The organism is Caulobacter sp. DWR3-1-2 (genome assembly GCF_049896225.1).
Classification (GTDB): domain Bacteria; phylum Pseudomonadota; class Alphaproteobacteria; order Caulobacterales; family Caulobacteraceae; genus Caulobacter.
Genome location: NZ_JAFCTW010000006.1, coordinates 1 through 57,671 on the forward strand (window position 1 = coordinate 1; position 57,671 = coordinate 57,671).

The 57,671-nt window shown below is 63.9% G+C and carries 44 protein-coding genes and 12 pseudogenes (1 of these 56 running past the window's edge); 35 read left to right on the forward strand and 21 right to left on the reverse strand.

The annotated features are described in order from the left end of the window. On the forward strand, positions 1-1,501 hold a 1,501-nt coding region (locus tag ACP696_RS10375), incomplete at its 5' end, for an NRAMP family divalent metal transporter (RefSeq protein WP_426043765.1). A gap of 684 nt (positions 1,502-2,185) precedes the next feature. Continuing rightward, on the forward strand, positions 2,186-2,599 hold the full coding sequence (locus tag ACP696_RS10380) for a BLUF domain-containing protein (protein ID WP_426010024.1): 414 nt from the start codon (positions 2,186-2,188) through the stop codon (positions 2,597-2,599). A 283-nt stretch (positions 2,600-2,882) separates the two neighbouring features. Here the strand turns inward: ACP696_RS10380 and ACP696_RS10385 are convergent. Next, positions 2,883-4,179, reverse strand: a pseudogene (locus ACP696_RS10385) (ISNCY family transposase). A 470-nt stretch (positions 4,180-4,649) separates the two neighbouring features. On the opposite strand from ACP696_RS10385, the gene ACP696_RS10390 reads away from it, so the two are divergent. The 10 genes and pseudogenes from ACP696_RS10390 to sufT all read left to right on the forward strand — a co-directional run bounded on the left by ACP696_RS10390 (position 4,650) and on the right by sufT (position 11,344). After that, positions 4,650-5,555, forward strand: a complete 906-nt coding sequence (locus ACP696_RS10390; protein WP_426010022.1) for a Mu transposase domain-containing protein — start codon at positions 4,650-4,652, stop codon at positions 5,553-5,555. A gap of 172 nt (positions 5,556-5,727) precedes the next feature. After that, positions 5,728-6,033 (forward strand): annotated as a pseudogene (locus ACP696_RS10395) (ATP-binding protein); the annotation flags it as partial. Between the two features lie 205 nt (positions 6,034-6,238). After that, positions 6,239-6,958 (forward strand): MarR family winged helix-turn-helix transcriptional regulator, encoded by a 720-nt coding sequence (locus ACP696_RS10400; RefSeq protein ID WP_426010021.1) that lies wholly within the window; start codon positions 6,239-6,241, stop codon positions 6,956-6,958. Beyond that, positions 6,955-7,296, forward strand: a complete 342-nt coding sequence (gene fdxA / locus ACP696_RS10405) for a ferredoxin FdxA (RefSeq protein ID WP_426010020.1) — start codon at positions 6,955-6,957, stop codon at positions 7,294-7,296. Before ACP696_RS10400 ends, fdxA begins: the two co-directional genes overlap by 4 nt. 33 nt (positions 7,297-7,329) lie before the next feature. After that, complete coding sequence (locus ACP696_RS10410; protein ID WP_426010018.1) at positions 7,330-8,571, forward strand: P-loop NTPase; 1,242 nt, start codon at positions 7,330-7,332, stop codon at positions 8,569-8,571. After that, complete coding sequence (locus tag ACP696_RS10415) at positions 8,564-9,190, forward strand: NifU family protein (protein ID WP_426010016.1); 627 nt, start codon at positions 8,564-8,566, stop codon at positions 9,188-9,190. Before ACP696_RS10410 ends, ACP696_RS10415 begins: the two co-directional genes overlap by 8 nt. A gap of 75 nt (positions 9,191-9,265) precedes the next feature. After that, positions 9,266-9,589, forward strand: a complete 324-nt coding sequence (gene grxD, locus ACP696_RS10420) for a Grx4 family monothiol glutaredoxin (RefSeq protein ID WP_426010014.1) — start codon at positions 9,266-9,268, stop codon at positions 9,587-9,589. A gap of 383 nt (positions 9,590-9,972) precedes the next feature. Then, positions 9,973-10,230, forward strand: a complete 258-nt coding sequence (locus ACP696_RS10425; protein ID WP_426010012.1) for a BolA/IbaG family iron-sulfur metabolism protein — start codon at positions 9,973-9,975, stop codon at positions 10,228-10,230. A 5-nt stretch (positions 10,231-10,235) separates the two neighbouring features. After that, entirely contained in the window at positions 10,236-10,568 is a 333-nt protein-coding gene (gene erpA, locus ACP696_RS10430) for an iron-sulfur cluster insertion protein ErpA (RefSeq protein ID WP_426011271.1), read from the forward strand. Positions 10,569-10,786: 218 nt separating this feature from the next. Next, positions 10,787-11,344 carry a putative Fe-S cluster assembly protein SufT gene (gene sufT / locus ACP696_RS10435; protein ID WP_426010010.1) on the forward strand — a complete coding sequence of 186 codons (558 nt, stop codon included), beginning with the start codon at positions 10,787-10,789 and terminating at the stop codon, positions 11,342-11,344. Positions 11,345-11,383: 39 nt separating this feature from the next. Here the strand turns inward: sufT and ACP696_RS10440 are convergent, their stop codons facing one another. The 6 genes from ACP696_RS10440 to ACP696_RS10465 all read right to left on the reverse strand — a co-directional run bounded on the left by ACP696_RS10440 (position 11,384) and on the right by ACP696_RS10465 (position 15,905). Further along, complete coding sequence (locus tag ACP696_RS10440) at positions 11,384-11,788, reverse strand: HesB/IscA family protein (protein ID WP_426000546.1); 405 nt, start codon at positions 11,786-11,788, stop codon at positions 11,384-11,386. A 2-nt stretch (positions 11,789-11,790) separates the two neighbouring features. After that, complete coding sequence (locus tag ACP696_RS10445) at positions 11,791-12,051, reverse strand: hypothetical protein (RefSeq protein WP_426010008.1); 261 nt, start codon at positions 12,049-12,051, stop codon at positions 11,791-11,793. A 2-nt stretch (positions 12,052-12,053) separates the two neighbouring features. Further along, positions 12,054-13,094 carry a Fe-S cluster assembly protein SufD gene (gene sufD / locus ACP696_RS10450; protein WP_426043766.1) on the reverse strand — a complete coding sequence of 347 codons (1,041 nt, stop codon included), beginning with the start codon at positions 13,092-13,094 and terminating at the stop codon, positions 12,054-12,056. After that, complete coding sequence (sufC, locus tag ACP696_RS10455; RefSeq protein WP_426043767.1) at positions 13,091-13,837, reverse strand: Fe-S cluster assembly ATPase SufC; 747 nt, start codon at positions 13,835-13,837, stop codon at positions 13,091-13,093. The genes sufD and sufC overlap by 4 nt, the downstream gene beginning before the upstream one ends. A 226-nt stretch (positions 13,838-14,063) precedes the next feature. Next, positions 14,064-15,533 (reverse strand): Fe-S cluster assembly protein SufB, encoded by a 1,470-nt coding sequence (gene sufB / locus ACP696_RS10460; RefSeq protein ID WP_426032694.1) that lies wholly within the window; start codon positions 15,531-15,533, stop codon positions 14,064-14,066. A gap of 111 nt (positions 15,534-15,644) precedes the next feature. Beyond that, positions 15,645-15,905: a hypothetical protein gene (locus ACP696_RS10465; protein ID WP_426043819.1), complete on the reverse strand. Its 261-nt coding sequence runs from the start codon at positions 15,903-15,905 to the stop codon at positions 15,645-15,647. Here ACP696_RS10465 and ACP696_RS10470 point away from each other — a divergent pair. The 3 genes from ACP696_RS10470 (at position 15,849) to ACP696_RS10480 (ending at position 16,884) form a co-directional block, all read left to right on the forward strand. Further along, positions 15,849-16,115, forward strand: a complete 267-nt coding sequence (locus ACP696_RS10470; RefSeq protein ID WP_426043813.1) for an Rrf2 family transcriptional regulator — start codon at positions 15,849-15,851, stop codon at positions 16,113-16,115. The two genes, ACP696_RS10465 and ACP696_RS10470, sit on opposite strands and share 57 nt — an antisense overlap. Positions 16,116-16,404: 289 nt before the next feature. Then, on the forward strand, positions 16,405-16,578 hold the full coding sequence (locus ACP696_RS10475; protein ID WP_426043768.1) for a hypothetical protein: 174 nt from the start codon (positions 16,405-16,407) through the stop codon (positions 16,576-16,578). Positions 16,579-16,623: 45 nt separating this feature from the next. Further along, a complete protein-coding gene (locus ACP696_RS10480; protein ID WP_426010000.1) occupies positions 16,624-16,884 on the forward strand; it encodes a zinc-finger domain-containing protein in 261 nt (86 codons plus the stop codon). Between the two features lie 259 nt (positions 16,885-17,143). Here ACP696_RS10480 and ACP696_RS10485 read toward each other — a convergent pair. After that, a pseudogene (locus tag ACP696_RS10485) lies at positions 17,144-17,404 on the reverse strand (Tn3 family transposase); the annotation flags it as partial. A gap of 287 nt (positions 17,405-17,691) precedes the next feature. On the opposite strand from ACP696_RS10485, the gene ACP696_RS10490 reads away from it, so the two are divergent. From ACP696_RS10490 to ACP696_RS10520, 7 genes are all read left to right on the forward strand, one after another. Then, the gene (locus ACP696_RS10490; protein WP_426043769.1) at positions 17,692-18,828 is read left to right on the forward strand and encodes an Acg family FMN-binding oxidoreductase; all 1,137 of its coding nucleotides are present in this window, start codon (positions 17,692-17,694) and stop codon (positions 18,826-18,828) included. Beyond that, a complete protein-coding gene (locus ACP696_RS10495) occupies positions 18,825-19,355 on the forward strand; it encodes a MarR family winged helix-turn-helix transcriptional regulator (protein WP_426043770.1) in 531 nt (176 codons plus the stop codon). Before ACP696_RS10490 ends, ACP696_RS10495 begins: the two co-directional genes overlap by 4 nt. A gap of 97 nt (positions 19,356-19,452) precedes the next feature. Then, a complete protein-coding gene (locus ACP696_RS10500; RefSeq protein ID WP_426043771.1) occupies positions 19,453-19,791 on the forward strand; it encodes a hypothetical protein in 339 nt (112 codons plus the stop codon). 225 nt (positions 19,792-20,016) lie between these two features. Further along, positions 20,017-23,451 carry a response regulator gene (locus ACP696_RS10505; protein ID WP_426009993.1) on the forward strand — a complete coding sequence of 1,145 codons (3,435 nt, stop codon included), beginning with the start codon at positions 20,017-20,019 and terminating at the stop codon, positions 23,449-23,451. Between the two features lie 9 nt (positions 23,452-23,460). Next, positions 23,461-24,285, forward strand: a complete 825-nt coding sequence (locus ACP696_RS10510; protein WP_426009991.1) for a CheR family methyltransferase — start codon at positions 23,461-23,463, stop codon at positions 24,283-24,285. After that, entirely contained in the window at positions 24,282-24,857 is a 576-nt protein-coding gene (locus ACP696_RS10515; RefSeq protein WP_426009989.1) for a chemotaxis protein CheB, read from the forward strand. Before ACP696_RS10510 ends, ACP696_RS10515 begins: the two co-directional genes overlap by 4 nt. Further along, complete coding sequence (locus ACP696_RS10520; RefSeq protein ID WP_426009987.1) at positions 24,854-25,990, forward strand: hybrid sensor histidine kinase/response regulator; 1,137 nt, start codon at positions 24,854-24,856, stop codon at positions 25,988-25,990. Before ACP696_RS10515 ends, ACP696_RS10520 begins: the two co-directional genes overlap by 4 nt. A gap of 6 nt (positions 25,991-25,996) precedes the next feature. Here ACP696_RS10520 and ACP696_RS10525 read toward each other — a convergent pair whose 3' ends face one another. Both ACP696_RS10525 and ACP696_RS10530 read right to left on the reverse strand, forming a co-directional pair. Further along, a complete protein-coding gene (locus tag ACP696_RS10525) occupies positions 25,997-27,658 on the reverse strand; it encodes a DUF4158 domain-containing protein (RefSeq protein WP_426043814.1) in 1,662 nt (553 codons plus the stop codon). A gap of 33 nt (positions 27,659-27,691) precedes the next feature. Then, on the reverse strand, positions 27,692-29,125 hold the full coding sequence (locus ACP696_RS10530) for a LytTR family DNA-binding domain-containing protein (RefSeq protein ID WP_426009983.1): 1,434 nt from the start codon (positions 29,123-29,125) through the stop codon (positions 27,692-27,694). A gap of 112 nt (positions 29,126-29,237) precedes the next feature. Here ACP696_RS10530 and ACP696_RS10535 point away from each other — a divergent pair, with 112 nt between their 5' ends. From ACP696_RS10535 to ACP696_RS10560, 6 genes and pseudogenes are all read left to right on the forward strand, one after another. Next, positions 29,238-30,713 (forward strand): alpha/beta hydrolase, encoded by a 1,476-nt coding sequence (locus ACP696_RS10535; protein ID WP_426043815.1) that lies wholly within the window; start codon positions 29,238-29,240, stop codon positions 30,711-30,713. A 799-nt stretch (positions 30,714-31,512) separates the two neighbouring features. Further along, positions 31,513-32,673: pseudogene (locus ACP696_RS10540) on the forward strand (serine hydrolase domain-containing protein); the annotation flags it as partial. Between the two features lie 404 nt (positions 32,674-33,077). Further along, a complete protein-coding gene (locus tag ACP696_RS10545; RefSeq protein ID WP_426043772.1) occupies positions 33,078-34,565 on the forward strand; it encodes an EAL domain-containing protein in 1,488 nt (495 codons plus the stop codon). A gap of 114 nt (positions 34,566-34,679) precedes the next feature. Beyond that, entirely contained in the window at positions 34,680-37,634 is a 2,955-nt protein-coding gene (locus ACP696_RS10550; RefSeq protein ID WP_426043773.1) for a S8 family peptidase, read from the forward strand. 89 nt (positions 37,635-37,723) lie between these two features. Beyond that, a complete protein-coding gene (locus ACP696_RS10555; protein WP_426043774.1) occupies positions 37,724-40,189 on the forward strand; it encodes an ATP-binding protein in 2,466 nt (821 codons plus the stop codon). 34 nt (positions 40,190-40,223) lie between these two features. After that, positions 40,224-40,613 carry a response regulator gene (locus ACP696_RS10560; RefSeq protein WP_426009979.1) on the forward strand — a complete coding sequence of 130 codons (390 nt, stop codon included), beginning with the start codon at positions 40,224-40,226 and terminating at the stop codon, positions 40,611-40,613. 224 nt (positions 40,614-40,837) lie between these two features. On the opposite strand, the pseudogene ACP696_RS10565 reads toward ACP696_RS10560, so the two are convergent. The 4 genes and pseudogenes from ACP696_RS10565 to ACP696_RS10580 all read right to left on the reverse strand — a co-directional run. Then, positions 40,838-41,626: pseudogene (locus ACP696_RS10565) on the reverse strand (IS3 family transposase); the annotation flags it as partial. 24 nt (positions 41,627-41,650) lie between these two features. Then, positions 41,651-42,642, reverse strand: a pseudogene (locus ACP696_RS10570) (IS3 family transposase); the annotation flags it as partial. Positions 42,643-42,766: 124 nt separating this feature from the next. Then, positions 42,767-44,635 carry a response regulator gene (locus ACP696_RS10575; RefSeq protein ID WP_426009978.1) on the reverse strand — a complete coding sequence of 623 codons (1,869 nt, stop codon included), beginning with the start codon at positions 44,633-44,635 and terminating at the stop codon, positions 42,767-42,769. 9 nt (positions 44,636-44,644) lie between these two features. After that, positions 44,645-45,196, reverse strand: coding sequence for a heme NO-binding domain-containing protein (locus ACP696_RS10580; protein WP_426009977.1), 552 nt, complete (start codon positions 45,194-45,196; stop codon positions 44,645-44,647). Between the two features lie 81 nt (positions 45,197-45,277). Here ACP696_RS10580 and ACP696_RS10585 point away from each other — a divergent pair. From ACP696_RS10585 to ACP696_RS10610, 6 genes and pseudogenes are all read left to right on the forward strand, one after another. Then, positions 45,278-45,580: pseudogene (locus ACP696_RS10585) on the forward strand (transposase); the annotation flags it as partial. 465 nt (positions 45,581-46,045) lie between these two features. After that, positions 46,046-46,630, forward strand: a complete 585-nt coding sequence (locus ACP696_RS10590; protein WP_426009976.1) for a Spy/CpxP family protein refolding chaperone — start codon at positions 46,046-46,048, stop codon at positions 46,628-46,630. Positions 46,631-46,767: 137 nt separating this feature from the next. Then, positions 46,768-47,226, forward strand: a pseudogene (locus ACP696_RS10595) (MBL fold metallo-hydrolase); the annotation flags it as partial. An 8-nt stretch (positions 47,227-47,234) separates the two neighbouring features. Then, a complete protein-coding gene (locus tag ACP696_RS10600; protein WP_426009975.1) occupies positions 47,235-47,609 on the forward strand; it encodes a hypothetical protein in 375 nt (124 codons plus the stop codon). Positions 47,610-47,612: 3 nt separating this feature from the next. Next, positions 47,613-47,975: a hypothetical protein gene (locus tag ACP696_RS10605; protein ID WP_426009974.1), complete on the forward strand. Its 363-nt coding sequence runs from the start codon at positions 47,613-47,615 to the stop codon at positions 47,973-47,975. A 136-nt stretch (positions 47,976-48,111) separates the two neighbouring features. Next, a complete protein-coding gene (locus ACP696_RS10610; protein WP_426009973.1) occupies positions 48,112-48,516 on the forward strand; it encodes an OsmC family protein in 405 nt (134 codons plus the stop codon). A 193-nt stretch (positions 48,517-48,709) separates the two neighbouring features. Here the strand turns inward: ACP696_RS10610 and ACP696_RS10615 are convergent. From ACP696_RS10615 to ACP696_RS10640, 6 genes and pseudogenes are all read right to left on the reverse strand, one after another. Continuing rightward, positions 48,710-49,206: pseudogene (locus ACP696_RS10615) on the reverse strand (ATP-binding protein). Further along, a pseudogene (locus ACP696_RS10620) lies at positions 49,193-49,837 on the reverse strand (Mu transposase domain-containing protein); the annotation flags it as partial. The pseudogenes ACP696_RS10620 and ACP696_RS10615, both read right to left, overlap by 14 nt. Positions 49,838-50,678: 841 nt before the next feature. Further along, positions 50,679-51,495, reverse strand: a pseudogene (locus ACP696_RS10625) (IS5 family transposase). Positions 51,496-51,775: 280 nt separating this feature from the next. Then, a complete protein-coding gene (gene aceB / locus ACP696_RS10630; protein WP_426009972.1) occupies positions 51,776-53,356 on the reverse strand; it encodes a malate synthase A in 1,581 nt (526 codons plus the stop codon). Positions 53,357-53,435: 79 nt separating this feature from the next. Continuing rightward, a complete protein-coding gene (locus tag ACP696_RS10635; RefSeq protein ID WP_426009970.1) occupies positions 53,436-53,669 on the reverse strand; it encodes a hypothetical protein in 234 nt (77 codons plus the stop codon). 45 nt (positions 53,670-53,714) lie between these two features. Then, complete coding sequence (locus ACP696_RS10640; protein WP_426009968.1) at positions 53,715-55,337, reverse strand: isocitrate lyase; 1,623 nt, start codon at positions 55,335-55,337, stop codon at positions 53,715-53,717. 183 nt (positions 55,338-55,520) lie between these two features. Here ACP696_RS10640 and ACP696_RS10645 point away from each other — a divergent pair, with 183 nt between their 5' ends. Further along, positions 55,521-56,948, forward strand: coding sequence for a helix-turn-helix domain-containing protein (locus ACP696_RS10645; protein ID WP_426009966.1), 1,428 nt, complete (start codon positions 55,521-55,523; stop codon positions 56,946-56,948). 322 nt (positions 56,949-57,270) lie between these two features. On the opposite strand, the pseudogene ACP696_RS10650 reads toward ACP696_RS10645, so the two are convergent. Beyond that, positions 57,271-57,671, reverse strand: a pseudogene (locus tag ACP696_RS10650) (IS5 family transposase) (its annotated part continues 369 nt past the right edge of the window); the annotation flags it as partial.

Genomic DNA, 57,671 nt, shown 5'->3' on the forward strand with positions numbered 1-57,671 from the left:
CGCCATGTGGACGCCACATTGGGTGTTGGGGGGTTTGTGCGCCAAAATGTATTGGGCCGCGCCCCGCCCCCCCCCCCCCGCCCGGCCAATTACGGGCGGCAACGATCGCGTTTTCAAGAAAACGTTGGAGAAAACCCGGTCACCGAGGGCTTCAAAGTGCGCGTTTTGCCTGACCGAAGGGCAAACAAAAGCCTATCTTGAGTTTGGTCTGACGGTGCCCTATGTCTGCCTCGTGAGCAGCCCCGGGCCGTCAAGATTGCGCAAGTTTCTAGCTCAACTGGGTCCCGGTCTCGTGACCGGCGCGGCTGACGACGATCCGAGCGGAATTGGCACTCACAGCCAGATCGGCGCGCAGTTCGGCTATGGTCTCGCCTGGACCTTTATCCTCAGCTTCCCGCTGTTGGCCGCGATCCAGGAGGTCGCTGCGAGGATCGGCCGCGTCACGGGCGGCGGCATCGCGCGCAATCTTCGCCGCCACTATCCGCGGCCGCTGCTGATTGGCGTGGTTCTGCTTTTGTTGGTCGCCAACATCGTCAACCTGGGCGCCGACCTCAGCGCGATGGGCGCGGCGCTAGCTCTACTGACGCACGGAAACAGTGGGTTTTACACGCTGCTTTTTGGCGTTTTTTGTGTCGTGGTCGAGGTGTTCCTGAACTATGCCCGCTACGCGGCAGTCCTGAAGTGGACCACACTATCCCTGTTCAGCTACGTGGCCGTGGTCGCGGTGGCGGGCGTGCCCTGGGGCAGGGCTTTGACCGCCTTGATCGTCCCCGAGATCCAGTGGAACGCGACCTATGCGACGGCGATGGTGGCCATCCTTGGCACCACGATCAGCCCATACCTGTTCTTCTGGCAGGCAGGTCAGGAGATCGAGGAGCAGCACCGCCATCACGCCAAACCGCTTTGCATAGCCCCCAAGGAAGCTGGACCGGAGCTGAGACGAATTCGGCTGGATACCCTTGTCGGCATGGGGTTCAGCACCCTCGTTTCGTTGGCCATCGTCTATGCCACGGCCGCCACTTTGCACGCCCATGGGATCACCGACATCACCACTTCAGCGCAGGCCGCCGAGGCGCTAAAGCCGATCGCCGGGCCTTTCGCGTTCGCCCTGTTCGCGGTCGGGATCATCGGAACGGGCTTGCTTGCAGTCCCGGTGCTGGCAGGGTCGGCCGCCTATGCCGTCACCGAGATGGCGGGCGTTGCCGGCAGCCTTGATGCCAAGCCGATGCGGGCTCGGCTGTTTTACGCCACAATTTCCGTAACGACCCTGCTCGGCGCCTCGCTGAACTACATCGGCATCGACCCCGCCAAAGCCCTGTACTGGGCGGCGGTCGTGAACGGCGTTCTCGCTGCACCGCTCATGGTCGTCATGATGCTGATCGTGCGCAATCCTCGCGCCATGGGCCGGCTGACACTGTCAACCAGGGGGACAGTGGTTGGCTGGACCGCTACCGCCCTCATGATCATCGCAACCGCGATCTTCTTCGTAACGGCGTTGTAGGCTAGTCATGCGCGGGGTCGTCCAGGAGATGCATTGTGAATCGGCGTGGGGTCACAACGACGATCTGCGTGCTAACGAATTGATTGTTTTCGGGCGGCAGGGGTCAATTCGCGACGCCGATTCACATACGTGACGCCAGAGATGTCTACGCCGGTTAGAGATGTCGCGGAGTCTGCCAGATAGAAATGTCGTGGCAGGGCGTTTGATGTCGGGCGGCGGGCGGGCGCGGAGCTCTCACACCGCGCAGAGCCCGGCCGGCGACCGTGGTGCGGGCAGGGGTGTTAGTCGTTTTTGATCTCACCGAGCGCGCCGCAGGCGGGCGAGGCTCTGACGGGTTTGCGCGCCGCGAGCAGACGTTCGAAACTTCTCAGAAGGGTGGTCAGCGGACCTGCGTTCGCTCAATGATTTGAGCGTCAATCTCGGCAACTCGCGCTTCCAACTGCGCTAAGTAGGGTGCGCCGTGTTGCGCCATCTTGTCGGGCGAATACACCCAAAGTTCATCATATGCCCGTAACGTACATTTCTGCCCGTTCTATGGCGTCACCCCTCCCAGGCACCGCAAAATCGCCGCCAGGATATCAACCCCAGACGAGGCCAACCCTCCAATAAATCCGCGGCGGTCCCAAAACTTCTGACGACGTACAGTCAGATCCGACCAGGTTCACGAAAAAATAGGATGCAAATATGTCGATTAATCAACTTGTTTATATAAGCCAAGCAACACGTAAGATGTCTCCGGAAGACCTCTCTGCGATACAGGAAACGGCGAAGAAAAACAATGCACCACTCGACGTAACGGGTAGTTTGTTTTACAACGGCGGTTGGTTTTTGCAAGTATTGGAAGGTCCATTATCAACGCTCGATAAGCTATATGAAAAAATAGAACTCGATTCTAGACACAAAAATTCGCGAGTATTGTACAACGAGCCGGCAAGCTTCCGTACCTTCCCGCGCTGGAACATGAATATGACCAACTTAAACGACAGACAAGCCGACAAATATGATGAACTTGTCGAAGTCATCGAGGCGGCTCAAACAAACCGTAATATCGGATCGGCATCCCCAGCAGTGGCATTACTCAAGATTTTTAGAGGCTGAGTCGAAGGGCCCGAGTCCATCGGGTTGAAGGTTGTCGCGTTCACCGCCGAGGCTCGCTCTATCCTAAGCGAGAACGATGACGCGTTAGACAGCCATCGTTCTCTACGAAGTCACCAAGCAGCGGCGTGAGTATCAAAGCCGGTACCGGTTGCGCGACCGGCGAGGCGAGCGCTCCGTGCCTTTGCCGACGGTACTTGAGCCGAAGGTATAATGCTCAACGTCCGACTAGGGTCGGGTGCAGAAATCGGGCCGTCGCCCGAAACCGGACGTTGAGGGTAGGGGCTCAGCCGACCCCGAACATATGGTTGGTCTGATCGCGGCGCTTGGGGCCTCTACTGGTGCGTGCCCCGGGTGGCCCGGCGTCTTGGCTCTGTCGGATGAGGGTGAGAAGGCCACCTAACCGCTTGTTCTCGATCACGGCCGCCTCGGTGACGCGACGAAGCTTGTCGAAGTCCGGTAGGGCATGCTGCGACCCTTGTGGCGGATCTCCAGGCGGCCATCGGGGAAGTCGACGACCTCGACGCGCCGGCCGATCGCTCCTTGCGCGAACTCGGACGGTTCGATCATGAGGAGGATGTTGTCGTACTGGAGCGTCAGCGCCTGTGAGAGGGTCCGCTCAGCGCGCCAGGTGAAGGCCTCGTCTAATCGGTCCCGCGGCGCCATGGGCCGGTGCAAGTCCTTGTCGTTGAACGGCGCCTTCGCGAAGCGGGTGTTGTAGTCGGCCATGAAGCTCGGCAGGAAGGCGTTGCCGTCGTCCATTGAGCTGACGCCGGCGAGCCGCAGCTTCTTCACCAGTCGGTCCTGCAGGGTCTTGTTGGCCCGTTCGACCCGGCCCTTGGCCTGGCTGGAGTTGGCGCAGATGATCTCGATGCTCAGGGCTTTGAGAGCGCGGCCGAACTGGGTCATGCCGTCACCATGGAGACCGCGGCCTTGTTCACGCGAAAGACCGCATGCTTGTCGGTGTAGAAGGCGATCGGCTTGCCGTGGGCCTCAAGGTAGCGCTGGGTCGCGTTGAAGTAGGCGAAGGTCGACTCCGACTGGACGAACTGCAGGTGCATCAGCCGACTGGTGGCGTCGTCGATGAAGACCAGCAGCGTGCAGCTGTCGGCGCGGTCCTCGAACCAGAAGTGATGGGACCCATCGACCTGGATGAGCTCACCGACGCATTCCCGCCGATAGCGCGGCTGGTAGATCCGACCGCGCCGCTTTTGCCGATCGGCCCAGAGCCCGGCCTCCAGCATCCACATCCGTAGCGTCTCACGCCCGATGTAGACGCCGTGGAGCTCACGGAGCTTCTCGGCCGCCAGCGTTGGACCAAAGCCCGAGTACCGCTCGCGGATCAGTTCCAGCGCCTGCGTCTTGACGTCCGGCGGCGTCCGCCGGTTGCTCGGCTGACCACGCTTCTTGGAGATCAGCGCCGTTGCGCCTTGCTGCTGATAAGCCTTAGCCAACCGCTGAACCTGTCGTCGCTCAAGGCCCAACAGCTGCGCCGCGGCGGGCGTCGTCAGCCGGCCGCTAGCGAGATCGCGGAGGATCTCCAGCCGCGTGAGCTCCTTGTCGCTCATGAAATGCAACGCCATCCTGGAGGCCTCCATCGCGGTTGCGGCGGAGGGTGACATGTCTAAATGGCACGGTGCGACATAACTAAATGGCGGCTACAAGCGATCCTCGTCTAATACATCTTATCGGAAATCAAGACACTATAATTCAATATTGTCAGAGACATACAGATTTGAGCTTTGGTTCGGTCTAGCGCTTTGAGTCATTGACGCGCGGCGCCAGCGCCATGCCGCTGGGCCAAACAGGCTTTGAATTATTGGATGCGGGTTTGAACGCCTCAAGCGGCCATTTGCCTAGATCCGCACTGCAAGCCGCGTGCATCGACTGCCGCTTCACCTGACCCCACAGGTCAGGTCGCGCCGCCGACGCCACGCTGTGCAGCGGCGTGGAAGAAGGACCCCCTTAGCGGGGTGATAGGCGCCTAAAAGGGACCCCTCATTCCGATGGCTTAGGCACGGCGGCTTGGTTCAACCGGGCGGCCGAGATCGGGATGTTGGTCGTGGAGACAGTGGTGCGGATTCGCCGTGAGTCTGCGGCGGGCAAGTCGATCAAGGCGATTTGTCGGGATCTGAGGCTCTGTCGCAAGGTTGTGCGCAAGGCGATCCTGGCGGAGGAAGGCGCGTTCAGCTATCGGCGCGTGACGCAGCCGTTTCCGAAGATCGGCCCGGTGCGCGAACGGCTTGAGCAGCTTCTGACCGAGAACGAGGCGCGGCCCCGGCGGGAGCGGTTCTTCAAGCCGCGCTTGCGGTTCGCCACCCTGGAAGAGCTGAACGGCTGGCTTGAAGCCGAGTGCCGCCGCTGGGCGCGCCTGCACCCCGACGGCTTCCACGAGGTCGAGCACGCGGTGACCGGAACCTGCCTGATCACCTTCGATCGCAACCGCTGCTCGGTGATGGCCAGGGCCGCCAAGCGCAAGGTGCAGGTGCGCGCCTATGCCGACAAGATCGTCGTCCGCTGCGCCGGCGAAGTGGTTGCTGAGCATGCCCGGTCCTTCGGCCGGGGCCGGACGATCTATGATCCCTGGCGCTACCTGCCGGTCCTGGCCCGCAAGCCGGGCGCTCTGCGCAACGGCGCGCCGTTCCAGGATTGGTCCCTGCCGCCAGCCCTGACGCGGCTCAGCAAGAAGCTGGGGCGTGGCGACGAGGCCGACCGCCGGTTCGTTCGCGTGCTGGCGGCGGTGCTGATCGATGGCCTGGATGTGGTCGATGACGCCGTCCGCGAGGCCCTGGACGCCGGCGCCGCCAGCGACGAGGTCATCCTCAACATCCTGGCCCGGCGGCGCGAGCCGCCAGCGCCCCAGCCGATCAACACCTGCGAGGCGCTGGTCCTGCGCCATCCGCCCATCGCCGACTGCGCCCGCTACGACCTGCTGCGAGGTCCCCGTGCAGCGGCATGAGATGATCCAAGCCTTCGCCCAACTGGGTCTCTGAAGGGCATGCCGGGGCCTTCGACGAGACCGTCACCACAGGCCTTCAGCGCAACCGCACGGCCATGGAGATCCTGGCCGACCTGCTCAAGGCCGAGACCAACCATCGCCAGGCCGCCTCCATCCGCTATCGCCTGACCGCCGCCAAGCTGCCGAAGCCCGGCGCGGCAAGGCCGGCGCCCTGGCGGCCCAGCTCTCGCGCCTCGATCTCATGGTCCTCGATGAGCTGGGCTACCTGCCGTTCGCCCAGTCCGGCGGCCAGCGCCTGTTCCATCTGGTCAGCAAGCTCTACGAGCGCACCTCGGTGATCATCACCACCAACCTGACCTTCGGAGCGTGGCCCGCCGTCTTCGGCGACGCCAAGATGACCACGGCGCTGCTCGACCGCCTGACCCACCACTGCGACATCGTCGAGACCGGCAACGACAGCTGGCGACTCAGAAACCGCCCCCTGACCGGCACGCCCCGCTTCATCCACAACTTGTTCAACCTCCCCCCAGACCCCCTCCCGGGCAGCTGATCAATCAGTGGCTCACCCCGCGGCGATGCTCTGCGCTGGCTGAGAGCTACGCGCATCGCCGCTCGGAAGCCGAATAGGGGGTCCCTATTGCGCGCCGTTTGACGCTCATGGCTACGAGTAGCCCCTCGGTTGATTGCGAAACAAAACGATCGGCATTCAATCGGTTGTCAAGTTGATTTCGAAACACTATTATGTCTTCGAAGAGGTGATTATGTCAGCGCGCGAAACGGCGGAACTCCTGCTGCTGGTGGGGCGGCTCGTCCAAGCGGAGGGCTATCAGGGCGAACTCAGTCCCGCCCAATGGATGGCGCTGCGCTTCTTCGCGCGCGCCAACTCGTTCTCCCGCACCCCGTCTGCCTTCGCGGAATTTCAAGCGACGACCCGTGGCACCGCATCACAAGCCATCAAGGCGCTTGAGGCTGGTGGGTACCTGGGCAGACAGAGATCCCAGGCGGATGGGCGAAGCGTCAGTCTAAGGCTGACGGACAAAGGCCACGAAGCGGTTGCGCGCGATCCGTTCGAAGTTCTGGTGCGCGCCGTGGAATCACTCGCCGCGGAAGAGCAAAGCGCGATGCGCGGCGCAATGCACCACGTGCTGACCACCGTAGCTGCGAGCGGGCCGCATCGGCACTTCGGTGTTTGCCAGGACTGCACGCACCTCGCTGGAGAAACGTGCTCCGACTCCACGGGAGCCTCCCTCTCGGCCCTCAAATGTCAACTGTTCGACGTTCCGATCGAGCTAGAGGAAGCCAGTCTACTCTGCATGCATTTTTCAACCAACGAGCCAGCCGCGCGGGGGCGGACACCGCGAATGAGTTCAGCACTGCGATCTGCTGAAAGGACGCCTAGTTGACCTACATCGTGATGGATGCCTGCATCAAATGTAAGCTCATGGACTGCGTAGAGGTGTGTCCGGTCGACTGCTTCTACGAGGGCGAGAACTTCCTGGCGATCAATCCGGACGAATGCATCGATTGCGGAGTCTGCGAACCGGAGTGCCCGGTGAACGCCATCAAGCCCGACACCGAAGACGATCCAGACGGCAAATGGCTAAAGGTCAATTCCGAATTCTCCCGCATCTGGCCCAACATCACCGTCAAGGGTGAGGCGCCCGCCGACGCCGACGACTTTGAGCGCGAGACCGGCAAGTTCGAGAAGTATTTCAGCGAAAAGCCCGGCAGGGGATCCTAGTGAACCACGAAGCGATATCAAAAAAGCTTAGCCATGCAGGCCACTGACCCACACCACGCGCGTGGCCCGTCGTCATTGCCGGCCGCCGGCGCAGAGAAGCTGCCTGGGATTCGGCACATCGTCGCCATAGGCAGCGGCAAGGGCGGCGTCGGCAAATCCACGGTGAGCGTCAATCTGGCGCTCGCGCTGCAGCAGCTCGGAGGGCGCATCGGGCTGGTAGATGCCGATATCCTTGGCCCCAGTATCCCCGGCATGCTCGACATCCCAACCGGTCAGCCGCCGGCGCAAACCCCGGAAGGCAGGATCATCCCGGCGGAGCGGCACGGTCTGAAGGTGATATCGATGGGGATGCTGACCGGAGACGACAATCCGGCCGTCTTGCGGGGCCCAATGGTGGGCAAATACCTGAAGATGTTCGTCGCCGGCGTGCAATGGGGACCCCTAGATTACTTGATTCTCGACCTCCCGCCCGGCACCGGCGACACGCAGCTGACGCTGGCGCAGAGCATGCCGCTGTCGGGCGCGGTGATTGTGACGACGCCACAGGACGTTAGCCTCAAGATCGCCCGCCGCGGCTTGCGGATGTTCGAGAAGGTGCAGGTGCCGATTCTTGGGATCGTCGAGAACATGCGCACTTTCACCTGCCCCCACTGCGGACAGAGCACGGATATCTTCCGTAACGGCGGCGGCGAGCGGATGAGCCAGGAGCTCGGCGTCCCGTTCCTCGGCGCCTTACCCCTCGATCCCGCCGTCGTCGCCTGCGGTGACGTGGGGCGCCCGATCGTGGTTGACCAGCCGAAGTCAGTCAGCGCCCAGGTTTACGCCGCCATCGCCGCAGCGCTTGCTGAGCAGCTCCACGCGGTGGCCACGGTGCTTCAGCCCTTTGTGTGGAGTTGGGACAGCAACGAGGGGGCGCCGGCCTGGATGGAAGGCTCGGTTCGGGCTGCTGGATCGAGGAATACCCCCATCGGTTTCCGGCGCCGCGATCCACGCACCTTGTCCGTGCTCTGGGAGGACGGCCATAGCGACGACTTCGACGTCCGCGATCTGCGACTGGCGTGTCACTGCGCCCTCTGCGTCGAGGAGATGAGCGGACGCAAGTTGCTCGATCCGAAAACGGTGCGGCCTGATGTGAGCCCGCGCAAGATCGTAAGCATAGGAAACTACGCGATCGGACTTGATTGGAACGACGGCCATAACAGCGGGATCCATACGTTTAAGAACCTGCGCGCCGCAGGCGCGCGCGCCGCAGAAAAGAACGTCGAGGATGTCTGACGCCCAGTCTATGGATCTGCAAATCGGCATCCGCGCGGAGACCTCGCTCGCCGACCCCGACACTTGTAAATTCACGGTGAGCCGCGATTTACATCCCGGTGGTCCGCTCTTCTTCGGCAATAAGGAACGGGCGGCCGGGTCGCCGCTCGCCGAGCGACTGTTCGCGCTTTCCGGTGTGGCCAACGTGCTCATCGCCGAGAGCGTAGTGACCATCGGCAAGGAGCCGAGCGCCTCGTGGTCGGGACTGAAATCGGCAATCGGGATGGCCGTCCGGACGCAGCTGCTCTCCGGCGTGCCGGCGATTTTGGAGATAGCTGCTCAGGCTAGCACGCAAGGAAGGGCCGACGCCGAGGTTCGCGTGGCCGTGCAGACGCTCCTGGATAAGGAAGTCAATCGTTCGATCGCCAACCACGGCGGGAAGATTTCAATCGTGGACGTCAGCGAGGGGAAGCTTTTCATTACGATGAGCGGCGGCTGCCAGGGATGCGCATCCTCTCAGGTGACCCTGAGGCAGGGATTCGAAGTTATGGTTAGAAGGGTTGCCCCGGAAATCACGGAAATTGTGGACGCGACGGACCACGCAGCGGGGAAGGAACCATTCTACAGACGCCCTGGCTAGATGTCAGGGAGACATCCGAAAATCGACTGTCCCGAAAATCCGGCCAGAATCCCAAGCAACCCGAAAGGAGCAACATTGTCCCTAAATGAACCTTTCCACCAGCAGATCTCCGACCTCGTGGCACAAAACCGAGTCGTTCTCTTCATGAAGGGAACTCGCCACATGCCACAATGCGGGTTCTCCGCCCAGGTCGTGAAAATCCTCGACGAGCTGCAGCCAAGCTACGAAACGGTCGATGTACTTCGCTCCCCCGAGATCCGGGATGGAGTCAAGGCGTTCTCCGAGTGGCCGACGATCCCGCAACTCTACATCGATGGGGTGTTCGTGGGAGGCTGCGACATCGTCCGCGAGATGCAGGCGTCCGGAGAGCTTCAAGAGCTCATCGGCGTTAAGGCCTAGTGGTGAGAATCTGACGGTTGGCGACCCGCCGAAAGTCTTTGGGGCCGAGGATTGGCGCCATTTTGACGGATTCAAACGCCGCTTTCGATCCGTTAGCAGCCCCGCATGCCGAGGACCACCATGAGCGAGGCGGTCGGAAGGGGTTTGCGGCAGTTGTCGCAGATCCGGGTGACGCAACGGGGAGCGCTAGAGCATTTTTCGAGCGAAGTGGTTCCGGTTCGCGTGAAGAAAAATGCTTCAAAACAAAATATCAGAGCTCACGGCCTGACGCAGTCAGGTCGGGAAATGCTCAAGCCAACATCGGACTCAAAGGCGGCATCGACGCGAGGGAGCTGCCCATCGACGCCTCAGTGCCGCGTTACTGATATAAAAAGGAGACCAGCATGTCGTCCCATCCAACTGACTTCCAAGGTTCCGTCATCGATGCGCTCCGCGAGGCCATCGAGCGCAAGATTCCCGATTCACGGGCCGGAGTGAACGGCGGCGGCGGCCACTTCAATATCGAGGTGACGTCGCCCGTGTTCGCCGGCAAGAATATGCTGGAGAGCCAGCGGATAGTGTACAGCGCCATCGCCGATTTGATGAAGGGGGACAGGGCTCCGGTGCATGCCGTCGACAGTTTGAAGACCCGGGCGCCATGAACAGCATGACTGCGTCAAACCTGACCCTCTCCCAGACCGCAGCCCAACGGCTTCACGCCCTCAGCCAGAGCGAGGGCTATCGCGTCATGCTTCGGGTGGCGGTGGAAGGCGGGGGCTGTTCCGGCTTCCAGTACCAGTTCGACTTGGTCAGCGAGCTGCATGCCGATGACCTGGTGGTCGAACGTGACGGGGCCGCAGCCCTGGTCGATGCGATGAGTTTAATCCTGCTGAGGGGCTCGGTGATCGACTATGTGGACGAGCTGTCCGGCGCCGAGTTCCAGGTCCGCAACCCCAACGCCAAGTCCAGCTGCGGCTGCGGCGTCAGCTTCTCCATCTAGAACATTTTTCGAGCGAAGTGGTTTCGGTTCGCGCGAAGAAAAATGCGTCAAAACAAAAGATTAGAGCTCACGGCTTGACGCAGTCAGGTCGGGAAATGCTCTAGCAGACTGAGGGAAAGGTCCGGACTGACGGCCTGTCCAGATTCTCCGGGCCGGCTCTTATAGACAACCTGGGTTCGACGCTTAGTCGCGCCCGCAGCCACAGGATTGGCGTCGGCATGAGCAGTTTCAGTGTGAGCAACGAACCCTTCACCCTGTTGCGCGATTGCAACGCCGTCATGGTGCCGCTTGGCGACGCAGCATGCCTGCCCATCGGCCAGATCGGCTACATCACTCAGGCGCTAGGGGGCAGTTTTACCGTGTATGTGGACGGCAACCTATTCCGCATTGCCGGAAGCGATGCCGACGCGCTGGGCAAGGAGCCGCCGGCGGCTATCGAGGTGGCCGCCGATGCCACCAATGCGGATGTGGAAAAGCTGGCGTGGGATCAGCTTCGCACCGTGTTTGATCCGGAAATTCCGGTCAACGTGGTTGATCTGGGGCTGGTCTACGACCTGCGCCTGGAGCAGACGGCTTCAGGCGAGCGCAAGGTTTATGTGAAGCTCACGTTGACCGCCCCCGGCTGCGGCATGGGCGACATCCTGGTGGATGATGCCCGCACCAAGCTCAAGATGATTCCCACGGTTGCGGAGGCTGATGTGGATCTGGTGTTCGATCCGCAGTGGAGCCATTCAATGATGTCCGACGCCGCCAAGCTGGAAACTGGCATGCTCTGAGTCCCGCCATGTTGGCGGACGGCGATGTAGGGCAAATATTCACGACTCAACGACCTTACCAGGCTCGATAGTGACGCTTTCCCCGCAACCGCAGGCGTCGGTCTGGTTGGGGTTTCGGAAGGTGAACTTGGCTGAGAGCTTGGTCTTTTCGTAGTCAATCTCGCTGCCGATCAAGAACAGGACCGCCTTGGGATCGACCAGAATGGTGACGCCCTTGTCTTCCACCACCTCGTCCAGGGGCGCGGCGGCCTCGGCATATTCGATGGTGTATTCGGAGCCGGCGCAGCCGCCGTTCTTCACCCCAACCCGTAGTCCCCTATAAGGGACATCAGCGCGGCCCATGATCTCGCGCACGCGCTCAGCCGCAGTGTCGGTCAGGGAGACGAGCTTGGGGCGGAGTCGGCGGGGCGGCGCGCCGGCCGCAGTCAGATTGAGATCGCTCATGGTCAGAATCCATTCAGTCGGAGCTTAGCCTCGTCGGACATCCGCGAGGAATCCCATGTCGGGTCGAACACGAGATCGACCTTCACCCGGCCGATGCCGGGCAGTTCCTTCACCACATCCTTCACCCAGTCCGGAATTTCACCGGCCACCGCCGGCAGCTTCCGAGCTGAGGCGTCGCTGTCGAAATAAACCAGCGGCTCGCCGTTCACCTGGCGAGCCAGGATCGGGAACCGCTCGCGGATGGCTTCGACGTCGAAGTCCATGGTCAGGCTCTCAACCTCTGGGCGGCCCAGGCGCGAGCGACCTCGCGGGCGGGCTGGTAGGCGATCCGCTCGATCACCTGACCGACGAACGCCTCGATCAACAGGGCGCGGGCCTCGGTTTCGGGGAGACCCCGCTGGCGCATGTAGAACAGCGCCTCTTCGTCCAGGGCGCCGATCGTATTGCCATGGGCGCACTGCACGTCGTCGGCGAAGATCAGCAGCTCCGGTTTTGCATCGACCTCGGCGCGATCCGACAGGATCAGTGCGTTGTGCCTCATGCGAGCGTCGGTGCGGTCAGCACCCTCCTCCACCACGATGCGCCCCTGGAAGACGCCGCGGGACTGGTCGCGCACGACGCCCTTGGTGAGCTGGTCCGTGGTTCCATCAACCCCTCCGTGCTCCACCATCGTGGTCAAGTCGGCATGATGCTGACCGGAGAGCAGATAAACGCCATCGAGGCGCACACCGGCTCCGGCGCCCGGGTGGGCGACGTGGGTCTCGATCCGCTGTCGTTTGGCGCCGTCAGTCAGCAGGGTCTGGGCGAAGCGGGTCTCAGGGCCGAGCGCAACCTGGGTCGAGCTGACCGAGATCGCGCCTTCGCTGTCGGCGGCCACCACGATGCGCTCCAGGGCCGCGCCTTTGGCGAGCGAGATATCGAGGGCCGTGTCGGCGACATAGTCGCCCGCTAAGCCCTCATAGCTCTCCAGCAAGGTCAGGTCGGCGCCTTTGCCCAGTTGAATGGCGAGCTGGACGGAATGGGCGCTGTCGGCGCTTTGGGCGACGAACCGCAGGCGCACGACACGCTTCTCGCCGGGCTTCAGAATCAGGGCCGAGGCGTCGCCGCGTAGGCGGCCATTGACGATGGCGACCTCGATCTCGCCCAGATCACCAAACGGGCCAGCGGTCAGCGCCGCCTCGCTTGGCGGCGAGGGCGGCGGCAGGACGCGCAGCAGGCCGCGCAGGTCGGTCCACTTCCAGTCTTCGTCGCGCTTGCTGGGAAGCAGGCCGGCGTCGCCGGATTTCAGGGCGGTGGCGAGACTCAAGCGGCCCTCGCGTATTTGTCGTAGCCTTCGCGCTCGAGCTCGAGCGCCAGGTCGGGCCCGCCGGTGGCGACGATGCGGCCGCCGGCCAGGACGTGGACCTTGTCGGGTTTGAGGTAGTCGAGCAGCCGCTGGTAGTGGGTGATCACCAACATGGCGCGATCGGGATCGCGCATGGCGTTGACGCCTTCGGAGACGATCTTCAGGGCGTCGATGTCGAGTCCGGAATCGGTCTCGTCAAGGATCAGGAGGCGCGGGGCCAGCATGGCCATCTGGAAGATTTCCATCCGCTTCTTCTCACCGCCTGAGAACCCGACATTGAGGGCGCGCCTGAGCATCTCGAAGTCGATCTTCAGTTCGCCGGCCTTCTCGCGCGCCAGCTTCAGGAAGGCCGGGGCGCTGATCTCGGTCTCGCCGCGCGCCTTGCGCTGGGCGTTCATGGCCGTGCGGATGAAGGTCAGCGCCGGAACGCCGGGGATTTCCAGCGGGTACTGGAAGGACAGAAAGACGCCCTTGGCGGCGCGTTCGTTGGGATCGAGCACCAGCAAATCCTCGCCGTCCAGGGCGGCGGTCCCGCCGGTGACCTCGTAGCCCGAGCGGCCGGTGAGCACGTAGGAGAGCGTCGACTTGCCGGCGCCATTGGGGCCCATGATGGCGTGGACCTCGCCCGCGGGCACATCAAGCGTCAGGCCTTTGAGGACTTCCTTGCCGCCGACTTCGGCGCGCAGATTGGAGACGGAAAGCATCTTGGGGGTCACTCCACGAGAAACTGCGCCAGGACCTCAAGGGCCTCTTGCGCGCTTGCAACGGGCTGCTGCTTGGTGGGGGAAGCGGTGGGCCTGGTGGCCGAGCCACCCAGCGCGGGCCAGGTCGGTGCCTTGGTGGAACCGCTCGGCCTCCTCCCGCGCGTGGCGTTCGGCTTCAAGACTTGCCCTGAGGATATAGGGGCGATCCGTTCCGGAATGGCGAGGGTCATCCGACCGAACCTTCGAGCGAGATCGCGACGAGCTTCTGGGCTTCGACCGCGAACTCCATGGGCAGCTCCTGCAGCACCTCGCGGACGAAGCCGTTGACCAGCAGCTGGACCGCCTCCTCCTGGGAAAGACCGCGTTGTGTGGCGTAGAATAGCTGGTCGTCCGACAGCCGGGTGGTGGTGGCCTCATGCTCAAGGATGCAGTGGCCATTGCGCGCCTCGATGTAGGGCACGGTGTGGGCCGCGCAGGTCTTGCCAATCAGCAGCGAGTCGCACTGGGTGAAGTTGCGCGAGCCCCTGGCCTTGGGGTGGACCGAGACCAAGCCGCGATAGGTGTTGGACGAACGCCCCGCCGAGATCCCCTTGGAGATGATCCGCGAGCGGGTGTTAGCGCCGAGGTGGAGCATCTTGGTGCCGGTGTCGGCCTGCTGGCGGCCGTTGGTGATGGCGATCGAATAGAACTCGCCCGAGCTCCCTTCGCCGCGCAGGATGCAGGACGGGTATTTCCAGGTGATGGCCGAACCGGTCTCGACCTGGGTCCAGGAGACCTTCGAGCGGTCTCCGCGGCAGTCGGCGCGCTTGGTGACGAAGTTGTAGATGCCGCCCTTGCCCGTGACCGGATCGCCCGGATACCAGTTCTGGACCGTGGAATATTTGATCTCGGCGTCTTCCAGCACGATCAGCTCGACCACGGCGGCATGGAGCTGGTTCTCGTCGCGCATGGGGGCCGTGCAGCCCTCCAGGTACGAGACGTAGGCGCCCTGGTCGGCGATGATCAGGGTGCGCTCGAACTGGCCGCTGTTCTCCGCATTGATCCGGAAATAGGTGGAGAGCTCCATCGGGCAGCGGACGCCGGGCGGCACATAGACGAAGCTGCCGTCGGAGAAAACCGCAGCGTTCAGGCAGGCGTAATAGTTATCCGAAACGGGCACGACGGAGCCCAGGTATCGCTTCACCAGTTCGGGATGTTCGCGGATCGCCTCGCTCATGGAGCAGAAGATCACGCCCACCTGGGCGAGCTCCTTCTTGAAGGTGGTGACCACCGACACACTGTCGAACACCGCATCCACTGCGTACCTCGGCGCGCCTTCGACGCCGGCAAGGACCGCCTGTTCCCTCAAGGGGATGCCCAGCTTTTCGTAGACGGCGAGAATTTCCGGATCGACCTCGTCGAGGCTCTTGGGGCCCTTCTTCTCTGACGGGGCGGCGTAGTAGTAGCTGTCCTGGTAATCGATGCGCGGGAAGTGGACCTTGGCCCAGGCCGGCTCGTCCATGGCCAGCCAGCGCTCGAATGCGTCCAGCCGCCACTGCAGCATCCATTCCGGCTCGTTCTTCTTGGCCGAGATGAAGCGAACGATGTCGGCGTTCAGACCCTTGGGCGCGAAGTCCTGGGCGATGTCGGTGGAAAAGCCGTGCTGGTATTTCTCCAGGCTCTCGACATGTTCGATGGTCTGTAAGGCAGCGGACATATGCGTGCTCCAAGGCCGCAAGCGCGCAGCGACGCGCGGAGTGGCGGGATGAATTTGGCGTCCAGGCTTCGACGAAGGCGGCCCGGTCGGTGTCGGTGATCGACCTCGCCGTCATGGCCTTCCGCCTGCACGATCCGCGATGTTTGCAGCCGGATGACCGCCGTTTCGCGTGCTGACATGTTCACCCTTTCCCGCAAAGTGATAGCCCTTCGAAACCATATTGACAAGCGATCTGGGGATTAATAGTTGTGTTTCGAAATCAGTGTCGAGGCGCGAATGAACATCGGTCCAGCTGTCTACGATGCCGTCGAGCTCATGGTTCGGCTGGCTGCCGCCGATCGCCAGGTGACAGCAGGCGAGCTCGCCGCCCAACTGGCCCGTTCGCTGTCATATACGGAGGCGCTGTTGGCTCGACTACGGAACTGCACCCTTGTGAAAACCGTCAGGGGTCACGGTTATCGCTTAGCGCGACCGGCTGCGTTGATCTCCGCTGCAGATGTTTTTTCGAAGCCGTGTACCGGGGAAGAGCGACCCCGGCTGCGCGACGATATCTTCCTTATCTCCGACCCAGGGACGCGGTAATCGGGGTGGATCTGCTTAAATATTCGCTCATGACCTATACTATGACTTTCCTAAGCGGTGTCAGGCTCGCCGACCTGTTGCCTGATTCAGCGATCACAGATGCTGGAACAGGACCAAACTCATTCGCCGAGCCGCCCTATCGCTCATGGAATCCCCTGCACGGTGTAGGCGCCTGAATGCTGGCCTTGAGGCTGCAGCGCGGCCGGACCAGCGATCAAGAAAATCCGAGGCCACCTTCACAAGGCTGATCTGGTTCGCCGCCGACCCCCTCTTTGGAAAGGAGAGAGCCATGACCGACAACGCGTCGGAAACGAACAAAAACGTGGAAGCACTACGGCGGGCGCTTTCCCGGTGGGACAATGAGGGTGGTGCAGCCGCGCAGAACCCACAGCTGAGCCCATCAACGAGTACCGCCGAAACTGGTGGACTCAAGCTGACCATCCCGAGCTTCAAACACGCTTGATCGCATTCTATTCAGGTTGGACGTCGGTGGAGCGAGCAGATCGATATGGCACGTGAGGTCTATCCGAAGTTCACGAACGACCACGGTGTGCCGGAGATTCGCATCGGGGTTAAGGCGTTCAAATGCATCGGCGCATCACCACCCCAGGACCACCCGCATATCTATCTTGCAATGGGCGGACAGGACACCAGCATTCTCTGCCCTTATTGCGCGACCCTATTTCGGTTCGATCGCGACCTCGATCCATACGGGGCCGATCCGCCAGACAGCGTTTTCGCCTTGGGTGACGAGGCAGAAGGAGCATAACGCTGGTCGCCGAGAAAGTATGGTTGCCGATCCTGGTGACGATGCCGGCGCGGGCGGCGCGGCGGCCTATCATCGCGTAGGCGTCGGACCAGGGCAGTGGCGTGGTGGTCAGCACCGCCTCCCCCGCTCAATGGTGCGCAACAGCGGCCACTTCGGATTGCCGCGCAAGGCGCAGCCGTCGAGGCGTCCAAGTAGAGAACGGCGCGACGTTTGTTAGCTGAGCAACGCTGAGGGCGAACGGAACCCGAACCCGCCAACTTCAGGCCGCGCCGCGCATTCGGCGACCGATGGTCAGCTGCCGGCGCCCCGTTGGCGGCGTCGCGGCCTGGTCCCACAGGAAGTCGCCCGAGAACGCGATGTGCTCCCAGCCGACCGGCGAGGTGTGGGCGAGGAGATCGTCGGGGGCAGGCTGGCCAGCAGCTCGCAGGTGGTCGACGGCGTCGGCCATGTAGGTCGAGTTCCACCAGACGATGGCGGCGATCACCAAGTTCAGGCCCGAGGCGCGGTACTGCTGCGCGTCGCGGGCTGGACAAGGCCGACGCCCTGAGGGAACGGGAAGTGACCGCAGACTGGCCAGCCTTCGATCCAGCCACAGGAGCAGACCTTTGCGCGGCGCTTGGCCACCGGCCACAGTCTGGCCGACCTCGACCTCGTGCCCTTCCAAGGAGCCGTGATAATCTTCGAAGGTCGGTTTGGAGTGCTCCAGCACGTCGTCGACGCTTAGGCACGCACGCGGATGTCCAACCTAAGGACCTTGACTAGTTTACGGCTCAATTATATAGTTGAGGTCTCAACTGTGAGGTCTTCATGACAACTCGTCGTAGTGTGCTCGCTTGCCTCATCGCAATGCCAGTCGTGTCCGCCGGATGTGGGTCAGGTTCAACAATAGACCCCGCTGCGGCATGGCGCACGCCGGGCGCCGGCGAGACTGATCCGCGACGCTATGCGCTGGCGCATGCGATCCTGGCCCCCAACCCCCACAACCGGCAGCCCTGGCTCATCGATCTGGCCGGAAATGATGAGGTTCTATTCTACCCTGACACCGCCCGCCTGTTGCCGGCTACGGATCCGCCAAACCGCCAGATCACCCTAGGCTGCGGCGCGTTTTTGGAGCTATTTGACCTCGCGGTGCGGCAAGTGGGGCGACGGGCGGACATCACGCTTTGGCCCGAGGGCGAACCCCATCCGCGCCTGGACAACCGCCCTATTGCCCGTATTCGCTTAGTTTCCGATCGCAACATCACGCGCGATGCCCTTTTCGAACAGATCACAAATCGACATACGAACCGCGCCCCCTACGACCTGAAGGCGCCGCCGACCGCCGCGGAACTCGCAGCCATCTTGGCTGCAGCGGACGGTGGCGGGATCACGGCCGGAACGATCAGTGACGAGGCGACCCGCGTGCAAATCATGCAACTGGCTTGGCAAGGATGGACGATCGAGAGCCACACGCCTGCGACCCATATGGAATCCGTTCGCCTGATCCGTATCGGGGCGGCGGAGATCGCCGCACATCGCGACGGCATTTCGCTGAGTGGCCCCATGTTGGAAATACTCAAGGCTGGCGGCGTGCTGACGCCCGCAACCCTCGCCGACCCAGACTCATTCGCGGCGAAGTCCAGCAACGACATGGCCCGCAAAGCGCTAGACGCGACACCCGCGTTTTTCTGGCTGAAAGGCGCGAATAATAGCCGGGCGACCCAAATCGCCGCCGGCCGAGCCTATGCCCGAGCCCACCTCACAGCTACAAGGCTTGGCCTCAACTTTCAGCCTTGGAGCATGACCCTGCAAGAGTATCAGGAGATGGCAGGGCCCTACGCGGCCACACAAGTGTTGTTGGGTGCGGGCCCTGAAGCTCCACTTCAGATGCTGGTCAGGGTGGGCCGAGCCAAGGCCTCGCCTCCGGCGCCGCGACGCGGCTTAGCGGCGCACATTCGAACATGACAGATGCCGTTGAGGATCCGTTGGCCTTCCAGGTTTTCAACGAGATCGCAACTATTGAACACTTGTCGAGCACGGCGTTCGAGCGGGTGCTGCCGAGGGGGCTCTCCCTGGCGGGCTTCACGGTCCTCAACCACCTCATCCGCCTGCGCCACGAAAGGCGGGCGCCAGCTTTGATCGCGAGCGCGCTGCAAGTCACCCGGGGCGCCATCACCGGGACTGTTAAAAGGCTGGAAGCGCAGGGCCTGGTTCACTCGAATCCAGACCCGAAGGATGGCCGAGCAAAGGAGATCAGCGTCACGCCTGCCGGCCGCACGGCTCGCGATGCGGCGATCGCCGCTCTGCAGCCCATCCTGGCCCAGTTGCAGACCGAGATCGACGAAACACTACTGGCGAAGCTGCTGCCAGGTCTGCAGCACCTGCGGCGTATCCTTGACGCGCAAGGGATTAGGTCAGAAGTCCAAAAGGCGGCGAAATCACCCGCGCGGCCCGCGCCTCATTCACGTGCCAGAGCTGCCCGAAGGCGATGAGGGACTGGGCTGCACGCATCGGGTGAGTGCGCGGACAGGCTGCAAGCGGTCCTTCCCAACGTCAGTCAGAACCGCGAACAGCCGCAGGCTCACCTCAGTGTGGCGGACAATACCGCGCCTGCAGAAATGGATGTCCTTCTGGGAGGAGACCGGCCGCCGCCACGACTTGAAGCCGGACTCTGGGTTCCTGCTGGGTGAAAAGGCGCCAGGTGTTGCCGACGTGGTGACGGCTGTTCTGTGGTCGACCGTGACCGACCGCTTTTCCAAGATCCAGGCGATCCTTGAGGACACAGCGCCCAGGACAGCGGCGCTGACACGGCGGGTCGCCGATCCGCCGCCGCTCGTCAAGCTGGCCGCCGAGGCCCGGAAAGACTATGGCGACACCTATTGCGGCGGCCAGATCGAGGCCTCCCTGCGCAAGGTCCTGGACGCTTAAGCCTCCAAACGCCCGGGAATCGCTGGTCGATCGCTGCGGCTCCGTTATAAAGATGGAACCTTCCTGCGGACGAAGTCCCCTGCCCCGCGCCGCGAGGGGCAAAACGAGGCCGCGGCCCACCGCGTCCGCAGGACCATCAAGGCCGACCGCGTCACGCCCATCCACCCTTGCTTGTCTGACCACACCCGCTAGGCAGGTGCGAACGGCCACTCACTCGAGATTTCCATGCCGCTGACCCGCCCCCGTTCCGCGTCGAGCCTCAAATCCGGCGCGGAGGTGTGGGCAACGCTGGGGCTGGCCGCTGTCCTTACGTTCTTCCTGATCAGCGGGGCTGTCGCCTACATCAACATTCAGGCGCTGCGGGCGAACGATCAGAACGTCCGGCATACGCACGAAGTGATCATCGCGCTGAACGACATGCTGTCGACGGCCCAGGACGCCGAGACCGGCCAGTGGGGCTACCTACTCACCGGGAACGAGACCTATCTCGCGCCATACGAAGACGCCGTCGCGAAACTCGCCGGCCGAGTCGACGCAATCGGCTCGCTGACACGCGATAACCCGGCCCAGCAAGCCAAACTCGCCCAGCTCCAACGCCACATTGACGCCAAGCTCGCGGAGCTCAGCGAGACGGTTGAATTGCGCAAAACCAAAGGAATCGAGGCTGCGCGCGCCGTGGTCACCACCAATCACAGCAAGATCGAGATGGACGCCATCCGCGCCCAGGTCGAGGTCATGCGGCAGGACGAAACTCGCCTGCGGAAAATCCGTATTGCGGAGATGTCGAGCGCCTTCAGCGCGGCCCAGACCACTGGCGTGCTCTCCGGCCTTCTCGGGGCCGGGCTCACCGTCGTCGTGTTCATCCTGATCCGCAGGAACACGCAGGTCCGCAAGCGCCAGCAGTGGCTACAGTCGGGTGAGGTCGGGCTTGCCGAGGCCATGATGGGCGACAAGTCGGTCGAGCAACTCGCCGACAGCATCCTGGCCTTCTTGGCGCGCTACGTCGGCTTCCAGGCGGGCGCGCTCTTCAACGGCGATGGCGACCAGTACAGTCGGGCGGCGACCCTCGGCGTTCCGGCCGACGCGGAGGTCCCGGTCCGGTTCAGCGTGAAGGAAGGACTTCTGGGACAGGTCGCGGCCGAAGGGCGGGCAACGATCATTCGGGACGTTCCGAAGGGCTATCTGACCATCGGTTCGGCGTTCGGCCAGGACACGCCCAAGCATCTTGTCATCGTTCCGGCCCGTGCCGACGATGTCGTCAACGTGGTGATCGAACTGGGCTTCCTGCACGCCGTCGACGATCGCGTGCTCGATCTGCTGGAGCAGGCTTCGGCGTCGATCGGTATCGCTCTGCGCTCGGCGCGCTATCGGACCCAGCTGCAGGATGTTCTTGAGGAGACCGAGCGCCAGGCCGAGGACCTGCAATTACAGAGCGAGGAGCTTCGCGTCTCCAACGAAGAGCTCGAAGAACAAAGCCGCGCCCTCAAGGAATCGCAGGTGCGGCTCGAGCAACAGCAGGTCGAGCTGGAGCAGACGAACAGTCAGCTTGAGGGACAGGCTCGGACGCTCGAAACCCAACGCAACGACCTTGAACACACGAGCGCCGCCGTGCAGCTGAAGGCCCGCGAACTGGAGCAAGCGAGCCAGTACAAGTCCGACTTCTTGGCCAACATGTCGCACGAGCTGCGAACGCCGCTGAATTCCCTGCTGATCCTCTCCAAGTTGCTGGGCGACAACCCCGAGGGCACTCTCTCCGACGAACAGGTGAAGTTTGCCCGGACCATTCAATCATCGGGCAACGATCTTCTGACGCTCATCAACGACATTCTCGACCTCTCGAAGATTGAGGCAGGTCACATCGAGATCCAACCGGCGAGCCTTCCGCTACAGAGACTGGCCGGCGATCTTCGGCAGCTTTTCCAGCCCGTTGCGGGCGAACGCAAACTCACGTTCGAGATTAGCCTCGCCGACGACTGCCCCCCCGCCATCGACACCGATCGCATGCGGCTTGAGCAAATTCTCAAGAACCTGCTGTCCAACGCTTTCAAGTTCACAGAAAGCGGCGGCGTTCGCCTCGCCATCGCACGCGCCGGCGCCGATCGACTGGCGTTAGCGGTGACGGACACCGGGATCGGCATCTCAAGGGAGCAGCAGGAGGATATTTTCGAAGCCTTCCGCCAAGCGGATGGCACCATCAGCCGCCGGTACGGCGGCACCGGGCTTGGCCTGTCGATTTCGCGCGAATTGGCGCGGCTGCTCGGCGGCGCGATCACGCTTGAGAGCATGCCTGGCGAAGGCGCTACCTTCACCGTCACGGTTCCGATCTCCTACCACCCCGCCTCGGTCGCGCCCCGCGATCAGCGCGAACCGTCTCCGTCCGAGGCGGCAGTCGCGACGTCGTCTGCCGCACCGAAGACCAAGCGAGCGCCCTCACTAGGGACACCCGAGGACGACCGAGACGCCCTCACCGACGCGCGCCGTCTGCTTTTGGTCGTTGAAGACGACGAGGCATTTGCCGCCATCGTGCGCGACCTGTCCCGCGAAATGGGCTTCCAATGCATCGTGGCCGGCACGGCCGAGGAGGCCGTGACCCTTGCCAGGAAATTTAAGCCCAGCGCGATCGTCCTCGACATCGGCCTGCCGGACCAGTCCGGCCTAACGGTGCTCGATCGCCTGAAGCGCGATGACCAAACTCGCCACATCCCCATCCACGTCGTGTCCGGCACCGACCACAGCCAGACGGCGCTGTCGCTGGGCGCGGTCGGCTATCTCGTGAAGCCGGTTAAGCGTGAAGACCTGGCCGAGGTGCTGCAAGCCCTCAAGTCAAAGCTGACAAAGACCAAGCGGCGGGTGTTGATTGTCGAGGACGACGACGTTCAGCGCGACGCTGTCGGCAAGCTACTCGCCTCGCGCGATGTCGAAACCGTCGGCGTGGGCACCGCCGCAGAATGCCTGGAGCAGCTCCAATGGCAAACCTTCGACTGCATGGTGCTCGACCTGTCTCTGCCCGACGCCTCCGGGTACTCATTGCTGGAGACGCTGAGCCAGGGCGACCACGCCTTCCCACCGGTCATTGTCTATACCGGCCATGATCTGTCGGCGGACGATGAACAGCAACTGCGCCGCTATTCCAACTCGATCATCATCAAGGGCGCGAAATCGCCGGAGCGCCTGCTCGACGAGGTGTCGCTGTTCCTGCACCAGGTGGTGGCCGAGCTGCCGCCGGAGCAGCAGAAGATGATCCAGAAGGCGCGTAATCGAGACGCCGTTCTCGAGGGCCGCCGCATCCTCATCGTCGAAGACGACGTCCGCAACGTCTACTCCCTGACCAGTGTCCTCGAACCCCGCGGCGCCGTCGTCCAGATCGCGCGAAATGGTCAGGAGGCGCTCGACGCGCTGGCAGGGTCCGCGCAGGATCCGTCGCGGACCATCGACCTCGTGCTGATGGACGTGATGATGCCGGTGATGGACGGCTTGGTCGCGACGCAGCAGATCCGCAGCGATCCGCAATGGGCTAAACTGCCCATCGTCATGCTGACCGCCAAGGCGATGCCCGACGATCAGGAGCGCTGTATCGAGGCCGGCGCCAACGACTACATGGCCAAGCCCATCGACGTCGACAAGCTGCTCTCGCTCGTTCGCGTATGGATGCCAAGATGAGAGTGATCTGTGCGAGACGGCGTTGAAGGCATCGAGATCCCGCTGCTGCTGGAGGCGCTCTACCAGCGCTACCACTATGATTTCCGTCACTACGCTCGGGCGTCGATCAAGCGGCGCTTGATCCAAGCCCGCGTGCAGCTCAATTTCAGTAGCATCTCGGCCATGCAGGATAGCCTGTTGCACGATCCGTCCACGCTGCCCCGGCTGCTGGACTACCTCACCGTCCAGGTGAGCGAGATGTTTCGTGATCCGTCCTATTTCCGGGCGCTGCGGGAGAAGGTCTTGCCGTACTTGCGGACCTATCCCTCGCTGAAGGTCTGGATCGCCGGCTGCAGCACCGGCGAAGAGCTCTATTCGCTGGCGATCCTGTTCCGCGAAGAAGGGCTCGATCAACGCACGCTGTTCTACGCCACCGACATCAATCCGGGGGCCCTCCGTGCCGCCGAGGCCGGCGTCTACCCGCTCGACCGGATTCGGAAGTTCACCGAGAACCACCAGAAGTCCGGCGCCAAGACGTCGCTGTCGGACTACTATACCGCCGATTACGGACGGGCTGTGTTCGACAAAACCCTGCGCAGCCGCGTCGTGTTTTCGGACCACAGCCTGGTGACCGACGCCGTTTTCGCGGAGATGCATCTCATCTCCTGCCGCAACGTCCTGATCTATTTCGATCGCGCCCTGCAAGATCGGGCCATAGGCCTCTTCCGGGACTCGCTCGCACGCAAGGGCTTCCTGGGCCTGGGGTCGAAGGAGAGCCTGCGCTTGTCAGAGCACGCCGCCGCATTCTCCGATTTCGACCGCGACGAGAAGATCTACGAAAGACAGGAGCCATGACGGAGGCGCCCATCAAGGCGGTCGCGATCGGCGCGTCGGCGGGTGCGGTTCAGGCGCTCTTGCAGATCCTGCCATCGCTGCCCGCCAGCTATCCCTTTCCGGTGCTGATCGTCGTTCACGTTCCGCCTGATCGGAGAAATGCGCTGGTGCCGCTCTTCCAGATGAAGTGCCAAATCGAGGTCAAGGAAGCCGAAGACAAGGACCCCGCGCTTGCGGGTGTGGTCTATTTCGCGCCTTCGGACTATCACCTATTGGTAGAGGTGGATGGATCACTTTCGCTTTCCTCGGACGAGCTTGTGAATCATTCCCGCCCATCTATTGACGTGCTGTTCGAGAGTTCGGCCGACGCCTTCGGACCCGCGCTCGTAGGGGTCATCCTTACAGGGGCAAATCATGACGGCGCCCTAGGGCTCAGGGCGGTCATGGACGCGGGCGGCGTCGCCATCGTTGAGGACCCGGCCGACGCCCACGCCTCAACGATGCCGGCCGCAGCGCTCAGTGCATGCTCATCTGCAAAGGCCATGAAACTGGACGCGATCACATCCTACTTGTTGAGTCTGGGAACGGCATGACCCGCGAGGCGCCGATAAACTTCCTACTGGTCGATGACCTTGAGGAAAACCTTCTAGCGCTCGAAGCGCTGCTGCAGCGTGAGGGCCTCCGCTGCCTCAAGGCGCGCTCGGGCGAGGAGGCCCTGGAACTCCTCCTCGTCCATGACGTCGCTCTGGCGCTGCTCGATGTACAGATGCCGGGCATTGACGGATTTCAGCTCGCGGAATTCATGCGAGGCGCTGAGCGGGCGCGACACATCCCGATCATCTTCCTCACGGCCGGCAGCGTCGACATTCAACGCCGGTTCCGCAGTTACGAAACCGGCGCGGTCGACTTCATTCAAAAGCCAATCGAAGCGGGCATCCTGCGCAGCAAAGCCAATGTGTTCTTCGACCTGTATCAACAGCGCCGGCAGATCGTGGTGCAGCGTGACGAGCTTGCAGCCAATGCGGATCTTCTGCGAACCGTCGATCGGCACAAGAATGAGTTCCTCGCGGTTCTCGGCCACGAGTTACGCAATCCGATTATGGCACTCAGCGCGGGCTTTAGCCTCCTGAAGCGGCGCGACGACCCCGAGCAAGTTCTGCAGATACGGGCGGAGATGGACCGACAGGTCGTCCATCTGTCGCGACTGGTCGATGACCTCCTCGATATCTCCCGTATAGATCAGGGAAAGTTTTCCCTGAGGAAGGAGAAGGTCGCACTTCTGAATGTCCTCAAGTTCGCGATCGAGACTAGCCAGCCGCAAATCGACACCGGTCATCATGCGCTCACAATCGACATCCTGACGGAACCGACTTGGCTGGACGCCGATCCCACCAGAATCGCGCAGGTCGTCAGTAATCTCCTGAACAACGCCGCCAAGTATACGCCGGAAGGCGGGCAGATCAGGCTCGTCGCACGGGTGGTGGATGGGTTTGCGGAGATCGAGGTCTCCGACAACGGGATCGGCATTCCAGACGATATGCAGTCCACGATTTTCGAGCTGTTCGCGCAGGTTAGGGGCTCAGGGGCAACCGCACAGGACGGGCTAGGGATTGGCCTGGCTCTCGTTAAGCAACTGGTCGAGCTTCATGGAGGGACAATTTCGCTCACGAGCAGTGGATTGAACCTGGGCAGCAGCTTCCAGGTGCGCTTCCCAGTCCTCCCTTAGCGTTCTCTAGAGTTTGTCCAGACCGGCCCGCTCGTCGGAGCCGCGCCTTTCTGAATGGAAGGCCACTGCGGGGAGTCGCTCGATCTGAATCTCATTCCGGACGACCACCCGACCTGGAAAGCTACGAGGGGTCTGAGTAGCAGCGGAACAGAAAACCTGCACAAGCTCGGTGTCAGGCCTCATCGACACCGGCCGTGCGCGGGTCGCGCGGCGGCCGGAGTTCGCCTCGGGCGACAAAATCCGGCAGTGTGAGCCGGGAAGGTGGGCATCGACCGCTGCGCGGAGCGCAACCAGGCTCGGCGGCTCGTCAATTTTCTCCAGGCGCTCGACCGAGAGGTCCGGGCCGTCGGGCGTGGCGATGATTGTCACCGCCGAATTCACTGGCACGCGTTCGGCGGTCTCGCGGTAAGCGAGATCGAGACGCCGCGACAGCCTGGCGAGTTCCTCATCGGCCGATGCCGAAACGCCCACGGTGCGACAGATCGCCGGCCGCGCCACCTCCCAAGCAGCGACGGACAGCAGACCTTTTCTCGGATCCGCATAGCGCAGCGAACGAAGTGGGAAGACGTCGCGCCTGCGGATGGCACGGCGAAGGCCGTCGAGAACGCAAAGCCGATAGCCGGTCAGGTCCAATGAGCCATCGGCCGTCTTCATCTGGCCCAGCCATCCATTCGGTGCGAACACCGTGGGCGCCGGTCCTGGACGTTTGCGGCCGGAGTGACTGGCACGCAGGTACTTAACCGCCTCGAGCAACGGCCGGCCCGCCGGCGCCGCGCTGAGGTCAAGGCCGGCAAGGAGCGCGGGCGCGTATCCGATTTTGCGATGACTTTTCCGCAGCTCGGCGAAATAGGTATCATCGCGGGGTTCGGCGAGCGCCCCGACGCGCTCGACCGTAGTGACGAACGCGTCACGATCGATCAGATTGAACACGGCCCTGCGGACGTCATCGTCGGGCGTCTCCTCATCGAGAATAACGATCCCAGCATCGCGAAGCTTGAGCGCGGCGGCGTCGAGATCGCGCAGCGAGCGCAGCCTGGCCTCCTTCGACGCTGCGTCGGCCGGCGCGAACATCGAAGTGGCGACCGCATCAAACAAGTCGATGACATCGTCGCCGGCCGTCGCCTCCAGCGTCCTGACGAAGGCAAGGAGCGTGGCCGCACGCCGGTCGTTTGGAAGCCGCGCAACCACCTGCGCCTTTGCCGCAGCCGCGAAGCGCGCGAGCGCCACGATCTTGCCTGGCGGCAGGCGATCCGTTTGCGGAAGAGCGTTGGTGATCGTGCGGATCTCTTCCAGGCGGTTGAGCGCACGGCTGATTTCGCGGCCACTCTGGATATACGGGCCGTCGCGCAAGCGATCGAGCGGGCTTTGGCGCCCGCCATCGGGGACCGCGACGAGCTCGTCGAGGTTCGCGCGTTGCTCAGGCGTCATCGCCTCCATCAACAGGCGGTGCAGATATGAGTTTGCGCGCGTCCGAACCCTGGCCGCAGCGCGCCCAAGCACGGAGAGGCCCGGCAGCAGCACCTTGGCCTCAAGCAGCCATGCAACAGCGCGGTCGAACAGCGCCGAGGGGCGGTCGGCGCCCGTCCAGCACAGCGCATATAGAAAGCGATCGAGGCGGAACGCGATTCCAAAGTCGGCGAAGGCGCGGTAGCCGTAGCGCTCGCGGATGCGGGGCCGCGCGAGCGGGTTAGTCCGCTGGCGCTACGCCGACACCGCCCCCACGGGAGGAACGTCCAAGGCCTCGCGTAGGGCGGGCTGGCGGGAGCGGCTGACCGGCAGGGGCGCGCCCTCGCTCAGGTGCAGCCGCCAGCGGTCGCCGTCGCGCTCCAGGCGCTGCGCCTGGGCGAGATTGGCGATCACCGACCGATGGATGCGCAAGAAACTCCCCGGAAGTTGGGTCGCCAAGCCGTCGAGGCGAGCGGCGTGCAGCAGGCTGCGGCCGCCGACCAGCCGCAGCTCGACATAGTCGTCGGCCCCCACCACGGCCAGGATCTCGGCGATCGGCACCAGCTCGACGCCTCGGGCCGAGGCCACTGTCAGGCGGTCGGGGCGGCTGGCGGCGCGGGTCAGGGCGGCCTCGCGGCCCCGATCGTCGCGACCCAGCCGCACCACCTCGACCGTCAGCAACGGCAGCACCAGACCAGCGGCGAGCAGGAAGAACGAGATGTCGGCCAGCCATTCGGGGAACCCGAGGGCCAAAGCGAGAAACAGCGCCAGATAGGCCAGGGTCAGCCGCGCGCCGGGGACGCGCCGACGCACGCCCGCCGTGGCAGGCAGGGCGGCGAGCGCCACCCCCAGGATCAGCGCCCAGCCCGTCTTGATGTCGAAGCCCGGAAGCAGGGCCGTGGCGCCGACCACGCCCAGGGCCAGACCGATCATCAGACGGCGCGCCTTGGGCAGGAACCGGCCGGCCACATAGCTCACCAGCAGGACCGCGAAGGTGGCCGCCAGCACCCAAATGGCGCTCATCCGCCAGGCGTGCAGGGGATAAGGATAGTCGAACAGTGTCCTCAGGCTCTCGACAATGGCCTGCACGGCCGCGACCCCGGCCATGGCGGCCAGGACCAGGCTGGATCCCGTGCGACGCATGACGTGAATGACGCCGAAGCCGAACGCCGCGGCCAGCAGGGCGCCGGCCGCCAAGAAGGTTACCGCCAGCAGCGCGGGGCGCTGCGGATAGGGGTAGGGAAAGACGCCTATCGCGCTCATTGGACGGGCGAAACGCAGGCCGCCGTGGAAGGACGACAGGTGCATCACCAGTACGTTCTCGCCGGTCCGCCAGGCCGTCTCGCGGATCGGAAAAATCGCCTGGTAGCGCCCAGGAACCTCGTCCCGCGCCGTGGCGCCGGGGCGACCGTTGACGCCCAGGCGCTGACCGTTGAGCCAGGCCTCGGACGAGGCGACGCCCGCCAAATAGAGGGCGCGCGGCCGGGTGTCGGTGGGGGCGCTGACGGAGGAGCGGATCCAGAGCTCGCGGCCTTGGGGGTCGACGAAATCCTGGATCGGGCGGCAGTCACTCAGCACCGGGCCGGCCGGGCTGGGCACGCCATGACAGGCCTGCCACGGCGTCTCCTGGGCTCGGGCCAGGGTCGTGAGGCCGGACAGGACCAGGCCGAGAAGCAGGATTCGCCACATGCTCCCCACTCTACGGCGCCGCTCACCGAGATGGGCCGCCATTCGCCGGTGACTAGGCGCCGTTGACCGAAGCGGGGTGGCGGACGGCGCCACCGACGGCTCATCTGTCGGCATGACCCACACTTCGCTCAATCGCCGCGCCCTGCTCGCCGCCGCCGGCCTCGCCCTTCCGGCCCTGGCGTTTGCCCAGGTCCCGGCCCCGACCCAGACCCCCGCTCCAGCGACGTCTCCGCCGCGGGCCGGCCCCTTCCGCTTCAAGGGCTGGCAGGGTCAGGAAACCGACGCCGAGCGGGGCTTCTTCGAGGTTCCCGAGGATCGCCGCGATCCCGGCTCGCGGAAGATCCGGTTGAGCTATGTCCGGTTCGCCTCCACGGCGGCCAAACCGGGTCCGCCGATCATCTACCTGGCCGGCGGACCAGGCGGCATGGCGACGAGGGCGGCGGGCGGACCGCGCTTTCCGATCTTCATGGCCCTGCGCGAGGTGGCCGACGTCATTGCCTTCGACCAGCGGGGCACGGGCCTGTCCAACGCCATCCCGGAGCGGCCCGCCTTCACGCGCCCGCCGCCGGTGTTCACGGAGGCCGGGCTCACCTCCCATTTTCGCACGGAATTCCAGAGCGCCTGGGTCGACTGGACGAAGGCCGGCGTGGCCATGACCGGCTACAACACCGAACAGAACGCCGACGACATCGACGACCTGCGACGTCACCTGGGCGCGGAAATGGTCAACCTCTGGGGCATCAGCTACGGCACGCACCTGGCGCTCAGCATGCTCAAACGGCACGGCGACAGGGTGAACCGCGTGGCCCTGGCCAGCCTGGAGGGCCAGGACCAGACGGTGAAGCGGCCGGCGGCGATCGACGATCTTTTGCGCCAGGTGGACGGCCTGCTGGCCGCCGATCCGGCCGCCCGCGCCGCTGTGCCGGACCTGCCGGCCCTGATGCGCCGCGTGCACACCAGGCTGGAGGCGCGGCCAGTCGTGACAAAGGTCACGCTGAAGGGCGCGCCGGGCGAGATCAGGATGGGCGGCTTCGGCGTCCAGATGCTGGCGGGTGGGCTGATCGCCAATCCCAACACCCTTGCCATGCTGCCGGGTCTTTACCTCGCCCTCGACGCAGGAGAGACTGACATGCTGGCGCCGTTCCTGGGCGATGTGGCCGACCTGCTGAGCATAACCGGCATGCCCGAGGCCACGGATCTGGCGTCGGGAATCTCGCCGGGCCGGCTGGCCCTGGTGCGGCGGGAGGCGCGGGTCGCCGTGCTGGGCGAGGCGCTGAACTTCCCGATGCCGCAGCTGCTGGGCGCGGTCCCAGGCGTCGACCTGGGCGAAGGCTTCCGGGCGCCGTTCCGCATCGACCATCCCGCCCTGTTGGTCGCCGGTACGCTGGACGGCCGCACGCCGTTGGCCGAGCAGGACGAAGTGGCGGCCCAGTTCCAGCGCAAGTCACGGGTGATCGTCGAGAACGCCGGCCACAACGTCTTCGAGGCCCATCCCGACGTGCAGGACCTGCTGGTGCGCTTCTTCCGCGGCGAGGCCGTGGCCGACACCCGGCTGGCCCTGCCGCCGCCGAAGTTCCAGATGGCGTGATCGGGCGGCCGGCGACGAAGAGACCTGACGCGACCCCCTGAAACTCCCCCAGCAATAACTCGCCCGCGCGAGAAGTCCCGAACCTAGAGCATTTCCCGACCTGACTGCGTCAGGCTGTGAGCTCTAATCTTCTGTTTTGACGCATTTTTCTTCACGCGAACCGGAACCACTTCGCTCGAAAAATGCGCTAGGGCAGTCATCGGCGGAGGTGGAAGGTTTGGAAGTTGGAGCGGTCCCAGAGTCTCTTTCTGTTGAGGGTTTCGGATGATGGCCCATGCGCGGACTTGTGAGCTGGCGCTTGAGGGAAGCCTTCAGGGGAGGAAGCGGCGGTCAGTGCTCCGGGTGTGTCAGGCTATGGCGATAGCGGTTGTCACTGCCGGTCTGGCGGCGGCCGAATAGGCCTGGGCAGTGCCTGTGGACAGTCTCAAACGGCCAACAAGTCGGTCCCAAGCGGGGTGAAGCGTCGATGCTCGCGGCGGCTGAACGAAGCTTGAGGTGACGCTGGACGTGAGACGCAGCCGATCCCGCGCCAAGACCCAGGGTGATGGCGGAGCAGATGTCGAAGATGATCATGGCTCTGCTCATGAACTATAATGCGACTTGAGATTGATCTGGCGGGCGCGCCACGCGCCGCGCCCGCCAATGACCTCGATGATGCGCAGACCGCCACCGCAACACGGGCAGGTCAGGGCGGACGCGGTCTTGGGCTCCGGGGCTCGGGAGTCTGTTCGGGAAAATTACCCAGCGCACGCGCGCCGCAGCCATGCTTTTGCTGGTCCAGGACTGAAAGCTTACCCTCGACGACGACATCCGGCGCTACCTGCCAGAGATGCCAGACTACGGAACGCCGATCACCATCCGCCACCTGCTGACCCACGCCAGCGGCCTGCGCGAACGATGGAGCCTAATGGCCTTGACCGGAAATGGGCCCGGGACTCAAGCGCACACCATGACCATGATCCTCGACTTGGCGTCGCGTCAGAAGGGCCTCAACTTCAGGCCTGGCGCGGAATTTCTCTGTACCAACACCAACTACGCGATGGCGGCGATGGTCATCGAGCGGGTCAGCGGCCAGAGCCTTCGGCGGTTCACTGATCAGCGTCTCTTCCAACCGCTAGGCATGAGCCACACGCGCTGGCGGGAGGATTTCCGCACCGTCGTTCTAGGGCGCGCGACGGCCTATGCGCCAGCCGGCGACGGCTTCATCGCCAACATGCCGTTGACCAACGTCTACGGAAATGGCGGCCTGCTAACCACGGTCGGCGACCTGGGGCGCTATCCCGAAGAGGGCCTATCGATCGCCGTGATGGGCAATAACGGCGGGATCGATCCGATCGACATGGGCGAACGGGTCGCCAGGCAGGCCCTGCTGGCGACCGGCCACGCCGGAGCTATCGTTTCCGCGCCCAGGACGATCGCGGCAGCGCAAGCGCCGACGGCCGATCTCGCGGCCTACCAAGGCCTGTTCCGCAATCCTGTGACCGGCGAGCTAATCCAGCTACAGGCCGCAGATGGTCATCTGACGCTGAAACGCGGCGCATCCGAGGTGTTGGCCCCGCTGGGCGACAACCGCTTCCAGCGCCCAGACGGCGACCTCGTCACCTTCGCCAGGAGCGGTTCCAAGGCGGCCGAAGTCACGTTGAGCCACGGCGAGACCCGCCAGAGGTTCGTCGCCGTGCAGGCCGCCCAGAACGACAGCGCCGCGTTCGCCGGCTATGTCGGAATCTATTACTGCCCCGAGCTGGACACTCGTATTTCGGTCATCCTGCAGAACGATGTCCTGGTGATGCGTCAGCCTTTCGCGGTCGGGTGGATACTGAGCCCCAGCTTCGCCGATGGCTTCACGACTCGTCTGCGCGGAACGACCACTTTTGTGTTCGACAGAACGGCGGACGGACAGGTTAAGTGCTTTAGCGCATGGGCGAACGGCGTCCGTAACCTAGCCTTTGCCAAGCAATGAAGGCGGAACTGCGCCATTGGACCAAGCCGCTCGCGCGGCATGGGTGATCGGCGCAGACGCCGTAGATGGGGTCACTTTCGTGCAGTGCCCCTGACAGAGAGCTTGTGTAGGTTCTCTGTTCCGCTGCTACTCAGACCCCTGTCATATTAAATGTCTGCCGGGGTGATGCTCTTCACGCCCGCGTCACTGCTTGGGTAGTCGTCAGAGCTTGGGGTCAACCTTATCGAGGAGGGCGAGGGAAGTCGTTTTGCCCATGGTCCTTACCGTGCAGCGTCAACAGCAGACTGGCCTCCTGCCAGCGATAGAGGGTCAGGCTGACGCGGCGAAATGGCGTCATCAAGCAATCGGTCCAGTTATGGGCGCGGTTAATATGTCTTTCAGTCGCACCTCCATACATTGACCCGATGACTGGCAGTGAGATCAATGCGACCGAGGCCATGGCCTGGCCAGAGGCGGCGCCAAGGCGAACCCTTGGCCTAACCGCCGCCCTGACGGCTCTGGCGACGGGCCAGATCGGGGTGAGACTATGCGCCGGCGACACGCATAATCCAGAGGTCGAAGCCTTCAACGCCTTGGCCGAGCGGCTCGACCGCCTGGGCTCGGTTCTCCCTCCCGCCTCTAAGGCGCCCACATCTTTCTTGGAGTTGGAGTCTTTTGAGGCGGTCGAGGCAGGTCAAAGCCTCTACGTCGCCATCGTCGGGATCGACGGATTTAGCCGGTTACGACGCCAATTGGGTTCGAGCGTCGCGGCGTTGCTTCTGAACAGTCTCAGCGCCCGCCTGCGCGCCCACATGCCCAATGCGCGTATTGGCCGTGTGGGGCGCACGAACCTAGAGTTCGCCTTCCCTGCTGCCGGAGACGCCGAAGCAGAGCGCGCCTTGCTCATGCTCCGACCAATTTTGGAAGACCGGTATGAGTTGGAAAGCGGACAGGCTTTCGATCTGAACATGGCTTTGGGTTTAGCCGGCCGGGAGGCCTGCGGCGAGTTCGTCATCGAATGCGCCGCAGAAGCTCTCGCCCATGCCCAGTCGCAGCTGATCAAAGTCGCGCTCTATCGCGACGAGGATCGGGCGCGCTCCGCCGCTAGCCTGTCTTTGCTGCGCGATCTCCGTTGCGCGATCGAGGAAGAAAACCTCTCCCTCGTCTACCAGCCAAAGCTCTCACTGGCCGACAACAAGGTCCGGGTGGTTGAAGCGCTAGTACGCTGGCGCCACGAAACCCTTGGCATGGTCAGTCCGGATCGCTTCGTGACTCTAGCCGAGGAAACCGGTCTCATCGGCGACCTGACGCGCTGGGTGGTCCGCACGGCCATCGCGGATCAAGCCCGGCTGGCGGCCAGCGATCATGCGCTCTCGATCCACGTGAACCTTTCCGGTCAGATGGTCGCTGACGACGATTTCGCGGCCTGGCTACTCGCCGAGATCTCCCGCATTCCCTCGGGAGCGCTGGGCTTGGAGATCACTGAGACCGCCGTCATTGACGAACCCGAAAAGGCCCTGCGTAACCTCCAGGCCTTCGCAGACGCCGGACTGGTGATCGCCATCGACGATTATGGGTCTGGTCTGTCGTCGCTTGCCTACCTAAAGCAGTTGCCAGCCCATGAGCTGAAGATCGACAAGTTGTTCATCTCGCAACTAACCAGCAGCCACCGTGACCCGCTGCTTGTACGCTCAACTATAGATCTGGCCCATGCTCTGGGCATGGCAGTCACGGCCGAGGGCGTGGAAGACGCCATGACCCTGGCGCTTCTTAGGATGATGGGTTGCGACATGGCTCAGGGCTACTTGGTCTCACACCCCATCGCCCTGAGCGAGCTCATGAACTTCATGGATAAAGGCGACCACTTGCCATCTTCTGCAATTTTACCATTGATGTTTAAAGTTAATCCGTAGATTACCAAGTATAACTTATAGATAATGCAACTTTTACTCTGCCCCTTAACGGCCCAATAAGCGTACCCCTCCTAATCTTCGGCGACCTGAAGAACTTCGGGCTGGAGGGAAATCATGTTTAAGGTCAAATGTTTGAGAGGCCACACCTTGCGGTTGGTCGCCCTGGCGTCGGTATCAGTCTTTGCCCTGCCGGCCTTTGCTCAAGTCGCACAGAACCCTCCCGCGACTACGGTCGGCCCCGTCAAGCCGATGTACGGTAACCTTCGCGCCTTCTATGGCGACCTGACGCCCTATTACGGCAACATCCGCGGGTTCTACGGCAATCTGCGCCCGTTCTATGGCAACATCCGCCCGTTCTACGGCAACATCCGCGCTTTCTGGGGCGATGCCAATCCGTTCGCCGCCGACTTGGTCCCGTTCTGGGGCAAGCTTCGTGCGTTCGATAATGGCCTAAGCGCCCCCACGGTCGGTGATTACTGGACCAAGGCCGGCGGCGACTGGGATGGCGTGGAAGCCAGCTGGACCGTGGCCCAGACGGCCGGCGCCAGCGGCGACTACAGCCAGGCCGCCGCGCAACTGCGCAGCCTCGTCGTCTCCGCCGAGACCTTCTGGGGTTCGGCCGTTCAAGCCAAGACCGGCCAGTCGTTCCAGGCGGGCTTCGCCGCGCCCCTGCTGGCCAAGTATGGCCTCGACCTCAACGACCCGACCTCGCTGTCCAAGCTTTCGCAGTCTGACCGCTCGATGTTCTTCCTCGAATGGTACGACGGCCTGATGAACTTCACTGGGACCGACCATGTCGATCACTGGATGAAGACCGTCAATTGGACGCCGCAACTGACCCAGACCCAGGGCTATGGCGCCGACACGGTCATCGGCCTGCTGGATTTCACCGTCGCCGGCGACACGGTGATCCAGAAGAACATCGTCAAGTATGGCGGCGTCTCCAACTTCACCAACGGCCACGGCGCGGCCGTGGCCAGCTTGATGGTCGGCGCCCATGACGGCCAAGGCGTGATGGGGATCGCGCCCAAAGCCTCGGTCATCGCCTACAACCCCTTCGACGCCAGCGGCACGGCGGGTTGGGCCGATATCTCCAAAGGCATCGTGATGCTCACCCAAAACCGGGCGAGCGTGATCAACATGTCGCTGGGCGTGCCCGGTTCGACGCTGGATCAAGGCTGGAACGCGGTGTTCTCCGATCCCGCCGTCTCCGCGGCGGCCAAGAACGCTGTGTTCGTGGTGGCCGCCGGCAATGACGGCGTCACCCAGACGGCCAACATCAACTGGAACTTCGCCACCAATCCCAGCCTGATCGTCGTCGGCTCGATCGACCTAGCCGGCAATATCTCCAACTTCTCCAACACACCCGGCACGGCGTGCCTACTGGACAACAGCACCTGTAAGCCCGGCGACCGCCTGATGGACCGTTTCATCGTCGCGCCGGGCGAACTGATGCTGGTGTCGGATGACAAGGGCGGCGTCACCCGCATGTCGGGCACCTCCTTCGCCGCGCCGCTGGTCTCGGGGGCCATCGCGCTGCTGCAGGACCGCTGGCCCTGGCTGGCCAACTATCCCAAGGAAACGACCGACATCATCCTGAAGTCGGCCAAGGACCTCGGCGCGCCCGGTGTCGACCCGGTGTACGGCGTGGGTCTGCTGGACGTCACCGCCTCGCAGTCGCCCCTGGATTTCAACAAGCTCAAGTGGTATCAGGTCGACGACAAGGGCAAGCCCAAGGAACAGGCCCTGAAGGACGTCATCAAGACCGTGGGCGGTCTGCCCACGACCTTGACCGAAGCGTCCGTCAGCACCGTCGTCTCTACGTCGATGAGCGAACAGCAGCTAAAGTTCGACGCCAAGGGCATGTATTTCTACGCCTTCGAACCGCTAGGCGGCACCACCCGCGACTTCGCCATCCCGCTGTCGTCCAAGCTAATCGGCCAGAACGTCATCACGGCCAACGGGGGGCAGGAGCAGTTCCAGTCCTATCTGCTCAGCCGCATGAACGTCTGGGTCGCGGCTCAGGCCGCCGCTGGCGGCAAGACCAAGTTCGCCGCGGCTAACGGCTTCGTCGAAGACGCGCCGGTGCCCAACAGCTGGGGCATGAGCATGACGGTGTCGATCGCGCCGCGCCCGGCGCACTACGGCTTCCGGCAGGACGGTCCCGACTACCAGTCGCGGCTGAAGATCGCCGGCGAGAAGGTCGTCTCTCAATTTGGCTTCGGCGACGGCGCCGTGGCCCTGGCCAATGTTCGCGGGCTAAACTCGGCTTCGGACTATGACAGCGATCGCGGCGGGGCCAACCCGCTGCTGGGCCTGGCCTCGGGCGGCACCTTCGCCAACTTCGCCTACGCCATGAACGACAAGCTGCAGATCTCGGCCGGCACGACGCAGCGTGACGTGCGCCGCGACCGCAGCGACCTGCCGGGCCTGAACTTCATCGACACCGGCGCCGAGCGCTACCAGGCCTCGGCCCAGCATTTCGGGGCCGACTACGCGGTGCGCCCCGGCGTCAATGTGGTGGGGTCCTACACCCGCCTCCACGAGCGCTCGGCCTTGCTGGGAACCCAGTCGCTGGACGCCAAGGACTTCCGCCAAGGCACGACGACCGACGGTCTCACCTTGGGCGTGGGCGCGGACCTAGGTCATCGGACGACGCTAGGCATCTCCGGCACCGTGGCGCGCACGCGCCAGATCGGCGGCGGTCAAGCGATCCGCATCGAGGACGGCCTGACCTCTACCGCTTTCGAGATGGCGCTCACCAAGGTCGGCTTCATCGGCAAGAACGATGTGGCGCGGCTGACCTTTTCGCAGCCGCTGTTCGTCAACAGCGGCGTGCTCGGAACCTCTACGGTTCAGGTGATCGACCGCAGCACCGGGGCGATTGGTGTCGTCAATAATCGGATCGAGGTCGGGCAGTCGCGCCCCCTCGCGGGCGAGTTGCTCTACGGGCGTCAGATATTCCAGCGGACGTCCGACCTGAGCCTGTTCGGCCGTGTCGAGGTCAACCCTGGCGCGGTTGTCACCCAGACCTTCATGGCGGGCGGCCGGATCCGCATCGGCTTCTGAACCAAGGCCTGCGGCGGCACGTTCGTCGCAGGCCTTAGGCCAGCCTTAAGAGACTCCCGCTAAACTCCCGGTTCTAAAGGGAGACTTTCATGGCGGGCGAGAAGCAAATGCTCTGTGGTCTGATGGTCGCGGGCCTGTTGGCGGCGACCTCGGCCGCTGCCATGCCAGCGCCCGACCCCGGTTTCGACGGCCTCATCGATGCGTCGAAGATGGCAATGATGACCGATCCTCAGGTCGCCTACGACCTGGCCGACCAAGCGCTGCGGCTGGCCAAGACCGCGCCGGACCCCGACACCCACGCAACGCGCACCGCCACCGCCCAATGGCTCGAGGCAGAAGCCCTGATCCGGACCGAGCGGGCCGAGGCCGCCCTGCCCGTCATCGCCCAGGCGTTGGCGGCGATCCAGAAGAACCACCCCAACACAAAGCTGCATGGCGACCTGTTGATGGCGCGCGGCGGTGCCAAATCCGTCCTCGGGCAAGTCCAGCCAGCCTTGGTGGACTTCCTGGCCGCTCACCACGTGTTTGGGATCGCGGGCGAGGCTCGTGGCCAAGCCAAGGCGCTGCAGGAGATCGGCTCGATCTACCAGGACGCCGGCGACTACCCCCGCGTGCTGCAATACTATGATCAGTCGGCCGAAGCTTATGCGGCCGACCCTTCCCTTCTGGTTTCGGCCCACAACAACAAGGCCAACGCCCTCAAAGCGCTGAACCGGTTCCCCGAAGCGATTGGGCAGTACCGCCTGGCCCTTACGCAGGCCCGCAAGCTGGAAAGTCCAGCGCTCGAGGCTCACATCCTGACCAACCTGGCCTCCACCGAGGTCGCAGCGGGCGACTTGACTCGGGCCGACGCTGATTTGGCGCGAGCGCGGAACTTGACCAGCAGCGCCGCCGCTCGCCAGGAGCGGCCATTCATTGACGGCGTCGCGGCTCAGGCGGCCCTGAAGCGAGGCCAGTATCAACGCGCCGCCCAATTGCTGGAAAAAATCTTTGTCGGGGTCGATCCGACATCGACCAATCCCACCTATCGCGACTTCCACGAAGCGGCCTACCAAACCTACAGCCATCTCGGCGACGACCGCCAAGCGCTGATTCACCTCCGCGCCTTTAAGCGCATCGACGACGCAACGCGCAGCCTGGCCGCCGACACCAACGCCGCCCTGATGACGGCGCGGTTCGACTTCGCCAACCAGGATCTGAAGATCACGAAACTAAAGGCGGGACAACTTCAGCGCGACGTGGAACTGGCGCGGTCGCGAAACGTGGTCAGCACCGTGCTGCTGGTCGCCGCGGCGATCGTGCTCGCGCTGCTGGCCTTTGGCCTGGTCTCGATCCGGCGCAGCCGAAACGCCGTTCGGGCGTCCAACGTGAAGCTCAACGAAGTGAACGGCTCGCTGCAGAAAGCTCTGAAGGCCAAGACGGAATTCCTGGCGACCACGAGCCACGAGATCAGGACGCCACTCAACGGCATCCTCGGCATGACCCAGGTGCTCTTGGCGGACCGCAAGCTGGGTCATGACGTGCGGGAAAAAATCTCGATCGTCCACGGCGCCGGCGAGGCGATGAAGGCGCTGGTCGATGACTTGCTCGACGTCGCCAAGATGGAAACGGGCAAGGTCGCGGTGTCCACGGCCGAACTCGACGTCCATAACCTGCTTCGACAAACGACCCAGCTGTGGAAACAGCCCGCGACCAACAAGGGCTTGGTTCTGGAACTGGAGATTCAGGACGTTCCACTGCGGATCATCGAGGACGGCGCACGTCTCAAGCAGATCCTGTCGAACTTGATGTCCAATGCCATCAAGTTCACCGATCAGGGTTCGGTCACGCTTATAGCGCTTGTCGAGGGCCAGGGCGATGAAGCACGACTTTTGCTCCGCGTGGCCGATACCGGCATAGGCATCGCCGCCGATCAGATCGAGGAAGCGTTCGAGTCGTTCAAGCAACTGGATGGCGGCCTGACGCGCAAGCAGGGGGGCACCGGCCTTGGCCTGACGATCTGCCGCAACCTGGCCGCCGCCCTGGACGGCACGATCACTGTGGTCAGCGCGGTGGGGGCGGGCTCAACCTTTACGCTCAGTCTACCACTGCGCCCCGCGGCTATAGCGACGCCCGCTTTCGCTGCCTTGACTGGGGTCGTGGGCACGCTGTCCGACGCCAGGTTGCTGATCGTGGAAGCCAACCCCTTGGCTCAGAGCGTGATGCGTGCCCTGCTGCACGCCAAGGTAGCCGGGCTAGAGATGGCGTCGTCCGTGGCGCCCGCGCTTGAGTCGTTGCACACCAGCGCTCCAAATCTCATCTTGGTCGAAATCAGCGCCTTGGGACCCGACCTGACGACGCAGCTCAACGCCCTCGAGCAAATGGTGCGCACGGCAAATGGCGCCCCTATCGCTACCCTGTGCGCCTCACCCACACCCGACGTGATCGCAACCCTTCTTGACGCCGGCGCAACGCAGGTCTGGTCCAAGCCGATCAACGGGCCAAGCCTGTTGACTCACCTGGAAGCTCTTGCTGCGGCCGGCGCGATTGAACCCTCCACGGCGCAGCGCGCTTAGTAGTCAAGGTTGTTGTCGAGAAGGGCCGGAAGCGATGCGCGTACTTTTCGTCGAGGACGATGCGATGAATCGCCGGGTCGTTCGCGACATGCTGGGCGTCGCCGGGCTCGATATGTCAGAGGCGCCTGAGGCCGAGACTGGCCTTAAGATGATCGGCGAAAACGACTACGACCTCATTCTGATGGACCTGCGCATGCCCGGGATGGATGGCCTCTCCGCCATTCGGAATATCCGCGCTCGCGGCGACCTGAAAGGAACACTTCCGATCATTGTCATCACGGCCGACATGGCGGTCAACATCCGCGAGAATTGCCTCGCGGCGGGCGCCAACGATGTGATCCTCAAGCCCGTCGCAATGGACCTTCTGTTTGATGCGATCGGACGGATGATCGCCGCTAACCCGCAGGATGACGTCCTCAGCTAACACCGAGTGCTCTGACATCTATCTTGTCCGGTTGGCCAAGATTATCGCGCGGACTTTCGTGTTTCCAGTGGGCCAGCGGCAACTGGCAACTGGCAACCACTGCGACTTCCGGACTTCTTGTGCACAAGCGCCACCTTGGCAGGTTCTGATTGCCTGACGGCGGTGGCGCGACCCATTGAAAAAGAGCGGGCCGGGATTGTCTGGACAGGGATCGGCGTCGGTTAAGTGGAATCGCTGCCGGTTGTGATTGGCCGGGGTTGGGCCCGGGGTTGGGCCTGGTGGTGGTGGAAATAGGCCTGGTCGGGAGTGCGGGCGCCCAGGCTCGAATGCGGGCGCTTGCGGTTGTAGAAGTCCAGATAGCGGCCGATGCAGGCGCGGGCTTCGGCGACGCTGTCATAGGCCCTCGGATAGACCTCCTCGTACTTGACCGACCGCCAGAGGCGCTCGACAAAGACGTTGTCGCGCCAGGCGCCCCTGCCGTCCATGCTGATCCGAATGCCGTTGGCGGCCAGCAGGCCGGTGAAGGCTGAACTGGTGAACTGGCTGCTCTGATCGGTGTTGAAGATCTCGGGCTTGCCATGCCGGGCCATGGCCTCCAGGGCGGCCTCCAGGGCGGGCTCCTCGACGGCCTCCGGGCAAAAATCCACCTCCATGCTGATCGACACCCGCCGATCACTGCGGCCCGGTAGGCGAAGCTGCGCTTCATCGGGATGTAGCTGATGTCCATCGCCCACGCCTGGTTGGGCCGATCGACCGTCAGGCCGCGCAGCAGATAGGGGTGGATCTTGTGCCCCGGCGCGAGTTTGGACGTGTTGGGCCGGCGGTAGATGGCCTCGACGCCCATCCGACGCATCAGGGTGATTACCCGGGCGCGGCCGATCTGGACACCCTCGCCGTGCAGCAGATCACGCAACATCCGGCTGCCCGCGAACGGGTAGTCCAGGTGCAACTCGTCGAGTCCGCCGCATGACCGCCAGGTCCGCCGCCGACACCGGACGGGGTTGGTAGTAGACGCGCCGCGCCCGGATTTGGCCACAGGCCTCGTCGGGGGTGGCCCCGGCAAGGGCCGAGTGGGGCCGGTTGGTGTTGTAGTAGCCGATCCACTTGGTCAGGCCGGCCCGCGTCTCCGATCCGGTCTCGAAGGCGTGGATGTAGACGCACTCATATTTGAGGCTGCGCCAGAGCCGCTCGATGAAGACATTGTCCATCCAGCGGCCGCGGCCGTCCATGGAGACCCGCACGCCGGCGTGCTTCAGCACGTCGACGAAGCGGGGCGAGGTAAACGGGCTGCCCTGGTCGGTGTGGAAGATCTCTGGCGGCCCAGGTACAGGAAGCCCCGCCGCATCGGGATATACGTAGTGTCGGCGCACCAGACCTGATTGGGCCGGTTGATCACCAGCCCGCGCAGCAGGTACTTGCAGGCCCGGTGCTCCGTGTGCGGGATCGTCGTACGCGGCTTCTGATAGATCGGCGCCAGGCCCATCCTGGCCATCAGCCTGCGCAACCCGCATCCGGCCGACCCTGTAGCCTTGGCGGCGGAGATGGCGGGCCATCTGGCGCGAGCCGTACCAGGGCGTCTCCAGGAACGCCTCGTCGATCAGCCGCATCAGCGCCAGGTTCAGCGGGGTCTCGCCCGCCGGCCGGTAGTAGAAGGCCGAGCGGCTGATCGACACCAGGGCGCACTGGCGCTGGATCGAGATCTTCGGGTCGTTGGGGTCGATCATCGATCGCCTCCGGTCCAGGCTCAACGACCGAAGGCCTTGGCTAAAAAATCCCGCTCCACCACCAGCTGGCCGATCTTGGCGTGCAGCTTGTCGATCTCGCCCTCCCGGGCCCCCTCGGTCGCCTCGGCCTTGCCGGAGAACACCCCGGAAAGCCCCTCGATGGCCTGTTTGCGTCACGCCGCGATCATCGTCTGATGGACACCGTGCTTCGCCGCCAACTGCGACAGGGTCAGCTCCCCCTTCAACGCCTCCAGCGCGACCTCTGCCTTCAAATCAGCCGCGTACCGCTTCCGCTTCCCAGTCATAAAGCCCGTCCTTCATCGAGGCCGAACCTACCTTGGCCAACTGTCCGAATTTCCGGCGCCACCTCACAATAGGGCGGGCCGAAAAGCTGCTTGCGAGACGAAAAAGCTAACGCTGCCCCAGGTCCTAGCCCCTTAGCTGTAGGGCAACGGCGATATCGAGCGGCTCAATCCGCGCGGCGGCGGCGCTAAGCACGGCGAACAATTCGGCCACGTCGATGGGCTTTTTCAGAACGCCATCGACGCCGGCAGCGTGATAGCGGTGGATATCGGCCTCAAAGACGTTTGCGGTCAGCATGAAGATCGGCATCACACCGGCGTGGCTGTTCAACGCCCGTATGGCGCGGACGGCGGTGACGCCGTCCATGCGTGGCATGTTGGCATCCATCAGGATCATGTCGAAGACGCCAGCCCGCATGGCCTCGACAGCCTCCTTACCGTCTTCGACCAATCTCAACTCCACGCCTAGGGGGTCGAGCAACACCCGCAGAACGTGCCGATTGGCGGCGTTGTCTTCAGCCGCCAGGATGCGCAGCGGCCGGTGGGACTGCGTAGCCGGGGGTTCTTCCGGGATAGGCCCGGACAACTTGTTGCCAACGTCGGCAGGGAATTCAAACCAGAAGCGGCTACCGCCAGCATTGGTCGGGTCATGGCCGATGGTCCCGTTAAGGCTGGCGATGTTGCCGGCGCAGATGGCCAAGCCCAGACCCGTGCCCCCGGCCTGGCGGCCCGCATCCGTCTGCTCGAACGCCTGGAAGATTCTGGCGCGGTCGGCGGGGGCGATGCCCGGTCCTTGATCGATTACCTCGACAGAGACCAGATACCGCCCTTCCTTTCGCTGTGCGCGCACCGCCAGGACAACCTGACTGTCGGGCGGCGAGAACTTGAGGGCGTTGGACAACAGGTTGATCATCGTCTGCTCGACCTTGCCCTTATCGGAGACGATGCAGCAATCGTCGGGCAGCGCGCCGAGTTCGGTGACCAGCTCGACGCCTAGTTCCTGGGCTCGTGGCCTCCAGACCCGCTCGGTCGCCTCGATCGTGCGGCGCAAATCGAAGGCTTCGACCTGAGCAGACATCTTGCCCGCCTCGATCTGGGCTAGGTCCAGCACCGCGTTGAGCAGCCGCAGCAGCAGTCCGCCGGACTCCAGCACGCCGTAGACCAGGGTCTGCTGGTGGGGATTGAGCGGCGTGCGCGCCAAGGCTTCGGTCAAGCCGAGAACGGCATTCAAGGGCGTGCGGACCTCGTGACTGGTCACCGCGAGAAAGACGGACTTGGCGCGGTTAGCCGCCTCGGCGACGACGCGCTGGGCCTGCGCCGCCTTGACAGAGCGCACCAGCTTGCTGTTGCGGGCCTTGGAATCCGCCTCGGCGCGGCTGCGTTCGATCACCCGGCCGAGTTGGGCGCCGATCTGAGTCATGATCCGAAGCATGGATTCGTCAGGCTCTTCGGCCTTGTAGGAGAAGAACTCCAAAACGACGGCGACCTCCTCTCCGACTAGGACCGGGAAGCCGAAGGCTGCACGTAATCCGCAGCGCTTGGCGGCTTCGGCCCGCAGGAAGTTCGCTTCGACGGTTACGTCGGTGACCCAAATGGCCGCCTTGTCCGCCATGACCCGGCCGGGCAGTCCCACGCCAGCGGGAAAGGTGCTTCTTTCCGAGATCTCGTAGAATTCGGCGATGTCGGCCCCGTCAAGCGCCCACCAGAGCTTCTCCGACGCCATCACGGCGTCGCGTCCCCGCCGCCGGACATAGACATGGCCGACTGGCCAACCGGTGAAGCGACAGACCTGTTCGAGGGTGGTCTTCAGAGCTGCGGTGGGACCCTGGGAGAGATTGCAGGCTACCGCGATGGTTTCCAGCAGCCGCAGCCGCTCAGCATGGACGAAGAGCTCGCGCGTGCTAGTCTCGGCGATTGCTTCAGCGGCGAAGCGGGTGGCGCGTTCTCGCTGCAGGCGCCGCTCCAAGCGGTTAAGATGGTAGCTATCGTCTTCCAAGGTCGGGCCTCAGGCGACCGCCAGCTGCGGCCATCGGATATGGAAGACACAGGCCGCATCGCCCTTGTCGATGCACCGGGCGTGCTGGAAGTCGATGTTCTCGCCGTAGTAAGCGCTGGCCCCTTCAGCGAGGCCTTGCGCCAAGACGCAGAGCCGGCGGGTCGATCGGTAGTCCATGCTGAGGCTGCCGTCCGGCCCTTCGCGGAACTGGAAGTAAGGGCATTCGGCGCCAGCGTAGAGCTTGCGGACCTCGACGTGGATAACGTCGTTGACACTGAGGATGAAGGAGCGGGCCGAGGTGTGCCCCTCGAAAAAGCCTGGATAATGTTGGGCCAGGAGCGGCATAGCCTGCTGACCGAACCAGCGCAGCACCGCCGCTGGCGGCAGCCCGAGCTTGTCAGATGCGGCGCCGACCAGGGCGGTCATCTCATCGTCGGAATAGCTGCCAACTGAGGTATAGACGCCATCGACGCCAGCGGCGTCGATAAGGTCGTCCCAAACGTCTTCGCTGTAGTGCTGGGTGACCACCTCCTGCAAGAGGTTGAAGATAATTCCCTTCATAGTCGCCCCCAAGTGCAGCCCTTTTGAGACCTTAGTGACGAGCGGATAAAAACCGCTTAACAGCGGTCAATTATCTCGAGCAACACCGACCAGGGCAGCCAGTTCACCAGCGCGGCCTTCACCGGCCTGCTGGCCGACAACGGCATCGCGATCAGTATGGGCGGCAAGGGCGCCTGGCGCGACAACGTCTTCGTCGAACGGCTGTGGCGGTCGGTCAAGTACGAGGAGGTCTATCCGAGGGCCTATGACAGCGTCGCCGAAGCCCGCGCCTGCATCGGCCGCTATCTGGACTTCTACAACCGCAAGCGCCCGCATTCGAGCCTGGGCGCCCGCACCCCGGACCAGGCCTGTTTCGACCACCGGCTCCAAGCCCTCGCGGCATAAAACTTTCGCCGCCGGAGTTGGTGCGTCACTCCCGACCAATCACAACCGGCAGCGATTCCACTTAGCCAGCGGCAATCCCTGTCCAGACAATCCCGACCACCGCTGTCGAACCTACCCTAGCCAACTGTCCGAATTTCCAGCGCCACCTCAGACTTCATCGAGCCGTTATTGGTGAGCTGCGGAACTTTGGTGGCAGAACGCCATTGTTCGTCCTATGGCAATAGTTTGTGCCGCGAGAAACCCTCCAATAAATGGAAGGTTTGAAAATCCGATCGCTGCTTGATGCTACGCAAATTGAAACTTGCGGCAACCTTGTTCTCCTGGCGCCATCAAACTTCTCGGAGCGGCGTTATGACACCGAGGTCCTCAAGCGAGCCTTCAAACTCGCGCGATCCGCACTGATCTCCGGCCTCCCCTACCGCTGCAATCGAGACGTCCCGACTCAACTCGAATTGGACCGAACAAATGAAGACGACAGCCAAATGCCTTTCCTTGCTTGCCGCGCTCGCGGGGAGCACGGCATGGGCCGCAGAGCCGGATGCGCACGCCGCTCACCACCCCGCGCCCGCCGCTGCGTCGATGCCGGCGGCAAAGGCCGGCGCCAAGCCCGGGGCGTCCATGATGGGCGGGGGCATGATGGACATGGCCGACATGCATGGCCTTGGGATGAGTGCGGCCCGGCTGGGCGCCTTGAAGGGAGAACTCGCCCTGACACCCGCACAGCTACCTCTGTGGGACGCCTTCGCCGACGCAGCCCGGGCGATGAGCGAAAGCATGACGATGCATCCCGGGATGGAAATGCCCAAGGACAAGCCGATGATGCCTGCGGCGGCGATGCCGCAGGGCGCCGCCATGCCAAAATCCGGCATGGGCATGATGGGCGCGCACGGGTCGCTCCCTGATCGGCTGGATCGCCACGAGGCGATGATGACGGACCGATTGGAGGCCCTCAGGAAGGTCAAGGCGGCGTTGTTCCCCCTGTACGCCGCGCTCAGCCCCGCCCAACGGACAAAGCTTGACGCGACGCCACCTCATCCGCACGCACATTAGGTCGAGGCGACGGGGCGTGGGTCAAGGACGTGCGGCTGCGCCACATGTTCAGATGAACGCCCCGTCCACTCGTACGGGTACTGAGCTCGCTGGGGGGCAGGCCCTGCGAGTGACTGCGCAAGGTTACAAGCGTAAGCGAAGCCATCGCCCTGCACGTGCCCGGCCACACCCCAGCCTGCATGGCCTATGTGATCGGCCCGCCGTCTTTGTCGGCGACACCCTGTTCATGCCCGACTACGGCAACGGCCCATTGCGACTTCCCAGGCGGCGACGCGGCGACCCTCTACCGGTCGATCCAGCGGCTACTGACCCTGCCCGACGCTACCCGGGTTTTCCAGTGCCACGACTACAAGGCGTCCGAACGGATCGATTTGGCTTGGGAAACGACCATCTGCGCGCAGCGGCGGGACAACGTCCATGTGCACGCAGGGGTCACCGAGGCCGCCTTCGTGGCGCTCCGCGAAGCCCGGGACAAGACGCTCGGCATGCCACGCCTGATCCTGCCTTCGGTGCAGATCAACATGCGCGGCGGACATTTGCCGGAGCCGGAAGACAACGGCGTTCGCTATTTGAAAATTCGCCTCAACGCCGTTTGATGAGGCCAATGATCAAAGCCCTCACCCTCGCCGCTTCGCTCGCTTTCCTGGCTTCGGCCGCCTTGGCCGAGCCAACCCGTGCGATGGTCCGAGCCCAGGCCCACGACGCCAAGTTCATCGGGGACCATATGGGCGGGGTGCAGGTCACGCTCGTCGACGCGAGGACGGGGGTGGTCCTTGCCAAGGGCCTGACCAAGGGCGGCGCCGGCGATACGCCGCTGATCATGAAAACGCCACGGACGCGCGGAATGAGTATCGCCGGCCCGTCGTCGGCCGGCTTCGAGGCGGTCCTGGATCTGAAACAGCCGACCCTCGGGCGCGTTGAGGCGGTCGGACCCGTCGGCAAGCCCGCCGCAGCTATCAAGGTATCATCGACCCAGTAAATCTTGCCGGGTCGCGATATCATCGGCGATGGATGGGTACTGGATTTCCCCGGCCTGGTGATTGACCCGATGGCGCCGGTCACGCCCGGTGGCGCTCTGCAGATCAGCGCCAAGGTCAGTTTGATGTGCGGTTGCCCCATTGAGCCGGGCGGCATTTGGAACGCCGACACCTACAAGGTCGAGGCGCAACTGATGCAGGGCGATCGGCAGGTAGCCAAGGCGGCGCTAGCCTATGCGGGCCAGCCCAGCCAGTTTACCGGCGCCGTCGCGAAGCAGGCTTCTGGGCGCTATCGGCTTCGCTTGGTCGCCTTCGATACCACATCGTCAAATGCGGGCGTGGTCGAGATTCCCCTCCACCTGCGTTGACCGCCGCCGCCCCACGAAAATTGTGGCTCCGAGACGCCGAGGGCAACCTAATAGAGGTCTACGCGCGTTAAACCGCTGGCGAGCTCGCGCAAAAGCCGGCGAGCGCAAACCTTTCTCGTCCCCGTGCCGGTGAAAAATGCTGGAATATCGCGTCAATGCCGTCCGTCAGGACTCTCACGGGAGCCTGGCCACCTGCAAACAAGCTGAGGTCGCCCTCGACACTGACGTCAACGGCCGACCCGACGCCTTCAACCCAGCAGAACTGTTTCTAGCGTCCATAGCCGCCTGCATGATCAAAGGCATCGAGCGGGTCACACCGATGCTTAACTTCGAGCTTCGCGGAGTAGAAGTGCGCCTGCACAGCGTTCGCCAGGACGCCCCGCCGATGCTCATCGCCGTGGACTACGAGCTGATCATCGACACCCATGAGGACGATCAACGCCTCGAGCTTTTGCACAAGAACGTGCGCAAGTACGGGACAATCTCCAACACTGTCGCGGCGGCCCTGCCGTTGACAGGCACGATCCGCCGCATAGGCTAGACTGTCAAACGGCGCAATCGGGACCCCCCATCGGCGCGCAATCGGGACCCCCTATTCGGCTTCCGAGCGGCGATGCGCGTAGCTCTCAGCCAGCGCAGAGCATCGCCGCGGGGTGAGCCACTGATTGATCAGCTGCCCGGGAGGGGGTCTGGGGGGAGGTTGAACAAGTTGTGGATGAAGCGGGGCGTGCCGGTTAGGCGCGGTTTCTGAGTCGCCAGCTGTCGTTGCCGGTCTCGACGATGTCGCAGTGGTGGGTCAGGCGGTCGAGCAGCGCCGTGGTCATCTTGGCGTCGCCGAAGACGGCGGGCCACGCTCCGAAGGTCAGGTTGGTGGTGATGATCACCGAGGTGCGCTCGTAGAGCTTGCTGACCAGATGGAACAGGCGCTGCCCGCCGGACTGGGCGAACGGCAGGTAGCCCAGCTCATCGAGGACCACGAGGTCCAGGCGCGAGAGCTGGGCCGCCAGGGCGCCGGCCTTGCCGCGCCGGGCTTCGGCAGCTTGGCGGCGGTCAGGCGATAGCGGATGGAGGCGGCCTGGCGATGGTTGGTCTCGGCCTTGAGCAGGTCAGCCAGGATCTCCATGGCCGTGCGGTTACGCTGAAGGCCTGTGGTGACGGTCTCATCGAAGGCCCCGGCCATGCCCTTCAGGCCCAATTGGGCGAAGGCTTGGATCATCTCATGCCGCTGCACGGGGACCTCGCAGCAGGTCGTAGCGGGCGCAGTCGGCGATGGGCGGATGGCGCAGGACCAGGGCCTGAGAGGTGGTGATCGCCTCGGGCCTGGGTGGCTCGCGCCGTCGGGCCAGGATGTTGAGGATGACCCCGTCGCTGGCGGCGCCGGCGTCCAGGGCCTCGCGGACGGCGTCATCGACCACATCCAGGCCATCGATCAGCACCGCCGCCACGCCCCAGCTTCTTGCTGAGCCGCGTCAGGGCTGGAACGGCGCGCCGTTGCGCAGAGCGCCCGGCTTGCGGGCCAGGACCGGCAGGTAGCGCCAGGGATCATAGATCGTCCGGCCCCGGCCGAAGGACCGGGCATGCTCAGCAACCACTTCGCCGGCGCAGCGGACGACGATCTTGTCGGCATAGGCGCGCACCTGCACCTTGCGCTTGGCGGCCCTGGCCATCACCGAGTAGCGGTTGCGATCGAAGGTGATCAGGCAGGTTCCGGTCACCGCGTGCTCGACCTCGTGGAAGCCGTCGGGGTGCAGGCGCGCCCAGCGGCGGCACTCGGCTTCAAGCCAGCCGTTCAGCTCTTCCAGGGTGGCGAACCGCAGGCGCGGCTTGAAGGACCGCTCCCGCCGGGACCGCGCCTCGTTCTCGGTCAGAAGCTGCTCAAGCCGTTCGCGCACCGGGCCGATCTTCGGAAACGGCTGCGTCACGCGCCGATAGCTGAACGCGCCTTCCTCCGCCAGGATCGCCTTGCGCACAACCTTGCGACAGAGCCTCAGATCCCGACAAATCGCCTTGATCGACTTGCCCGCCGCAGACTCACCGCGAATCCGCACCACTGTCTCCACGACCAACATCCCGATCTCGACCGCCCGGTTGAACCAAGCCGCCGTGCCTAAGCCATCGGAATGAGGGGTCCCTTTTAGGCGCCTATCACCCCGCTAAGGGGGTCCTTCTTCCACGCCGCTGCACGCGAATCTCGACGCGGCCTTGAAGCGCAACTGAAAGACTATCCAGCCGCTCGGTTCCGCGATGTCAGCGCGCACTATGGCGTTCTTGAAAAGACCACGCCATTTGTCGGCTTCTGCGGTTGGATCAATGCAAAAGACGGTCGCGGCGCATATTTAGGATGGCAATTCTTCATCTTGGTTGGCCAAGGGATCGATCTCTATAAACCTGAGCGTTACGACATAGACGCGATGCGCGCGAGTGGGTGTATTGGGCCATCGATGTCACCGGACGTGGTGTCAGACACCGCTGACTGGTCGGACCAGATCGCTTATCACGACCCAAAACAAGGTCGGGACCAGCGCCCTGCCCAGCGTGCGGTCGGGGGCGAGCATTCCATGCCACGCCCGGCACAAACGGGCCTGCCCGGCCATTGCTCACGCCCAGACCGGAACACGCGACCGCTCTCCATCATGCTTGGTGGCGGGAAAGCAACCGCAGGCTAAAGCTTCAGAGTCTGACTCATAATGTTTCTGATTATGATCAGAGTGTTGCGAGCCTTCGGGTCATGAGTTGGACCGAGGCCATGAAGAGCCATGCGGTTGAGCTTGCGAGAGTGGCCTCGAAATCCTTGGCCAGGCGTCGGTTTCGGCCGAGCCAGGCGAAGGTGCGCTCCACCAACCAGCGGCGGGCAGCAGCACGAAGGTGCGTTTGGCGGTGTTGGATCGCTTGATGATCTCGATCTCCCAGTCGCCGCGTCCGACCATGGCGTGTCGCAGCTTGTCGCCAGCCTAGCCGCCGTCGGCGAAGACGTGGCGCAGCCAGGGGAAGCTGGCGCGGATCGAGGTCAGGACGTCAGGCGCGCCGTCACGGTCCCGGATATCGGCTGTGTGGACCAGGGCCGTGACGAGCAAGCCGCCGGTGTCGGTGAGGATGTGACGCTTGCGGCCCTTGATCTTCTTGCCCGCGTCCCCCCGGTCCAGCCTCCGGCTGGCCGAGGACAGGCTCCCCCAACAGGCCCGCCGCTTTCGGTGGTCTTGACGCTCTGGCTGTCGATCACCCCGGCGCTGGGCGAGGCCTGGCGTCCCACCGTCTCCCGGCAATCCATCAGCAACAGATGATTGAGGGTCCGCCAGAGCCCCTTGTCGCGCCGAGCGTAGAAATAGCGCTGAACCGTCGTCACCGGCGGGAAGTCCCCCTGCAGCATCCGCCACGGCAGACCGCTGCGCAAAACATAGAGCAGCGCGTTGGTGATCGTCCGCAACGACCACTTCGCCGGACGACCCAGGCGAGACCGCGCCGCGATCAGCGGCTCCAGAACCGCCCATTCCTGGTCCGTTAGATCGCTTGAATACCGCAGGCCCTTTCAAGCACGCTTGCCCCAGGTGATCTCAGTCCACATTTCGTTTTCCGTTGATGGCTCGCATCTCCAACAGAATCACAAGGGCCTGAAATCACCCAACTTCATTTCGGGTCAGCCTCTGAGAGAATCGAGGTTTGCTGACCCTGAGCCTCGAAGGTTTGCAAAGCCGAGCGGGCTTGCCCTCAACGGCATTTCGCTCAATGACCAAACGGGCCGCTTGGGCGCCAGACGACACGGAACACATGTCAGTCGCAGTCGGGCGCCGCGAAAGCCGGCGTTAAACGATCATCTCGTAGGCCGGCAGGGTGAGGAATTCATCGAGAGCTTCGGTCAGCACCATCCGTGAGAAAAGTTGCGCAGCGTCCTCCAGCCTGTCGCTGGGAAAATGCTGACGAAGTTCCGTCAGCTCTTGGGTGAAGAAGCTGACGAACAACTCCGAGCTTAGGTCTCGGCCGTCGTCCAGCGCCGCGTTAAATCGCAGCCATTGCCATAGCTGGGTGCGGCAGATTTCGGCGGTCGCGGCGTCTTCCATCAGGTTGTAGAGCGGCACCGCGCCCCGGCCCTCGATCCAGGCCTGAGTGTAGCGCACGCCAACGCGGATGTTTTCGCGCACGCCTGCTTCGGTGCGGACGCCGTCATGCAACTTCAGCATTTGCTGCCGCGTGATCGTGAGGTCGGCGAGGCGCTTGTCCAGCTGGTTGGGCGTCGGCATTAGGCGGTCAAAGACCTCCATGGCCACGGGCACCAGGTCGGGGTGGGCGACCCAGGTGCCGTCGTGACCGGCCCCGGCCTCGCGTTCCTTGTCAGCCCGCACCTTGGCGAAGGCGGCTTGGTTGGCGGTCTCGTCGCCCTTGATCGGGATCTGGGCCGCCATGCCGCCCATGGCGAAGGCCGCCCGGCGGTGGCAGGTCTGGATCAGCTTCAGCGAATAGGCGCCCAGGAAGGCCTGGCCCATCACCATGGCCGAGCGGTCCGGCGTGAGGAATTCAGCGCGTCCGCCCAGGCGCTTGATGAACGAGAAGATGTAGTCCCAGCGACCACAGTTGAGGCCGGCCATGTGGTCGCGCAGCTCGAAGATGATCTCGTCCATCTCGAAGGCGGCAGGGATGGTCTCGATCAGCACCGTGGCCTTGATCGTGCCGTCGGGGACGCCCAGCGCGGCCTGGGCGTGGACGAACACCTCGTTCCAGAGGCGCGCCTCCAGGTGGCTCTCTAGCTTGGGCAGGTAGAAGTAAGGACCCGAGCCTTGCGCCAGGGTGGCCTTGGCGTTGTGGAAAAAGTACAGGCCGAAGTCGAACAAGGCCCCGCTGACGGGCAGGCCATCCACTTCCATGTGCTGTTCAGGCAGGTGCCAGCCGCGTGGGCGGATTTTCAGGACGGCCAGGTTCTCTCCCAGCGCGTAGCTCTTGCCGGACTTGGGATCGACGTGGGCCAGCTGGCCCGCCCAGCGATCCTTCAGGTTGACCTGGCCTTCGATCAGGTTGGACCAGGTCGGAGAGGTGGCGTCCTCGAAGTCGGCCATGAACACCTTCGCCCCGCAGTTGAGGGCGTTGATGATCATCTTGCGATCGACGGGGCCGGTGATTTCGACGCGGCGATCCTGTAGGTCGACTGGGATCGGCGCGACAGTCCAGTCGCTCTCGCGGATGTCGACGGTATCGGGCAGGAAGTCTGGCAGCTCCCCAGCGTCGAAACGAGCCTGGCGTACGCTTCGGGCCACCAGGAGTTCGCGGCGACGCGCGTCGAACCGGCGGTGCAGATCGGCCACGAAGGCCAAAGCTTCGGGCGTCAGGATCTCTACCGCGCGGCCCTCGACAGGACCGTTGATCTGGATATTGGCGGCGATGTCGAGGGGCATGGGAAATCCTGCAGGCTCTGTGGAGGCCTCCCGGGCGTAAAGCCCGGGAGCAAGCATATCGACGAGGTGGTGTTGTAGATCAGTCGCTCTTGGCGGCGCCATTGGGTCGAACGGTCGGGACGATCTGGTCGCCCCAATTGCCCGCCCCGTCGTGGTGACGCGAGGTGCGCACCAGCTCGACGGAATAGCCGGCCGCGATGGCCCGTTGCACTGCCTCGTTCAGGCGGTGGGCGGCCTCGGCCACCCGATCGATCGCGCGTTGTTCGGCGGAGGCGTTCGGCATGGCGGCGGGAGCAAATTGCGTGGCGGTCATGATGGAATCCTTTGATCGGGTGGGGAAAGAAAGGCCGTTCGCCGACTATTCGGCGGCGAACTGGTTCATGGTGTTGGCGTGGCCGCCGGCCTTCAGGGCGCGCTCACCGGCGACCATCTCCTTGAAGGTGTCACCCAGATCCGAGCCGACCTCGTGCTGGTGCTTCACGGCCGAGACGCCGCGACGGATTTCCTCGCGCTGGACGGTGTTGACGTAGGCCTTCATCCGGTCGGGACCGAAATAGCCGCGCGACAACTCGTCCATGCTCTTGGCCGTCAGGTGGAAGGTGGGCAGGGTGATCAGGTTGTGGAACACCCCGGCGCGAGCCGCGATGTCGGCCTGGAAGGCGGCGAGACGGGCGTCGGTTTCCTGGCCCAGGTCGCTGGCGTCGAACTCGGCCGACATCAGGGTGTTACCCTCGGGATAGGAGTCCTTGTGGATCTTTCCCTCGGCGATCCATTGATCACGAACCTGGCGGCGCAGGTTCAGGGTCCAGTTGAACGACGGCGAGTTGTTGTAGGTCAGCTTGGCGTTCGGGACGACCTTGCGGATCTCGCTGACCATCGAGGCGATCTCGTCGACATTGGGGGTGTCGGTCTCGATCCACAGCAGGTCGGCGCCGCCCTGAGTCAAGGATGCGATGCAGTCCTCGATGACGCGGGCCCGGCCGGTGCCTTCCTGGAAGGCGAACAGACCGTTGGGCATGCGCACCGGCTTTTCGAACCGACCGTCGAGATAGATCGCCAATTCGCCCGGCAGGATCGGGCTATCGACGGTGATCGCCTCGGTCTTCAGCCACTTGATGTAGTCAGAGGCCAGGTCGCCCGGCGCCTGGCTGACCGGGATCTTCTGGGTCAGGCCGGCGCCCAGGCTGTCGGTGCGGGCGACGATGACGCCCTCGTCGACGCCCAGTTCCTCGAAGGCCAGGCGACAAGCGCGCAGCTTCTCGATGAAGTCCTCACGCGGCACCGTGACCTTGCCGTCCTGGTGGCCGCACTGCTTGGCGTCGGAGACCTGGTTCTCGATCTGCAGGCAGCAGGCGCCGGCCTTGATCATTTCCTTGGCCAAAATGTAGGTGGCGTTCTCGTTACCGAAGCCCGCGTCGATGTCGGCGATGATCGGCACGACGTGAGTCTCGAAGGTGTCGATGGCGGCGATTGCGGTTTTCTCGGCGACCTGGTCGCCGACGTCGCGGGCGGTCTTCAGGGCCTTGAACAGGTCGTTGATCGCGACCTCATCGGCCTGGCGCAGCGAGACGTAGATCTCCTCGATCAGATCAACGACCGAGGTCTTGTCGTGCATCGACTGATCGGGCAGGTGGCCGAAGCGGTTGCGCAGGCCGGCGACCATCCAACCCGAGAGATAGACGTAGGCGCCCTTGGTCGTGCCGCGCAGGCGCTTGACCGACTTGATCATCTGCTGGGCGTGGAAGCCCGACCAGCAGCCCAGCGATTGGGTGAACTGGGCGCTGTCGGCGTCGTAGGCGGCCATGTCGGCACGCATGACGCCGGCCATTTCGCGGGCGATGTCCAGGTGGGTCGAGAAAGTGTTCTGCAGCTTCAGCTGGATAATGTCGTCCACGGCGATGCCGGCCGGCGCGAGGCCGTCGGGATAGCGGCCCAGCAGCTCCTGGCGGTGTTGGGCGTAGGTCTTGCGCAGCGTCGTCATCGGTCGTTTGTCCCACATCAGGCGCCGATCCGGCTTGGCCGCAGGAGGTGCGGGAGGGCGGGTCGACAAGGAAGCGTTCGTGACCGTGAGCTAACGCCGCCCGGCGAAAGCCGTCGAACCTAATGAAGGCGATTTGTCACATCAAGACTTTGTAAATCTGTCAATCTATGACAACTTGACCATATGTCGACGAATGACAAGAAGCTCTTCCTGGGCGGCCGGCTGAAGCGGCTGCGGCGCGATCTCGGCGTGACCCAGAGCCGGATGGCGGAGGACCTCGGCGTCTCGCCCAGTTATTTCAACCTGCTGGAGCGCAACCAGCGTCCGGTCACCGCCCAGATCCTGCTGCGCCTGGCCGACGCCTACGACCTGGACCTGCGCAGCCTGTCGGCCGACGATCCGGGCGGCGGGGCCAGTTTGGAGGAGGTGCTGGCCGACAAGATGTTCGCCGACCTGGGCGTCAATCGCCACGAGTCGGCCGAGGTCGCCGAGCTGTCGCCGGCCTTCGCCGAGGCCATGACCCGGCTCTACCGCGCCTATTTGGATCGGGGTCGCCTGATAGACCTTGGCGCCTTCGAGCGTCCGGACGGCACGGCGGCGGCCTCGACAACCTCGCCCACGGACTGGGTCCGCGACCTGGTCAGCGCTCAGCGCAACCATTTTGCCGAGCTGGAGACCGTGGCCGAGCGGATCGTCGCGGCCATGAAGGCCGACCCGCAGGACCTGGGTCCCGCCGTCCGCGCCCGGCTGCTGGAACAGTTCGGCGTCCAGACCCGGGTGATGCCGGTCGAGACCATGGCCGGCTCGCTGCGACGCTACGACCATCACCGCAAGCGGCTGATGGTGTCGGAGACCCTGGCCCCGGCCAGCCGCATCTTCGCGGTTTGCTACCAGCTGGGTCTGATGGAGGCCGGCGAAACGCTGACGACCTTGACCGACCGCTTCCAGGCCCCCGACCGTGCCACGCGCCAACTGCTGAAGGTGTTCCTCGACAACTACCTGGCCGCCGCGATCATGACCTCTTACGAGCCTTTCCTGGCGGCCATGGAGGCTAGCGGCTATGACATCGAACGGGTCCGCTCACGGTTCGGGATCAGTTACGAGCAGGCGGCCCAGCGGCTGACGACGCTCAGCCGCCCCGGCTCACGCGGCGTGCCGTTCTTCATGATGCGGCTGGACGCGGCGGGTAACATCTCCAAGCGGTTCGCGGCCGGGCCGTTTCCGTTCTCGCGGTTCGGCGGAGCCTGCCCGCGCTGGAACGTCCACGACAGCTTCAAGACTCCGGGCCGCATCATCACCCAGGTGATCGAGACCCCCGACCGCGAGCGCTATTTCACCCTGTCGCGCACGGTGCGGCGAGTGTCGGGCCTGCAGGCGGGGCTGGAGGACGAGCTGGTCATTGGCCTGGGTTGCGAGCTGAAATACGCCGGCAAGCTGGTCTATGCCCGGGGGCTGGACATTACCGCGCCCCTGGCTGTCGAGATCGGCCCATCCTGCCGGATCTGCGAGCGCCCGGCCTGCCCGCAGCGGGCGGCGGCGCCGATCAATCGCACGCTGTTGGTCGAGGAAAACAGCAAGGCTGTCTCGCCATTCCCATTTGCAGCGTTTTAGCGGCTGACTGGGTCAGGTCTCTGTCGGGCGCAGGGCGATTTGCCTCGATTTTTGCTCCGCTCAAGCACCGCTGCAACGTACCGGTTCTGCTGCTATCGCGGGCCAAGTTACGCCGCCGGGATGACAGTCTGCTTCACGCCTCCAATCCTTGCGGCTTCAATCGCGGCGAGGCGCTGGGCCTCGCCGCATTGCGTCGTCAATATTTAGAGTTCAGCTCGATCCCGACAGTGCGTCCCTTGTTCAGGGGCGCAAACCCGCCGCCGCCGTAGGAGGCGGGAAGCGGGAAGCGGGAAGCGGGAAGCGGCGAGTTTTGGTCGTAGAAGAGCCATGCGGTTGAGCTTTCGAGAGTGGCCTCGAAGTCCTTGGCCAGGCGTCGGTTTCGGCCGAGCCAGGCGAAGGTGCGCTCCACGACCCAGCGGCGGGGCAGCAGCACGAAGGTGCGTTTGGCGGTGTCGGATCGCTTGATGATCTCGATCTCCCAGTCGCCGCGTCCGACCATGGCGTGTCGCAGCTTGTCGCCAGCCTAGCCGCCGTCGGCGAAGACGTGGCGCAGCCAGGGGAAGCTGGCGCGGATCGAGGTCAGGACGTCAGGCGCGCCGTCACGGTCCCGGATATCGGCTGTGTGGACCAGGGCCGTGACGAGCAAGCCGCCGGTGTCGGTGAGGATGTGACGCTTGCGGCCCTTGATCTTCTTGCCCGCGTCCCCCCGGTCCAGCCTCCGGC

Coding starts and splice junctions, on each gene's coding strand:
- ACP696_RS10380 (WP_426010024.1), top strand. CDS start 2,186: ATGTCGATTAATCAACTTGTTTATATAAGCCAAGCAACACGTAAGATG.
- ACP696_RS10390 (WP_426010022.1), top strand. CDS start 4,650: ATGTTGGTCGTGGAGACAGTGGTGCGGATTCGCCGTGAGTCTGCGGCG.
- ACP696_RS10410 (WP_426010018.1), top strand. CDS start 7,330: ATGCAGGCCACTGACCCACACCACGCGCGTGGCCCGTCGTCATTGCCG.
- ACP696_RS10415 (WP_426010016.1), top strand. CDS start 8,564: ATGTCTGACGCCCAGTCTATGGATCTGCAAATCGGCATCCGCGCGGAG.
- ACP696_RS10425 (WP_426010012.1), top strand. CDS start 9,973: ATGTCGTCCCATCCAACTGACTTCCAAGGTTCCGTCATCGATGCGCTC.
- erpA (WP_426011271.1), top strand. CDS start 10,236: ATGACTGCGTCAAACCTGACCCTCTCCCAGACCGCAGCCCAACGGCTT.
- sufT (WP_426010010.1), top strand. CDS start 10,787: ATGAGCAGTTTCAGTGTGAGCAACGAACCCTTCACCCTGTTGCGCGAT.
- ACP696_RS10440 (WP_426000546.1), bottom strand. CDS start 11,788: ATGAGCGATCTCAATCTGACTGCGGCCGGCGCGCCGCCCCGCCGACTC.
- ACP696_RS10445 (WP_426010008.1), bottom strand. CDS start 12,051: ATGGACTTCGACGTCGAAGCCATCCGCGAGCGGTTCCCGATCCTGGCT.
- sufC (WP_426043767.1), bottom strand. CDS start 13,837: ATGCTTTCCGTCTCCAATCTGCGCGCCGAAGTCGGCGGCAAGGAAGTC.
- sufB (WP_426032694.1), bottom strand. CDS start 15,533: ATGTCCGCTGCCTTACAGACCATCGAACATGTCGAGAGCCTGGAGAAA.
- ACP696_RS10470 (WP_426043813.1), top strand. CDS start 15,849: ATGGTTCGGCTGGCTGCCGCCGATCGCCAGGTGACAGCAGGCGAGCTC.
- ACP696_RS10475 (WP_426043768.1), top strand. CDS start 16,405: ATGACCGACAACGCGTCGGAAACGAACAAAAACGTGGAAGCACTACGG.
- ACP696_RS10480 (WP_426010000.1), top strand. CDS start 16,624: ATGGCACGTGAGGTCTATCCGAAGTTCACGAACGACCACGGTGTGCCG.
- ACP696_RS10490 (WP_426043769.1), top strand. CDS start 17,692: ATGACAACTCGTCGTAGTGTGCTCGCTTGCCTCATCGCAATGCCAGTC.
- ACP696_RS10495 (WP_426043770.1), top strand. CDS start 18,825: ATGACAGATGCCGTTGAGGATCCGTTGGCCTTCCAGGTTTTCAACGAG.
- ACP696_RS10505 (WP_426009993.1), top strand. CDS start 20,017: ATGCCGCTGACCCGCCCCCGTTCCGCGTCGAGCCTCAAATCCGGCGCG.
- ACP696_RS10515 (WP_426009989.1), top strand. CDS start 24,282: ATGACGGAGGCGCCCATCAAGGCGGTCGCGATCGGCGCGTCGGCGGGT.
- ACP696_RS10520 (WP_426009987.1), top strand. CDS start 24,854: ATGACCCGCGAGGCGCCGATAAACTTCCTACTGGTCGATGACCTTGAG.
- ACP696_RS10530 (WP_426009983.1), bottom strand. CDS start 29,125: ATGTGGCGAATCCTGCTTCTCGGCCTGGTCCTGTCCGGCCTCACGACC.
- ACP696_RS10535 (WP_426043815.1), top strand. CDS start 29,238: ATGACCCACACTTCGCTCAATCGCCGCGCCCTGCTCGCCGCCGCCGGC.
- ACP696_RS10545 (WP_426043772.1), top strand. CDS start 33,078: ATGACTGGCAGTGAGATCAATGCGACCGAGGCCATGGCCTGGCCAGAG.
- ACP696_RS10550 (WP_426043773.1), top strand. CDS start 34,680: ATGTTTAAGGTCAAATGTTTGAGAGGCCACACCTTGCGGTTGGTCGCC.
- ACP696_RS10555 (WP_426043774.1), top strand. CDS start 37,724: ATGGCGGGCGAGAAGCAAATGCTCTGTGGTCTGATGGTCGCGGGCCTG.
- ACP696_RS10560 (WP_426009979.1), top strand. CDS start 40,224: ATGCGCGTACTTTTCGTCGAGGACGATGCGATGAATCGCCGGGTCGTT.
- ACP696_RS10580 (WP_426009977.1), bottom strand. CDS start 45,196: ATGAAGGGAATTATCTTCAACCTCTTGCAGGAGGTGGTCACCCAGCAC.
- ACP696_RS10590 (WP_426009976.1), top strand. CDS start 46,046: ATGAAGACGACAGCCAAATGCCTTTCCTTGCTTGCCGCGCTCGCGGGG.
- ACP696_RS10600 (WP_426009975.1), top strand. CDS start 47,235: ATGATCAAAGCCCTCACCCTCGCCGCTTCGCTCGCTTTCCTGGCTTCG.
- ACP696_RS10610 (WP_426009973.1), top strand. CDS start 48,112: ATGCTGGAATATCGCGTCAATGCCGTCCGTCAGGACTCTCACGGGAGC.
- aceB (WP_426009972.1), bottom strand. CDS start 53,356: ATGCCCCTCGACATCGCCGCCAATATCCAGATCAACGGTCCTGTCGAG.
- ACP696_RS10635 (WP_426009970.1), bottom strand. CDS start 53,669: ATGACCGCCACGCAATTTGCTCCCGCCGCCATGCCGAACGCCTCCGCC.
- ACP696_RS10640 (WP_426009968.1), bottom strand. CDS start 55,337: ATGACGACGCTGCGCAAGACCTACGCCCAACACCGCCAGGAGCTGCTG.
- ACP696_RS10645 (WP_426009966.1), top strand. CDS start 55,521: ATGTCGACGAATGACAAGAAGCTCTTCCTGGGCGGCCGGCTGAAGCGG.